Source organism: Ottowia sp. SB7-C50 (assembly GCF_033110285.1).
GTDB lineage: Bacteria > Pseudomonadota > Gammaproteobacteria > Burkholderiales > Burkholderiaceae_C > Ottowia.
In genome coordinates, this window is the sequence record NZ_CP136995.1 from 227460 (window position 1) to 283210 (window position 55751).

General features: G+C 68.3%; 49 protein-coding genes and 3 pseudogenes (2 of these 52 cut by a window edge). 31 read left to right on the plus strand and 21 right to left on the minus strand.

From position 1 onward, the window contains the following. Together R0D99_RS01065 and R0D99_RS01070 are read right to left on the minus strand one after the other, a co-directional pair. On the minus strand, nucleotides 1-778 hold the 5' portion of the coding sequence (locus R0D99_RS01065; protein WP_317749582.1) for a sulfurtransferase. The gene continues 188 nt to the left of window position 1, outside the view; 778 of the gene's 966 nt are visible here — the first part of the coding sequence; the start codon lies at nucleotides 776-778; its stop codon lies beyond the left edge, outside the window. Between the two features lie 309 nt (nucleotides 779-1087). Further along, entirely contained in the window at nucleotides 1088-1909 is an 822-nt protein-coding gene (locus tag R0D99_RS01070) for a M48 family metallopeptidase (protein WP_317749583.1), read from the minus strand. A gap of 384 nt (nucleotides 1910-2293) precedes the next feature. Between R0D99_RS01070 and R0D99_RS01075 the strand changes: the two genes are divergently transcribed. Next, nucleotides 2294-2737 carry a hypothetical protein gene (locus R0D99_RS01075; protein WP_317749584.1) on the plus strand — a complete coding sequence of 148 codons (444 nt, stop codon included), beginning with the start codon at nucleotides 2294-2296 and terminating at the stop codon, nucleotides 2735-2737. 52 nt (nucleotides 2738-2789) lie between these two features. Here the strand turns inward: R0D99_RS01075 and uvrA are convergent, their stop codons facing one another. Together uvrA and R0D99_RS01085 are read right to left on the minus strand one after the other, a co-directional pair. Further along, nucleotides 2790-5870, minus strand: a complete 3081-nt coding sequence (gene uvrA / locus R0D99_RS01080; RefSeq protein ID WP_317749585.1) for an excinuclease ABC subunit UvrA — start codon at nucleotides 5868-5870, stop codon at nucleotides 2790-2792. Nucleotides 5871-5987: 117 nt separating this feature from the next. Next, nucleotides 5988-6560, minus strand: a complete 573-nt coding sequence (locus tag R0D99_RS01085) for an ecotin family protein (RefSeq protein ID WP_317749586.1) — start codon at nucleotides 6558-6560, stop codon at nucleotides 5988-5990. 298 nt (nucleotides 6561-6858) lie between these two features. Between R0D99_RS01085 and R0D99_RS01090 the strand changes: the two genes are divergently transcribed. Continuing rightward, nucleotides 6859-8199, plus strand: coding sequence for a dicarboxylate/amino acid:cation symporter (locus R0D99_RS01090; protein WP_317749587.1), 1341 nt, complete (start codon nucleotides 6859-6861; stop codon nucleotides 8197-8199). 25 nt (nucleotides 8200-8224) lie between these two features. On the opposite strand, the gene R0D99_RS01095 is transcribed toward R0D99_RS01090, so the two are convergent. Further along, on the minus strand, nucleotides 8225-8686 hold the full coding sequence (locus tag R0D99_RS01095) for a c-type cytochrome (protein ID WP_317749588.1): 462 nt from the start codon (nucleotides 8684-8686) through the stop codon (nucleotides 8225-8227). 184 nt (nucleotides 8687-8870) lie between these two features. Between R0D99_RS01095 and R0D99_RS01100 the strand changes: the two genes are divergently transcribed. Further along, nucleotides 8871-10064, plus strand: coding sequence for an MFS transporter (locus tag R0D99_RS01100; protein ID WP_317751169.1), 1194 nt, complete (start codon nucleotides 8871-8873; stop codon nucleotides 10062-10064). Nucleotides 10065-10188: 124 nt separating this feature from the next. On the opposite strand, the pseudogene R0D99_RS01105 reads toward R0D99_RS01100, so the two are convergent. Further along, nucleotides 10189-11388, minus strand: a pseudogene (locus R0D99_RS01105) (chloride channel protein); the annotation flags it as partial. Nucleotides 11389-11464: 76 nt separating this feature from the next. Here R0D99_RS01105 and ssb point away from each other — a divergent pair. Further along, nucleotides 11465-11971, plus strand: coding sequence for a single-stranded DNA-binding protein (gene ssb, locus R0D99_RS01110; protein ID WP_317749589.1), 507 nt, complete (start codon nucleotides 11465-11467; stop codon nucleotides 11969-11971). A 133-nt stretch (nucleotides 11972-12104) separates the two neighbouring features. Here the strand turns inward: ssb and R0D99_RS01115 are convergent, their stop codons facing one another. The 6 genes from R0D99_RS01115 to R0D99_RS01140 form a co-directional block, all read right to left on the minus strand. Next, nucleotides 12105-13193, minus strand: coding sequence for a sulfate ABC transporter ATP-binding protein (locus R0D99_RS01115; protein WP_317749590.1), 1089 nt, complete (start codon nucleotides 13191-13193; stop codon nucleotides 12105-12107). Between the two features lie 181 nt (nucleotides 13194-13374). Continuing rightward, nucleotides 13375-14259, minus strand: a complete 885-nt coding sequence (cysW, locus tag R0D99_RS01120) for a sulfate ABC transporter permease subunit CysW (RefSeq protein ID WP_317749591.1) — start codon at nucleotides 14257-14259, stop codon at nucleotides 13375-13377. Nucleotides 14260-14393: 134 nt separating this feature from the next. Continuing rightward, nucleotides 14394-15266 (minus strand): sulfate ABC transporter permease subunit CysT, encoded by an 873-nt coding sequence (cysT, locus tag R0D99_RS01125; RefSeq protein WP_317749592.1) that lies wholly within the window; start codon nucleotides 15264-15266, stop codon nucleotides 14394-14396. Between the two features lie 214 nt (nucleotides 15267-15480). Next, entirely contained in the window at nucleotides 15481-16479 is a 999-nt protein-coding gene (locus tag R0D99_RS01130) for a sulfate ABC transporter substrate-binding protein (RefSeq protein WP_317749593.1), read from the minus strand. 610 nt (nucleotides 16480-17089) lie between these two features. Next, a complete protein-coding gene (locus R0D99_RS01135) occupies nucleotides 17090-17320 on the minus strand; it encodes a hypothetical protein (RefSeq protein ID WP_317749594.1) in 231 nt (76 codons plus the stop codon). Nucleotides 17321-17352: 32 nt separating this feature from the next. Next, a complete protein-coding gene (locus R0D99_RS01140) occupies nucleotides 17353-18372 on the minus strand; it encodes a sulfate ABC transporter substrate-binding protein (RefSeq protein WP_317749595.1) in 1020 nt (339 codons plus the stop codon). A gap of 313 nt (nucleotides 18373-18685) precedes the next feature. Between R0D99_RS01140 and R0D99_RS01145 the strand changes: the two genes are divergently transcribed. The 3 genes from R0D99_RS01145 (at nucleotide 18686) to R0D99_RS01155 (ending at nucleotide 20930) form a co-directional block, all read left to right on the plus strand. Beyond that, nucleotides 18686-19702 (plus strand): C4-dicarboxylate ABC transporter, encoded by a 1017-nt coding sequence (locus tag R0D99_RS01145; RefSeq protein ID WP_317749596.1) that lies wholly within the window; start codon nucleotides 18686-18688, stop codon nucleotides 19700-19702. Nucleotides 19703-19805: 103 nt separating this feature from the next. Further along, on the plus strand, nucleotides 19806-20372 hold the full coding sequence (locus R0D99_RS01150; protein WP_317749597.1) for a cytochrome c oxidase subunit 3: 567 nt from the start codon (nucleotides 19806-19808) through the stop codon (nucleotides 20370-20372). Nucleotides 20373-20663: 291 nt separating this feature from the next. After that, a complete protein-coding gene (locus R0D99_RS01155; RefSeq protein ID WP_317749598.1) occupies nucleotides 20664-20930 on the plus strand; it encodes a cytochrome C oxidase subunit IV family protein in 267 nt (88 codons plus the stop codon). On the opposite strand, the gene R0D99_RS01160 is transcribed toward R0D99_RS01155, so the two are convergent. Next, nucleotides 20902-21837 (minus strand): LysR family transcriptional regulator, encoded by a 936-nt coding sequence (locus tag R0D99_RS01160; protein WP_317749599.1) that lies wholly within the window; start codon nucleotides 21835-21837, stop codon nucleotides 20902-20904. The genes R0D99_RS01155 and R0D99_RS01160 overlap by 29 nt on opposite strands. A 99-nt stretch (nucleotides 21838-21936) precedes the next feature. Here R0D99_RS01160 and R0D99_RS01165 point away from each other — a divergent pair, with 99 nt between their 5' ends. From R0D99_RS01165 to R0D99_RS01180, 4 genes are all read left to right on the plus strand, one after another. Continuing rightward, nucleotides 21937-22902 carry a tripartite tricarboxylate transporter substrate binding protein gene (locus R0D99_RS01165; protein WP_317749600.1) on the plus strand — a complete coding sequence of 322 codons (966 nt, stop codon included), beginning with the start codon at nucleotides 21937-21939 and terminating at the stop codon, nucleotides 22900-22902. 184 nt (nucleotides 22903-23086) lie between these two features. Then, complete coding sequence (locus R0D99_RS01170; protein ID WP_416365954.1) at nucleotides 23087-23911, plus strand: substrate-binding domain-containing protein; 825 nt, start codon at nucleotides 23087-23089, stop codon at nucleotides 23909-23911. Between the two features lie 149 nt (nucleotides 23912-24060). Then, on the plus strand, nucleotides 24061-24828 hold the full coding sequence (locus tag R0D99_RS01175) for a TerC family protein (RefSeq protein WP_317749601.1): 768 nt from the start codon (nucleotides 24061-24063) through the stop codon (nucleotides 24826-24828). Nucleotides 24829-24927: 99 nt separating this feature from the next. Next, nucleotides 24928-25632 (plus strand): VIT family protein, encoded by a 705-nt coding sequence (locus tag R0D99_RS01180; RefSeq protein ID WP_317749602.1) that lies wholly within the window; start codon nucleotides 24928-24930, stop codon nucleotides 25630-25632. 41 nt (nucleotides 25633-25673) lie between these two features. On the opposite strand, the pseudogene mnmA reads toward R0D99_RS01180, so the two are convergent. The 3 genes and pseudogenes from mnmA to R0D99_RS01195 form a co-directional block, all read right to left on the minus strand. Next, nucleotides 25674-26827: pseudogene (gene mnmA, locus R0D99_RS01185) on the minus strand (tRNA 2-thiouridine(34) synthase MnmA). 7 nt (nucleotides 26828-26834) lie between these two features. Beyond that, complete coding sequence (locus R0D99_RS01190; protein ID WP_317749603.1) at nucleotides 26835-27593, minus strand: sulfite exporter TauE/SafE family protein; 759 nt, start codon at nucleotides 27591-27593, stop codon at nucleotides 26835-26837. A gap of 113 nt (nucleotides 27594-27706) precedes the next feature. Continuing rightward, nucleotides 27707-28198 carry an NUDIX hydrolase gene (locus R0D99_RS01195; protein WP_317749604.1) on the minus strand — a complete coding sequence of 164 codons (492 nt, stop codon included), beginning with the start codon at nucleotides 28196-28198 and terminating at the stop codon, nucleotides 27707-27709. Between the two features lie 170 nt (nucleotides 28199-28368). On the opposite strand from R0D99_RS01195, the gene R0D99_RS01200 reads away from it, so the two are divergent. The 6 genes from R0D99_RS01200 to R0D99_RS01225 all read left to right on the plus strand — a co-directional run bounded on the left by R0D99_RS01200 (nucleotide 28369) and on the right by R0D99_RS01225 (nucleotide 35149). Continuing rightward, entirely contained in the window at nucleotides 28369-29529 is a 1161-nt protein-coding gene (locus tag R0D99_RS01200; protein ID WP_317749605.1) for a Re/Si-specific NAD(P)(+) transhydrogenase subunit alpha, read from the plus strand. Between the two features lie 20 nt (nucleotides 29530-29549). Continuing rightward, entirely contained in the window at nucleotides 29550-30386 is an 837-nt protein-coding gene (locus R0D99_RS01205; RefSeq protein WP_317749606.1) for a hypothetical protein, read from the plus strand. 39 nt (nucleotides 30387-30425) lie between these two features. Then, complete coding sequence (locus R0D99_RS01210) at nucleotides 30426-30755, plus strand: NAD(P) transhydrogenase subunit alpha (protein ID WP_317749607.1); 330 nt, start codon at nucleotides 30426-30428, stop codon at nucleotides 30753-30755. A 12-nt stretch (nucleotides 30756-30767) separates the two neighbouring features. Continuing rightward, complete coding sequence (locus R0D99_RS01215) at nucleotides 30768-32204, plus strand: NAD(P)(+) transhydrogenase (Re/Si-specific) subunit beta (RefSeq protein WP_317749608.1); 1437 nt, start codon at nucleotides 30768-30770, stop codon at nucleotides 32202-32204. Between the two features lie 251 nt (nucleotides 32205-32455). Further along, nucleotides 32456-34165, plus strand: a complete 1710-nt coding sequence (locus R0D99_RS01220) for a long-chain-fatty-acid--CoA ligase (RefSeq protein WP_317749609.1) — start codon at nucleotides 32456-32458, stop codon at nucleotides 34163-34165. 258 nt (nucleotides 34166-34423) lie between these two features. Continuing rightward, nucleotides 34424-35149 (plus strand): 5'-methylthioadenosine/adenosylhomocysteine nucleosidase, encoded by a 726-nt coding sequence (locus R0D99_RS01225; protein WP_317751171.1) that lies wholly within the window; start codon nucleotides 34424-34426, stop codon nucleotides 35147-35149. Between the two features lie 256 nt (nucleotides 35150-35405). Here R0D99_RS01225 and corA read toward each other — a convergent pair whose 3' ends face one another. Further along, a complete protein-coding gene (gene corA / locus R0D99_RS01230) occupies nucleotides 35406-36395 on the minus strand; it encodes a magnesium/cobalt transporter CorA (RefSeq protein ID WP_317749610.1) in 990 nt (329 codons plus the stop codon). Between the two features lie 397 nt (nucleotides 36396-36792). On the opposite strand from corA, the gene hpf reads away from it, so the two are divergent. The 3 genes from hpf (at nucleotide 36793) to hprK (ending at nucleotide 38846) form a co-directional block, all read left to right on the plus strand. Then, nucleotides 36793-37122, plus strand: a complete 330-nt coding sequence (hpf, locus tag R0D99_RS01235; protein WP_317749611.1) for a ribosome hibernation-promoting factor, HPF/YfiA family — start codon at nucleotides 36793-36795, stop codon at nucleotides 37120-37122. 199 nt (nucleotides 37123-37321) lie between these two features. After that, a complete protein-coding gene (locus R0D99_RS01240; RefSeq protein ID WP_317749612.1) occupies nucleotides 37322-37792 on the plus strand; it encodes a PTS sugar transporter subunit IIA in 471 nt (156 codons plus the stop codon). Nucleotides 37793-37889: 97 nt separating this feature from the next. After that, nucleotides 37890-38846: an HPr(Ser) kinase/phosphatase gene (gene hprK / locus R0D99_RS01245; protein WP_317749613.1), complete on the plus strand. Its 957-nt coding sequence runs from the start codon at nucleotides 37890-37892 to the stop codon at nucleotides 38844-38846. 66 nt (nucleotides 38847-38912) lie between these two features. Here hprK and fur read toward each other — a convergent pair whose 3' ends face one another. After that, nucleotides 38913-39368 (minus strand): ferric iron uptake transcriptional regulator, encoded by a 456-nt coding sequence (gene fur, locus R0D99_RS01250; RefSeq protein WP_317749614.1) that lies wholly within the window; start codon nucleotides 39366-39368, stop codon nucleotides 38913-38915. 79 nt (nucleotides 39369-39447) lie between these two features. Between fur and R0D99_RS01255 the strand changes: the two genes are divergently transcribed. The 9 genes from R0D99_RS01255 to R0D99_RS01295 all read left to right on the plus strand — a co-directional run bounded on the left by R0D99_RS01255 (nucleotide 39448) and on the right by R0D99_RS01295 (nucleotide 48795). Further along, nucleotides 39448-40014 carry an outer membrane protein assembly factor BamE gene (locus tag R0D99_RS01255; RefSeq protein WP_317749615.1) on the plus strand — a complete coding sequence of 189 codons (567 nt, stop codon included), beginning with the start codon at nucleotides 39448-39450 and terminating at the stop codon, nucleotides 40012-40014. A gap of 69 nt (nucleotides 40015-40083) precedes the next feature. Then, nucleotides 40084-40899: a 4-hydroxy-tetrahydrodipicolinate reductase gene (gene dapB / locus R0D99_RS01260; protein WP_317749616.1), complete on the plus strand. Its 816-nt coding sequence runs from the start codon at nucleotides 40084-40086 to the stop codon at nucleotides 40897-40899. A 34-nt stretch (nucleotides 40900-40933) separates the two neighbouring features. Beyond that, nucleotides 40934-41566: a MotA/TolQ/ExbB proton channel family protein gene (locus R0D99_RS01265; protein WP_317749617.1), complete on the plus strand. Its 633-nt coding sequence runs from the start codon at nucleotides 40934-40936 to the stop codon at nucleotides 41564-41566. 149 nt (nucleotides 41567-41715) lie between these two features. Beyond that, on the plus strand, nucleotides 41716-42180 hold the full coding sequence (locus R0D99_RS01270; RefSeq protein WP_317749618.1) for a biopolymer transporter ExbD: 465 nt from the start codon (nucleotides 41716-41718) through the stop codon (nucleotides 42178-42180). Between the two features lie 131 nt (nucleotides 42181-42311). Beyond that, a complete protein-coding gene (gene leuS, locus R0D99_RS01275; protein ID WP_317749619.1) occupies nucleotides 42312-45005 on the plus strand; it encodes a leucine--tRNA ligase in 2694 nt (897 codons plus the stop codon). A 2-nt stretch (nucleotides 45006-45007) separates the two neighbouring features. Continuing rightward, nucleotides 45008-45550, plus strand: coding sequence for an LPS assembly lipoprotein LptE (gene lptE / locus R0D99_RS01280; RefSeq protein WP_317749620.1), 543 nt, complete (start codon nucleotides 45008-45010; stop codon nucleotides 45548-45550). Between the two features lie 193 nt (nucleotides 45551-45743). Beyond that, entirely contained in the window at nucleotides 45744-46814 is a 1071-nt protein-coding gene (gene holA, locus R0D99_RS01285) for a DNA polymerase III subunit delta (RefSeq protein ID WP_317749621.1), read from the plus strand. Nucleotides 46815-46903: 89 nt separating this feature from the next. Continuing rightward, nucleotides 46904-47269 carry a hypothetical protein gene (locus R0D99_RS01290; protein ID WP_317749622.1) on the plus strand — a complete coding sequence of 122 codons (366 nt, stop codon included), beginning with the start codon at nucleotides 46904-46906 and terminating at the stop codon, nucleotides 47267-47269. Nucleotides 47270-47472: 203 nt separating this feature from the next. Further along, nucleotides 47473-48795 (plus strand): glutamate-5-semialdehyde dehydrogenase, encoded by a 1323-nt coding sequence (locus R0D99_RS01295; protein WP_317749623.1) that lies wholly within the window; start codon nucleotides 47473-47475, stop codon nucleotides 48793-48795. 460 nt (nucleotides 48796-49255) lie between these two features. Here the strand turns inward: R0D99_RS01295 and R0D99_RS01300 are convergent, their stop codons facing one another. Both R0D99_RS01300 and R0D99_RS01305 read right to left on the minus strand, forming a co-directional pair. Beyond that, nucleotides 49256-49951 carry a TrkA family potassium uptake protein gene (locus R0D99_RS01300; RefSeq protein WP_317749624.1) on the minus strand — a complete coding sequence of 232 codons (696 nt, stop codon included), beginning with the start codon at nucleotides 49949-49951 and terminating at the stop codon, nucleotides 49256-49258. Continuing rightward, nucleotides 49941-51278, minus strand: coding sequence for a TrkH family potassium uptake protein (locus R0D99_RS01305; RefSeq protein ID WP_317749625.1), 1338 nt, complete (start codon nucleotides 51276-51278; stop codon nucleotides 49941-49943). The genes R0D99_RS01300 and R0D99_RS01305 overlap by 11 nt, the downstream gene beginning before the upstream one ends. A 287-nt stretch (nucleotides 51279-51565) precedes the next feature. Here R0D99_RS01305 and gshA point away from each other — a divergent pair. Both gshA and R0D99_RS01315 read left to right on the plus strand, forming a co-directional pair. Beyond that, a pseudogene (gshA, locus tag R0D99_RS01310) lies at nucleotides 51566-52862 on the plus strand (glutamate--cysteine ligase). A gap of 169 nt (nucleotides 52863-53031) precedes the next feature. Then, nucleotides 53032-54900: a potassium transporter Kup gene (locus R0D99_RS01315; RefSeq protein ID WP_317749626.1), complete on the plus strand. Its 1869-nt coding sequence runs from the start codon at nucleotides 53032-53034 to the stop codon at nucleotides 54898-54900. A gap of 67 nt (nucleotides 54901-54967) precedes the next feature. Here the strand turns inward: R0D99_RS01315 and R0D99_RS01320 are convergent, their stop codons facing one another. After that, nucleotides 54968-55751, minus strand: the 3' portion of a protein-coding gene (locus R0D99_RS01320; protein WP_317749627.1) for a tripartite tricarboxylate transporter substrate binding protein. The gene runs 182 nt beyond the window's last position; the window shows 784 of its 966 coding nt (coding positions 183-966); the start codon falls outside the window, past its right edge — the gene reads right to left on this strand; its stop codon occupies nucleotides 54968-54970.

Sequence of the window (55751 nt, forward strand, 5' to 3'; positions counted from 1 at the left end):
CGCTCCAGTGTCCGGCGTTGCAGAAGGTCACCACTGTCTGGCCGGGCGCGGCGTGGGCGGCGTCGGCCTCGGCGGCCAAGCTCGCCTTGTCGAGCAGCACGGCGCTGCCCAGTTCGAAGTAGAGGTCGCTGTCCAGGTTGACGGCGCCCGGCAGCGTGCCGCGCGCCTTGGCCGCGTCGTGCCCGACCTTGCCCTGAAAGAACGGCGCCGGCCTCGAATCGACCAGCACCGCCTGGCCGTTGCCCAGCAGCTGCCGCACTTCTGAGCGCGTGGCCAGCCACTGCGGGTTGAAGCGCGGTTGCCAGGCGCTGCGCGGCGCCACGGCCGGCTGGTTGCTGACCGGCAGCCCCGCCGCGCGCCACGCGTTCAGCCCGCCGTTCAGGATCGACAGCTCGCGCACGCCCAGGCTCTTGAGCGTCCAGTAGGCGCGCGCGGCGGTGGCAAAGTCGCTCGAATCGGTGCCGGTGTAGACCAGCACGGTGCGCTGCTCCGGCGTCAGCCCCAGCGACTGCACCAGCGCCGTCAGTTCGGGCAGCGGCGGCACCAGCCCGGGGTTGGTGGCCGGCCCGCGCCAGCGGCCGTAGGGCGCCGACACCGCGTCCGGCACGTGCTGCAGGGCGTAGGCCGCTTCCTCGCGGGTGTCGATGATGCGCACCTGCCCGGCGGCGCGCAGCGCCTGCAGTTCGGCCGGCGACACCAGCGGCGGCGCGGCCCAGCCAGGCGCCGCCAGCAGCAGGCCGCCCAGCCACAGAAGAAGAATCTTGATCGAACGCCGCATGGCCGCTGCCAGATAAGCAAAGCCTGATATTTTCGCCGCGCCCGCCCGCCCGCCTTAAGAAAAATTCGTCAGATGCTTATGCAAGGATGAATGCTATGGTAAACATAGCTACGTGCGCTTGCTGGATCAGCGCAAGAGCTGAATTCGGCCTGAAAAACAGCCGGACGGAGAGGACGCAAAGATGCCGCAGAGGACGCAAAAAAAACCAAAAATTTCTTCTGGCTGTTCCTTTTGCGTCCTCTGCGAATCCTTTGCGTCCTCTGCGTCCGGTATTCGGTTTTGGTGCGTTTCGGTAGCCGACTGCGCCCCTCAGCGCCGCGCCCGCGCCTGTTCGTAGATCGGCATCACGCGCGGCATGGCGGCCTGCAGCGCGGCCATGCGGTTGCCGGCGTTGGGGTGGGTGGACAGGAAGCTCGGGCCGCCGCTGCCGCCGGCCTGCGCCATCTTTTCCCACAGCGTGATGGCGGCGCGCGGGTCGTAGCCGGCGCGCGCGGCCAGCTCCAGCCCGTACAGGTCGGCTTCGCTTTCCATGTTGCGCGAAAACGGCAGGTCCAGCGCCAGCTGCTTGCCCAGCCCGGCCAGCTGCACCGCGCCTTCGCCCACGCCCAGCAGCGCGCCGCCGAGGGCCAGCGCCACGTCGCCGGCGGCGCTTTGCGACATCTTCTCGCGCGTGTGCTCGCGCAACGCATGCGCCATCTCGTGGCCCATGATGGCGGCGATCTCGTCGTCGGTCAGCCGCAGCTTGCGCAGGATGCCGGTGTAGAAGGTGATCTTGCCGCCCGCCATGACGTGGGCGTTGATGGTGTCTTCGTCGATCAGCACCAGCTGCCACGGCCAGCGCGCGGCGTCGGGGCGGAACGCGGCCACCTGCGGCACCAGGCGCTGCATCACGGCGTTGACCCGGCTCCATTCGGCGCCGCTGGTCACCAGCTTGCCCTGGGCGCGCGCCTTCTGGTTCTGCTGGTCGTAATACTGCAGCGACTGCTGCACCACCTGCTCCTGCGACACCAGCAGCAATTGCGAGCGGCCACGGCCATCGGTGGCGACGCTGCCGCTGGTGGTGCTGGCGCAACCGGCGGCCAGCAAGGCGGCGGCGGCCAGGGCGGTGAAGGAAAAACGGCGTGGGGACATGGCGAAAATCTCCTCAAAGGGGCGTGTCGGCGTGTGACTGCGGGTGATTGTGCCCGCGCCCGGCCGCGCGCCACGTCGGACGACTTCGGCAGTCGCGCGGCGGCGTGCCGGCGGCTTTTTAGGGCATGAAAAGTGCCTTGTGCGCTGTCAGGACGCCGGATGATGCTATCAAATTGATATTTTTCACGAGCCAGGGCACGGCGCCGCCCGGCCGTTCCGACACCGCCTGGGCCGGATCGCCTACAGCCGGTGGCCGCTGGCCCGTCTACGCTGCACGTATCCCGAACGTTGACGATGGGTAAAGATCGGGCAGCGCGCCCCTCGCCGGCTTGATCCGCGGCGTTGCCCCACCATCTGTCAGCCATGTTGTCCAAGGAGACCACCATGACACGCTCTGTTTCATTGCCCCGCGCTGCCGCCGCCCGTGCGGCGGCCGTGCTGGTGGCCGGCGCCCTGGGCTGGGGCCTGAGCGGCCTGGCCCGCCCGGTGGCGGCCCAGCCAGCGCCCGACCGCGGGCTGACCCCTTGGGCCATGCAGCCCGTGCAGCTGTCCGACCGCGAACGCCGCCGCCTGCAGCGCGAGCAGCAGCGCCAGATGCAGCGCCAGCCGTGGGACCGCTACCAGCTCGACCGCTACCAGGGTCAGCGTGGCGGCCGCTACGGCAGCGACGGCCTGTGGGGGCGCGGCTCGGGCGAGCTGGGCGACGCGCCCGGTTACCGTGGCTACCGCGGCGGCTTCAACGGCTTCAGGGGCTACGGTTATCCGCAGCAGGGCATGGGCGAACTGGGCAGCCCGCCGCGCGGCCGGCCGGGCGGCAACGGGGCCTGATCTTCACGCGCAGCCGCACCGACCCGCGCGGGCGCCCATGTGAGCGCCCGCTTCAGCCGCGGGCCGCTTCCAGCGCGCGCTGCAGGTAGCGCCCGGTGTGGCTTTTGGGCGACGCGGCCACGTCTTCCGGCGTGCCTTGCGCCACCACGGTGCCGCCGCCATCGCCGCCCTCCGGCCCCATGTCGATCAGCCAGTCGGCGGTCTTAATGACGTCCAGGTTGTGCTCGATGACGACGATGGTGTTGCCCGCGTCGCGCAACTGGTGCAGCACCTTCAGCAGCAGTTCGATGTCGGCAAAGTGCAGCCCGGTGGTAGGCTCGTCCAGGATGTAGAGCGTGCGCCCGGTGTCGCGGCGCGACAGCTCGTGCGCCAGCTTGACGCGCTGCGCTTCGCCGCCCGACAGCGTGGTCGCGCTCTGGCCGAGCTGGATGTAGCTCAGGCCCACGTCCAGCAGCGTCTGCAGGCGGCGCGCAAGGTTGGGCTGATCGCGGAAGAAGGCGTGCGCCTCTTCCACCGTCATGTCCAGGATCTGCGCGATGTGGCGGCCCTTCCACTGCACTTCCAGCGTTTCGCGGTTGTAGCGCTGGCCGTGGCAGACGTCGCACGGCACGTACACGTCGGGCAGAAAGTGCATCTCGACCTTCACCACGCCTTCGCCCTGGCAGGCTTCGCAGCGCCCGCCGCCGCTGGACTGCGGCACGTTGAAGCTGAACCGGCCCGGGCCGTAGCCGCGCTCGCGCGCCGTCGCCGTCTCGGCCATCAGCTCGCGGATGGGCGTGAACAGGCCGGTGTAGGTGGCCGGGTTGCTGCGCGGCGTGCGGCCGATGGGCGACTGGTCGACGGCGATCACCTTGTCGAACTGGTCCAGCCCCACGATGGCCTCGTGCGGCGCCGGCTCGGCGTGGGCGCGGTGAATGGCCTGCGCCGCCGCCGCGTACAAGGTGTCGTTGACCAGCGTGCTCTTGCCCGAACCCGACACGCCCGTCACGCAGGTGAACAGGCCGACCGGAATGTCCACCGTCACGTCGCGCAGGTTGTGCCCGTGCGCGCCGACGATGCGCAGCGCGCCCTCGGGCGCCTCGTTCTTCGATGTTTTGGGCCGCTCGCGCTGGCTGGAAGCGCGTGATGCGCTATCAATGGCATAGCTGGGTGCGCGCCGCGCCGGCACGTCGATGCGCCGCTCGCCACGCAGGAACTGGCCCGTCACCGACGCGGGCGCGGCCGCCACCTGCGCAAAGTTGCCCTGCGCCATCACCCGCCCGCCGTGCACGCCGGCGCCGGGGCCCATGTCGATGATGTGGTCGGCCGCGCGCATCATGTCCTCGTCGTGCTCGACCACCAGCACGCTGTTGCCCAGGTCGCGCAGGTGCTGCAGCGTGCCGATCAGGCGGTCGTTGTCGCGCTGGTGCAGGCCGATGCTGGGCTCGTCCAGCACGTACATCACGCCCGTCAGGCCGCTGCCGATCTGGCTGGCCAGGCGGATGCGCTGCGCCTCGCCGCCCGACAGCGTCTCGGCGCTGCGGTCCAGGCTCAGGTAGTTCAGCCCCACGTCGTTGAGGAATTTCAGCCGGTTGCCGATCTCGCGCACCACCTTGTCGGCGATCTCGGCCTTGGCGCCGTGCAGTTGCAGGGCGTCGAAATACTGCTTGGCCTCGCCCAGCGTCACGTGGCTGATCTGGTAGATGGCGCGGCGCTGCTCGCCGTCGCCCACGTACACGTGGCGCGACTCGCGGCGCAGGCGCGTGCCGCCGCAGTCGGGGCAGGGCTGCGTGCCGCGGTAGCGTGCCAGCTCTTCGCGCACGATGGGCGAATCGGTCTCGCGGTAACGCCGCGCCATGTTGGGCAGGATGCCTTCGAACGGGTGCTTCTTCTTGACCTTCTTGCCCGCGAAGTTGCCGCTCTCCATGGTGTAGCTGAAGGCAATGTCCTCGACGCCCGAACCGTGCAGCACCACCTGGCGCACGGCTTCGGGCAAGTCTTCGAACGGCGTGTCGACGTCGAAGCCGTAGTGCCGCGCCAGCGACTCGATCAGCGAGAAGTAATAGCCATTGCGCCGGTCCCAGCCCTTGATGGCGCCGCTGGCCAGGCTCAGGCTGGGGAAGGCCACCACGCGCTCGGCGTCGAACACCTCGGTGGTGCCCAGCCCGTCGCAAGTCGGGCAGGCGCCGGCCGGCGCGTTGAACGAGAACAGGCGCGGCTCCAGTTCGGCAATCGAATAGCCGCACGCCGGGCAGGCAAACTTGCTGTTGAACAGGTGTTCGCGCCCGGTGTCCATTTCCAGCACGATGGCGCGCCCGTCGGTCAGGCGCAGCGCGGCTTCCAGGCTGTCGGCCAGGCGCGACTTCAAGGCGCTCGCCGGTCCGCTCCCAAGAGCGCCTTTCACCCCCTCGGGGGGACGGGGCGAAGCCCCTCGGGGGCCGTCGGTGCTGGCCCGCACCTTCAGGCGGTCGACGACGACGTCGATGTCGTGCTTTTCGGCCTTCTTCAACTGCGGCAGATCTTCCACCGCCAGCACCTGGCCGCCGACGCGAAAACGCACGTAGCCCTGCGCCTGCATCTGCTCGAACAGCTCGCTGAATTCGCCCTTGCGGTCGCGCGCCACCGGGGCCAGGATCATCACTTTGGTGTCCTCCGGCAGCGCCAGCACCGCGTCGACCATCTGGCTCACGGTCTGCACCGTCAGCGGCAGGTCGTGGTCGGGGCAATACGGCGTGCCGGCGCGCGCGAACAGCAGGCGCAGGTAGTCGTGGATCTCGGTCACCGTGCCCACGGTGGAGCGCGGGTTGTGGCTGGTCGCCTTCTGCTCGATGGCGATGGCGGGCGACAGGCCTTCGATCAGGTCCACGTCGGGCTTGTCCATCAACTGCAGAAACTGCCGCGCATAGGCCGACAGGCTTTCGACGTAGCGCCGCTGCCCCTCGGCATACAGCGTGTCGAACGCCAGCGACGACTTGCCCGACCCCGACAGCCCCGTCACCACCACCAGCTGGTGCTTGGGGATGTCGAGGTCGATGTTCTTCAGGTTGTGCGTGCGGGCGCCACGCACCGACAGGCGCTGCGCGCGCAGCGCAGCGGCCAGCGGGGTGCCGGCGTCGGCATCGAAAGGCACGGGAGGCTTGGAAAGATCGGTCATGAAACGGCGCGGCCCCGGGATGTCCGGGGCAACCGGCCATTATCGAAGCTGGCGGCGATCCGCGCCAGTGCAAGGGGCGGTCGCGTGATCCGCGCCACGCACCGCCGGGCGCGGCTGTCAGCGTTCAGGCACGGTCTGCAGCGGCCCGAGCGTCAGGACGCGGTAGCGCAGCGTCATGGCTTCCGGCACGAAGGCGACCACTGGCAGGCGGCTGTTGTAATCCAGCCGCGGCGAAGCAATGGCCGCAAACGTCTGTCCGTGATCGGGGATTGGCCAGCAGCCCATGGCGGTCCGGATGATCCGGCCGTCGCTCTTGAACACCCAATAGGTATGGCCGACGCCGCGCAGGCTGTGCTGTTCGACTTCACCTTGCAGCACCGGCGCGTTGCAGTTGTCCCATTCGACCACCATGCCGCCGAACAGCTCGACCTGCAGCTGGTTCTCATCGGCGCGCTCAGGCAGATAAAAAACGTGCCGACGATAGCCGGCCATGTGCTCGGGCACCGTGCGCAGCGCGTCTTGCAACGTCAGCGCGGGTCGAAGGCTCCCACCCTGGCGTGGCAAATCCTGCGCCGTGGCGGCGTGGGTGAGCGCCCAGGCGACCGCAGCCGCCACGCCAAGGCGCCAGCGCGCGGCCTTGCTCAGGCCAGGTCTGTGCAGTGGTGCAGCGGGCAGGTTCGAGGGTCGCATGCGGGCAACATAGCAGAACCTGTTGGCCGTTGCGCAGGTTGCCCGCGCAACGCGGCAAGCCTCGGGGTCAACCGTGGGGCGATCAAAAAGTAATCCCATAAAAAGACGCGCCAGCGCTTTATTGGATTACACATATAGCTATCAAAATAGGAGTCATGTTCGCGTCGATGCGGACGGACGGATCCCGGTATACGTTCAACTACGTATCGATTTTGTGTAGGCGCAGGACTACATTTCTGACCCGGCACCGGCGCGCTCGTCGTGGGCGGGCGGGGTGCCTCACAGAGAGAGACACCCCATGCTGACCGCCGAAGAAATCGAATCGCATACACACGCGCCGCGCCATACGCCCTGGTACAAGATCCTGTACGTCCAGGTCATCATCGCCATCGTGCTGGGCATCCTGCTGGGCATGTTCTGGCCCAGCCTGGGCGAGCAGATGAAGCCGCTGGGCGACGCCTTCATCAAGCTGGTGAAGATGATCATCGCGCCGGTGATCTTCCTGACCGTGGTCACCGGCATCGCCGGCATGAGCAACATGCGCGCCGTCGGCCGCGTGGCCGGCAAGGCGATGATCTACTTCCTGACCTTCTCCACGCTGGCGCTGGTGGTGGGCATGATCGTGGCCAACACGCTGCAGCCGGGCGCCGGCATGCACATCGACCCGAAGTCGCTGGACGCGTCGAAGGTCAGCACCTACGTCAGCAAGGCGCACGACTCGACGCTGACGGGCTTTCTGCTGAACGTGATCCCCGAGACGCTGGTCAGCCCGCTGGTGGGGGGCGACATCCTGCAGGTGCTGTTCGTGGCCATCCTGTTTGGCATTGCGCTGGCGGCGGTGGGCGACCGCGGGCGGCCGGTGTTCGACTTTCTGAGCACGCTGGCGGTGCCGGTGTTCAAACTGGTGGCGATCTTGATGAAGTTCGCCCCGATCGGCGCGTTTGGTGCCATGGCCTTCACCATCGGCAAGTACGGCATCAAGTCGATCGGCAACCTGGCCATGCTGGTGGGCACGTTCTACATCACGTCGCTGCTGTTCGTGCTGGTGGTGCTGGGGCTGGTGGCGTACTTCAACGGCTTTTCCATCCTCAGGCTGATCCGCTACATCAAGGACGAACTGCTGCTGGTGCTGGGCACCAGCAGCAGCGAATCGGCGCTGCCCAACCTGATGCACAAGATGGAGGCGGCCGGCTGCGGCAAGCCGGTGGTGGGGCTGGTGATTCCGATGGGCTACTCGTTCAACCTGGACGGCACCAACATCTACATGACGCTGGCGGCGCTGTTCATCGCGCAGGCGCTGGACATCAACCTGTCGCTGCAGCAGCAGATCCTGCTGCTGCTGGTGGCCATGCTCAGCTCCAAGGGCGCGGCGGGTGTGACCGGCGCCGGCTTCATCACGCTGGCGGCCACGCTGGCGGTGGTGCCCGAGGTGCCGGTGGCCGGCATGACGCTGATCCTGGGCATCGACCGCTTCATGAGCGAATGCCGCGCGCTGACCAACTTCATCGGCAACGCGGTCGCCACCGTGGTGGTGTCGCGCTGGGACGGCCAGCTGGACAACGTGCGCCTGCACGCCGTGCTGGGCAACCCGTCGATGGTGCACGAGCCGACGCTGGTCGGCATGACGGCCGACGACTGAGCGCGTCCGGCGTGCGTCGCGCGGGTCAGCGCGGCGCCTTGCCGCGCGTCAGCTGCTGCAGGTGCTGCTTCATCTTGCGCGATTCGGCGATGGAATGGTCGATGCGCTTTTCGGCTTCGCCGATGATGCGGCGCATCATCGCGACGTCGGGGTCCTTCCAGTCGCCGCCCGCCTGGCTGGCCATGTAGGCCACGGCGCGCGAAAACTCCACCAGCGTCAGCTTCGGGTCGCCGCCTTGCGCCGGCATGGCGCGCACGCCCACCCAGGCGTGGCCGGTCAGCACCGCCTGGCCTTCCTTGATCAGCGGCGCCCAGGCCTGGGCGTCCTTGAACTTGGGCGCATGCGCCACCCCCGTTTCGTGGCAGGCCACGCAGACCTGGCGGTACACCTGCTCGCCGCTGCGCAGGTTGGGCGGAATGCTGAGCTGGGCCAGCGCCGGGCCGGCGGCCAGCATCATCAGGGCGGCGTAGAGCGGACGAAGGGTCATGGGGGTCACCTTTGGCAATGAGTCACCGGTGTTTGTAACACGCGCCGGCCCCAGCCCGGCCCGCGCGCGCCTGCGCCCGAGGCGAATCACCGACAATGCGCGGTTGCCGGCGTGATCCGTCGCCGAACCACTGCCTGCCTCGATGTCCGCGCCTGCCCCGCTCTCTCCCCCGGCCGCCCACCGAATGACGCCCGACGAGCGCCGCGCCAGCCTGTCGCTGGCGGGCATCTTCGCGCTGCGCATGCTGGGCTTGTTCCTGGTGCTGCCGGTGTTCGCGCTGGAGGCCGCGCGCCTGCCCGGCGGCCACGACCCGGCGCTGGTCGGGCTGGCGATGGGCATCTACGGGCTGACGCAGGCGGTGATGCAGGTGCCGCTGGGGTTGGCTTCTGACCGCGTGGGGCGCAAGAAGATCATCGTGATCGGCCTCGTCGTGTTTGCGCTGGGTAGCATGGTGGCGGCGCTGGCGGGCAGCGTGCAGATGCTGGTTGTCGGCCGCGCAATCCAGGGCGCGGGCGCGGTGTCTGCCGCCGTCACGGCGCTGCTGGCCGACCTGACGCGCGACGAGGTGCGAACCAAGGGCATGGCGCTGGTGGGCATCAGCATCGCGGCGATGTTCGCGCTGTCGCTGGTGGCGGCGCCGCCGCTGGCGGGGGCGATTGGCCTGACCGGCCTGTTCTGGATCACCGCCGCGCTGGCGCTGGCCGGTATCGCCGTGGTGCTGTGGTGGACGCCGGCTGAGCCTGCTAGCCAAGCCGACGCGCCGCGCGGCCGGCTGGCCGACGTGTGGCTGCACCCCAACCTGTGGCGGCTGGACCTGGGCGTGTTCGTGCTGCACACGGTGCAGATGGCGATGTGGGTGGTGGTGCCGGGGCTGCTGGTGCAGGCGGGGCTACAAAAATCGCAGCACTGGCACGTGTATCTGCCAGCGGTGCTGGCCTCTTTCTTCATGCTGGGCGGCCTGTTCGCGGCCGAGCGGCGCGGGCAGTTGCGCGCGGTGCTGCGCATCGGCATCGCGCTGTTGTTCGTGGTGCAGCTGGCCCTGCTGCTGCTGGCGCCGCGCGCGCCGGGGCTGTGGACGCTGGGCGCGCTGATGTTCTTCTTTTTCATCGCCTTCAATTTGCTGGAAGCCACGCAGCCCAGCCTGATCTCGCGCCTGGCGCCCGCCCACGCGCGCGGCGCCGCGCTGGGCGTCTACAACACGCTGCAGTCGCTGGGCCTGTTTGCCGGCGGCGCGCTGGGCGGCTGGCTGGTCAAGGCCGGGGGTCCGCAGGCGGTGCTGGTGGCGACATCGGCGCTGGCGCTGCTGTGGCTGCTGGCGGGCTGGGCGCAGGTGGTGCCGGCGGCTCGGCCATCTGCTGCTCGGGCGTCTTCGCCTTAGCGTCAGGTGCGAGGCGCGCCACCAGCTGATCGGCAATGGTGGCGTACAGCGGCCGGCTGACCATGCGCGACACCAGGCTGGCCAGCAGCGCGCACGACATCAGCCCCAGCACCATGGCGTAGCCGTCGACCATCTCCATCACGATGATCATGGCGGTGATGGGCGTCTGCGTCATCGCCGCCAGAAAGCCGGCCATGCCCAGCGCGATCAGCACCGTGGCGTGCTCGGGTGACAGCAGCGTCGCCACGTCGTGCCCCAGGCTGGCGCCGATCGACAGGCTGGGCGTGAACAGCCCGCCGGGCACGCCCGACCAGGCCGACAGCCAGGTGGCGACGAATTTCAGCAGCGTCCACAGCAGCGGAAAGTCCGGCGTCGCGCCGCCCAGCAGGGTGCGCGTGTGCACGTTGCCGCCGCCCACGGCGCTGGCCTGCGTCAGGATGCCGATCACCGCCACCGCCAGCCCGCAGGCGGCGGCAAAGCGGATCGGGTGCTGGCGCCGAAAGGCGCTGAAGCGGTCGCCGCCGCCAAACAGCGACACGATCAGCAGCCGCGCGAACAGCCCGCCCAGCAGCCCGCAGGCCACGGCCAGCGCCACGCCGGGCAGCAGCACACCCCAGCCCACATGCTCGATGCGGATGCGCCCGAAGTACGACAGGTTGCCAAACGCCGCCACCGCCACCAGGCCGGCCATCACGATGGCGGCCAGCATCAGGCCGGACGAGCGCGTCTCCAGCCGGCGCGACAGCTCCTCGATGGCGAACACGATGCCGCCCAGCGGCGTGTTGAACGCCGCCGCGATGCCCGCCGCGCTGCCCGCCACCAGCAATTCGCGCGCACTGATGCCTGAGCGCGGCGACAGAAAGCGCCGCGCCGCATACATCACACCCGCGGCAATCTGCACCGACGGGCCTTGCCGGCCAATCGACAGCCCCGCCAGCAGCCCGCCCGTCACGGCCAGCACCTTGGCCAGCGAAATCTTCAGCGACACCAGCGCCGAGCGCGACGGCGCGTCCAGCCGCGGGTCGAGCGCCGCCAGCGCCTGCGGCGGCCCCGAGCCGCCCGCGCCCGGCGCGAAGCGCATCGTCGCCCACACCACCCCCGCCGTCAGTGCCGGCGTCCACAGCAGCGGCCAGAAGCGCCAGCCGCCGTACATGGCGCGGAAGATCGATTCCGCCGCATCGGCCAGCAGCGTGAACAGCACCACCGACAGCCCCGCCAGCAGCGCGAACAGCCCGACCACCACGCGGTCGATCCACACGCGCGGGTCGATCACCTCGCTGCGCACCTGGCCCAGAAAATCCGGGTCGCCCTTCATGCAGGGCATTCTGGCACGGGGGCATGCGGCACAATGTCAGACTCGTTCAACCGCTGTTTCCCCTTCACTTTTACAGGAACACGCCATGGCCTCCGTCAACAAAGTCATCCTCGTCGGCAACCTGGGGCGCGACCCCGAAATGCGTTCTTTTCCCAGCGGCGACCAGATCGCCAACGTGACGCTGGCCACCACCGACAAGTGGAAGGACAAGCAGACGGGCGAGCCGCGCGAGCACACCGAATGGCACCGCCTGGTGTTCAATGGCCGGCTGGCCGAAATCGCCGGTCAGTATTTGCGCAAGGGCAGCCAGATCTACATTGAAGGCAGCATCCGCACGCGCAAGTACCAGGACAAGGACGGTGTCGAAAAATACGCCACCGACATCCGCGTCGACCAGATGCAGATGCTGGGCAGCCGCCAGGGCATGGGCGGCCCGTCCAGCGACGACGGTGGCTATGGCGACGGCGGCTACGACGCGCCGCGCCGCGCCGCGCCGGCCCCGCGCGCCGCCCCGGCACCGCGTGCCCCGGCCCCCGCCGCGCGTCAGTCGTCGTCGGGCTTCGACGACATGGACGAAGACATCCCGTTCTGAGCGCGCGGGTCGGCGTCATCCGGCGCCGGCGGGCGCCGCGATTTAAAGCGAAATCGCATCCTGGCGCCGATCCTGCCTGCGCAGGCAGCTATCAATAATATAGTCAGCATGGGCGACCGGCCGTGCGCTGGCGTCAGATCATCGCCGCCGGGTCGTCCGCCGTTTCGAGGAACACGCGCGCCTTGCGCGGCGACACGCTGACGGTGTCGCCTTCCTTAACGCCCAACCGGCGGAATTCGTCCGACGGCAGGTGCGCCTCCAGGATTTGCGTGGGGTGCTCGCGCGGCGTCAGCTCCAGCCGCGCCATCGGGCCGACCAGCAGCGCGCGGTCCAGCCGTGCGGCCAGGCCCGGCGCGCCGGCCACGTAAGGCGCCACCGCCAGGTCGCTCGGGCGCACGAAGGCCATGGCCTCGGCGTCCAGCGCGTCGGCATGCTCGGGCGCGGCGATCTGCCAGTCGCCCACTTGCAGTTGACCGCCGCTGGCGCGCCCTTTGAACAGGTTCACGTCGCCCAGAAAGCCGTAGACGAAGGGGCTGGCGGGCTGCTCCCACACCTCTTGCGGTGTGCCGACCTGTTCGATGTGGCCCTTGTTCATCACCACCACGCGGTCGGCCACCTCCAGCGCCTCTTCCTGGTCGTGCGTGACGAAGATGCTGGTGACGTGCAGCTCGTCGTGCAGGCGGCGCAGCCACCTTCTCAGCTCTTTCCTCACCTTGGCGTCGAGCGCGCCAAAGGGCTCGTCCAGCAGCAGCACCTTGGGTTGTACCGCCAGCGCGCGCGCCAGGGCGATGCGCTGGCGCTGGCCGCCCGACAGTTGCGACGGGTAGCGGTCGGCCAGCCAGTCGAGCTGCACCAGGCTCAGCAGTTCGTGCACCTTGGCCTTGATCTGCGCGTCGCTCGGGCGCTCGCGGCGCGGCTTGACGCGCAGGCCAAAGGCCACGTTCTCGGCCACCGTCATGTGGCGGAACAGCGCGTAGTGCTGGAACACGAAGCCCACCTGCCGCTCGCGCACGTGCACGTCGGTGGTGTCGGCGCCGCTGAACAGGATGCTGCCGCTGTCGGCCGACTCCAACCCGGCGATGATGCGCAGCAGCGTGGTCTTGCCGCAGCCCGAAGGGCCCAGCAGCGCGACCAGCTCGCCCGAGGCGATGTCGAGGCTGACATCGTTCAGCGCGCGGAAGCTGCCGAAGTGCTTGGTGACGTGGCGGATTTCGATGCTCATGTTTTCAATACCTTGAAATACCGGACGCGAAGGGCGCGAAGGTTTCGCGAAGGACGCGAAAAAAACAGCCAAAGATTTGTTTTTTCGAATGCGGGTTGACGGCAAGGGGAAAGCAAGAAATTTGGTTTTCTTTCGCGTCCTTCGCGTACCTTTTGCGTCCTTCGCGTCCGGCGGTTCTCACTCAGGCGGCAGGCCGCTCCGGTGCCAACTCGGCCGTGGCTTTCATCTCGCGCTCGTGCTGCCATTCCACCGCCGTCTTGATGACCAGCGTGACAATCGCCAGCAGCGCCAGCAGCGAGGCCACCGCAAACGCGGCCTGGCCCTGATACTCGTTGTAGAGAATCTCCACGTGCAGCGGCATGGTGTTGGTCTGGCCGCGGATGTGGCCGCTGACGACCGACACGGCGCCGAACTCGCCCATGGCCCGCGCGTTGCACAGGATCACGCCGTAGATCAGCCCCCACTTGATGTTGGGCAGCGTCACGCGCCAGAACGTCTGCCAGCCGGTGGCGCCCAGCACCTGCGCGGCCTGCTCCTCGTCGCTGCCCTGCGCCTGCATCAGCGGGATCAGCTCGCGCGCGATGAACGGAAAGGTGACGAACACCGTGGCCAGCACGATGCCCGGCACGGCAAACACGATCTTGATGTCGTGCTCGGCCAGCCACGGCCCCAGCCAGCCCTGCGCGCCGAACACCAGCACGTAGATCAGGCCGGCGACCACGGGCGAGACGGAAAACGGCAGGTCGATCAGCGTGGTCAGAAAGGCCTTGCCCTTGAACTCGAACTTGGCGATGCACCACGCCGCCGCCACGCCAAAGACGAGGTTCAGCGGCACCGCAATCGCCGCCGTTATCAGCGTCAGGCGGATGGCGGCCAGCGCGTCGGGCTCCTTCAGCGCGTCCCAATACGCCGACCAGCCGGCCTTGAGCGCCTCGACGAACACGGCGGCCAGCGGCAGCACCAGGAACAGCGCCATGAAACCCAGCGCCAGCGCGGTGAGCAGCCAGCGCACGGCGGGCGACTCGGTGGTGCGCACGCGTTTGGCAATCGCGGATGAGTGACTCATGCTCTCACCATGCCGTCATTCCCGCGCAGGCGGGAATCCATGTCATCACCGGGCGCGCCCGTGGATTCCCGCCTGCGCGGGAATGACGGGGGTTCAGGCCGGTTCGTAGGGAAATCAATTGCAGGTCGTGCATTTCACGCCCCCGTGCGACGGCGCTGCCAGGCCTGCAACGCGTTGATGATCAGCAGCAGGATGAAGGACATCAGCAGCATCACCGACGCCACCGCCGTGGCGCCCGCAAAGTCGTACTGCTCCAGCTTGCCGATGATGATGAGCGGCGTGATCTCCGACACCATGGGCATGTTGCCGGCGATGAAGATGACCGAGCCGTATTCACCCACCGCGCGCGCAAACGCCATCGCAAAGCCCGTCAGCAGGGCCGGCGCGATGGCCGGAAAGATCACGCGCCAGAAGGTCTGCCAGCGCGTCGCGCCCAGGCAGGCTGCGGCTTCTTCCAGCTCGCGCTCGGTGTCTTCCAGCACCGGCTGCACGGTGCGCACCACGAAGGGCAGGCCGATGAAGATCAGCGCGATCACGATGCCGTTGGGATTGAAGGCGAGCTGAATGCCCAGCGGCGCCAGGTACTGCCCGAGCCAGCCGTTGTCGGCCAGGATGGCGGTGAGCGAGATGCCTGCCACGGCGGTGGGCAGGGCAAAGGGCAAGTCGACCAATGCATCGGCGATCTTCTTGCCCGGAAACGAATAACGCACCAGCACCCAGGCCACCAGCAGCCCGGCCACCACATTGACGCAGGCGGCGATCAGCGAGGCGCCAAACGTGAGCTTGAACGAGGCCACCACGCGCGGTGCGCTGACGGCCGTCCAGAAATCGGCCCAGGTCATCGAGAAGGTCTTGAAGACCAGTGCCGAGAGTGGGATGAGCACGATCAGGCTCAGGTACAGCAGCGTGTAGCCGAGCGTGAGGTTGAAGCCGGGCAGCACCCGGCGCGCGGCGCGGCGGCGGGGTGCGGCGGACGACAGGGGCACGGCGAGCGTGGCGGTGGACATGATGGTTTTGATGGCTGATGGCGCTTGATGGGCGGGCGCTGGGGCTGTTTTCTCCCTCGCCCCTCTGGGGAGAGGGCTGGGGTGAGGGGCTGGCGGCGTGTGCATCGTCCACGGCGCGCGGCCCCCATCCCAACCTTCCCCCAGCGGGGGAAGGGGCAACAGCCGCCCTCACCCCAACCCTCTCCCGCGCGCGGGAGAGGGAGCCATCCGCGCTTTACTTGCCGGGGGTGTAGAGCTTGTCGAACTGCCCACCGTCGTTGAAATGCACCTTCTGCGCCTCGGCCAGCGAGCCGAAGTACTGGTCGACCGTGAACAGCTTGATCGGCTTGAACACGTTGGCATGCGCCTTCAGGATCGCCTCGTTGCGCGGGCGGATGTTGTGCTTGGCGGCGATCTCTTGCCCTTCAGGCGAATACAGGAAATCCAGGTACGCCTTGGCCTCGGCCGCCGTGCCCTTCTTGGCCACCGTGCGCTCGACGATGGCGACCGGGTTCTCGGTCACGATGCTGGCGCTGGGGTGGATGGCATCGACCTTGCCTTTGCCGAATTCGTTTTCGACCGACACCACTTCGGATTCAAACGTCACCAGCACGTCGCCCAGGTTGCGCTGCAGGAACATGCCCGTCGCATCGCGCCCGCCGCGCGCCAGCGCCGGCACGTTCTTGTACAGCTTGCCGACGAACTCGGCCGCCTGCGCGTCGGTGCCGCCCTTGGCGCGCACCTGGCCCCAGGCCGCGAGGTAGGCCATGCGGCCGTTGCCGCCGGTCTTGGGGTTGACCACGACGACTTTCACATCGGGGCGGACCAGGTCGTCCCAGTCCTTGATGTTCTTGGGGTTGCCGTTGCGCACCAGGAACAGCATGGTCGATGTGGTGGGCGACGCGCCGTTCGGAAACTTGGCGCGCCAGTCCTTGGCGACCACGCCCTTGTCGGCCAGGAAGTCGATGTCGGTGGTGGTGTTCATGGTCACCACGTCGGCGGCCAGACCGTCGGCCACGGCGCGCGCCTGCGCGCTGGAGCCGGCGTGGGACTGGTCGACCTTGATGTCTTTGCCCGTCTTCTTCTTGTAATCGGCGATGAAGGCGGTGTTGAAGTCCTTGTAGAACTCGCGGGCGACGTCGTAGCTGACGTTGAGCAGGCTGGTCTGGGCGCTGGCGGCACCAGCGGCGGCCAGGGCGAGGGCGGAGAGGGCGAGGCGGAGGGAGGTTTTCATGGCACTGCGCAAATGACGAGGTCGGCGAAATGCCGACCATGGGCATGAGTTTGGAGGCGGGGCTTCAGAACTCAAACTACTTTTTTCTTGTTTCTTTATGCCTGGGTGGGATAAGGGGGGTTGCTGCCTCGCCCCTTTGAAGAGAGTTTGGGGTGAGGGGCTGAGACGCTGGATGCGCGGCTGGCCGGGAGTTCGCCCCGGCGGGCGACCTACTTTCTTTTGCTCCGCCAAAAGAAAGTAGGCAAAGAAAAGGCGGCCCCACTGGCCGTGTCCCTTCGCTGCGCTGCGGGCAGCCTGCGATGCTCGGGTGTGGGGCGGCGCTGCGGAACTCGCTTTGCGCCTGCGGCGCTGCGCTCAGACATCCGCAGCGAGTCAGAGCACGAAGCGCGCATGCTTCGCTGCGCGCCCGCCCCACGCCCTGCGCTTCTCGGCACGGCCAGAGGGGAGTTGAAGTCCACTCGGGCCATCGCTGCGCTCGGCCTTGGACTTGACTCCCTCTCCCTCTGGGAGAGGGTTGGGGTGAGGGTGGTCCAGCTCAAAAATGATAGCTGCTTGCGCTTGTCCAGCAAGCGCTGGCAGCACTTTTGGCTTGAACCGGCTGCCAACCCATTCACCGCCACCCAATCGCCGCGCTGGGGTAGTCCGGCCAATACGGCCACTGACGCAAATCCGCAGGCGTGCTGTGCGCGGCGTGTGCGTGCGCCTGCGCGCGTGGGGCGCGCGGTGGCTGCGTGCGGATCGTGGGCAGGGGCGCGCACAGGCTCAGGCCCCACGCGTCGGCGGTTATGGCCAGCACGCGCAGGGCGGCGGGCGGCAACGGGTGGGTGATGGGCGGGCGCATGGCGAACTCCTTGTCAGGTTGAGGGCAACGGCTTACTTGTGGGTGTAGATCTGGTCGAAATGACCGCCATCGGCAAAGTGCGCCTTGCTGGCCTGCGCCCAGCCGCCAAAGGCCTGGTCGATGGTGAAGAGCTGAAGCTTGGGGAACTGCCTGGCGTACTTGGCCGCGGCCTTCTCGCTGATCGGGCGGTAGAAGTGCTTGCCGGCCAGGTCCTGCCCTTCGTCGGTGTAGAGGTAATCCAGGTACGCCTGCGCGACAACGCGGGTCCCGTGCTTGTCGGCGTTCTTGTCGACCAGCGTCACGGCCGGCTCGGCCAGGATGGAGAGGCTCGGGTACACGATGTCGAACTTCTGCCCGAATTCCTTGCCCAGCAGATGCGCCTCGTTCTCCCAGGCGATCAGCACGTCGCCCTGGTTGCGCTGGCCGAAGGTGATGGTGGAGCCGCGCGCGCCGGTGTCGAGCACGGGCACGTTCTGGTACAGCTGGGCGACGAAGGCTTTCGCCTTGGCGTCGTCACCGCCGTGCTTGCGCCTGGCGTATTCCCACGCGGCCAGGTAGTTCCAGCGCGCGCCGCCGCTGGTCTTGGGGTTGGGGGTGATGACCTTGACGCCGGGCTTGGCCAAATCGTCCCAGTCCTTGATGCCCTTGGGGTTGCCGTGGCGCACCACCAGCACGATGGTGGACGTGTAGGGCGAGCTGTTGTGCGGCAGGCGCTTTTGCCAGTCTTTGGCAATCAGCGCGCCGTGCGTGACCAGCGCATCCGTGTCGCCGGCCAGCGCCAGCGTGGCGACGTCGGCTTCCAGCCCGTCGATGATGGAGCGCGCCTGCTTGCCCGAGCCGCCGTGCGATTGCTTGACGGCCACGTCCTGCCCGGTTTTGGCCTTCCAGCGCCTGGCAAACGCCTTGTTGAATTCGACGTAGAACTCGCGCGTGGGGTCGTAGCTGACGTTGAGCAGGGTCACGGCGGCGGGCTGCTGCGCGTGGGCGAAGGGCGCGCCGGCCAGCAGGGCGGCGGTGGCCAGGGTGTGCAGCGCAAGGCGGCGGCGGTTCATGGGGCGGACTCCAGCTTGAGAGAAAACCAAAACAAGGCCGCGATGATGAAAGGCGTGCCGTTCAAAGGGAACTACTGTTTTCTTGTTTGCTTATTACGATCCCCCCTGTGGCGCCTGCGACGCCTTCCCCCGGAGGGGACAACGCTGGCGCTCGGGGAACCCCGAGCACGGCGTTCCGGGGTGGCCTGCTGCGCGGCCTTCGGTCATCCAGCAGGTCAATGTGCAACGATGTCCATAAAAACCCTGCTTGCGCACGCCCCTACAGCGCTATCAGCTACTAAAAAAATAGCGATCGGCGTGGCATCATCGCGCCATGCCCCACGCCCCCGACGCCCTCAAGCACCTCGCCCCCAACGTGTTCGCCATGGTCATGGGGCTGGCCGGACTGTCGCTGGCGTGGGGGCGGGCCGAGCCGTTGCTGGGCGACATGGCGGGGGCGGGTGCGCTGGTGCTGGCGGCGGTGGCGGCGCTGGTGTTCGTGGCGCTGGCCGTGCTGTCGTGGCTGCGCTGGCAGCGCTATCCCGAGGCGCTGGCGGCCGACTTGAAGCACCCGGTGCGCCACGCCTTCATCGCCACGCTGCCGGTGTCGATCATCCTGCTGGCCACGGCGGGCGTGTCGCTGCTGGGCACCAGCGACTGGCTGGCGGCGCTGTGGTGGGTGGGGTCGCTGGCGCAGTTCGGCGTCACGCTTTGGGTGCTGTCGCGCTGGCTCAGCCCCGACAAGGCGCAGGCGCTCAGCTGGCCAGCGCTGACGCCGGTGATGATCGTGCCGGTGGTCGGCAACGTGCTGGCGCCGCTGGCGGGCGTCAGCCTGGGCGCGGGGGCCTGGGCGGCGGCGCAGTTCGGCATCGGGCTGCTGCTGTGGCCGGTGGTGCTGACGCTGCTGATGGTGCGCATCGCCGTGCACGGGCTGTGGCCAGACCGGCTGCTGCCGGCCACCTTCATCACCGTCGCGCCGCCGGCGGTGGTCGGCAGCGCCACGCTGCAGCTGGGCGGCCCGGCCGTGCTGGCGTGGATGTGCTGGGGCATCGCGCTGTTCTTCGTGCTGTGGAGCTTCCAGATCGCGCGCCGCATGCTGGCGCAGCCGTTCTCCTTCGGCTTCTGGTCGATGGGCTTTCCGCTGGCGGCGTTTGCCGCGCTCACATTGCGACTGGCCGCGCTGCACCCGCTGGCGCAGGCGCCGGCCATGATCGCGCTGGCGCTGGCCTCGCTGGTGGTGGCGCTGCTGGCCATCGCCACCTGGAAGGGCTGGCGCGAAGGCAGCCTGCTGCAACCCGAACCGGTGGCGATGATCGCCGCCGCCGGCAGCGGCCCGCCGCCGCCGCGGTGATGTCGGGTTTCATATATTTTCTGCCGCTGGCGCTTGCAGGACAAGCGCAGACAGCTACGAATTGTGTAGCAAAACGGCTGGCGCCCCGCGCAGGGGCAGGGTCGTGACGCCCGCCCGCCCGGCCCCATCGCGCCCCACCTCGCGCTTGCCGGGCGACCTGTTCATCTGGTACGTCATCCTGCTGGAAGGCGCCACGTTTGCGGTGCTGTTCGTCGCCTTTGCCTTCACGCGGCTGCGGCATCCGGCGCTGTTCACCGCCTCGCAGCAGCAGCTGGACCTGAGCGCCGGCGCCCTCAACACCGCGCTGCTGCTGACGGCCAGCTGGTGCGTGGCGCGCGCGGTGCTGGCGGTGCGCCGCGGCACGCGCGGCGCGGGCATGGCCTGGCTGGCGGCGGGCATGGCCGGCGGCGCGGGCTTCGTGGCGCTGAAGCTCAAGGAATACGCCGACAAGGCGCTTGAGGGCATCGGTCTGTCGACCAACCTGTTCTTCGACTTCTATTTCATCCTGACCGGCTTTCACTTGTTGCACGTGCTGGCCGGCCTGCTGGCGCTGGGGCTGGTCGGCATCGGCCTGCTGCGCCAGCCGCGCGGCGTGCTGCAGGGCCACGCGCTAGGGCCTGTTCACGCTATTTTTAGCCATGCGAACATGCTTGAAAAAGCGCCAATCTAGGCGCGCGACGACGCCCAGACCGGGCGTCTGCGCTAGGAGCGCAACGACGAGTGGCGGTTTTTCAAGCATGTTCCCTCCGGGTTGCGATCAAAAAGGCCATCGCCAGCGTTGCCATCCTTGCCAAGGTACCTACCTGGGCGGCGGCTGGCGCCTTGGCGAGTGGCCTTTTTGACTCGCAACGCATGGCTAAAAATAGCGTGAACAGGCCCTAGAAACCGCGGCCGTGTTCTGGCACCTGGTCGACCTGCTGTGGCTGGTGCTGTTTCCGCTGGTCTACGTGATGGGGCGCGCATGAAGCCTGAACGCGTGCTCGACCTCGTCTGGCTGGCGCTGCTGGCCGCCACCGCCGTCACCTGGGCGCTGGGCGCCAGCGGCTGGGTGGGCCGCGCCGGGCTGGCCGGCGTGGCGCTGGTGTTTGCGCTGGCCTGGGCCAAGGGCCTGGCCGTGCTGCTGGAATTCATGGAGCTGCGCCACGCGCCGCCCGCCTGGCGCTGGGGGCTGGCCGGCGCGTTAACGGCCATCGTCGCGCTCATCGTGCTGGCGTACGCGCTGGCGTAGCGGCAATCGGCGTCAGCCACTGGCCGGGCAGCGCGGCGGCCAGCATCTCGTGCAGCACCGCGGCGGCGGGCGGCAGCGGGCGGTCCAGCGGCGTGACGAGGCCCAGCACGCGCTCGACCACCGGCTCCACCAGCCGCACCGCGGCCAGCAGCGGATGGCGCGCCGGCACGCCCAGGCGCGGCAGCGCGGCCAGGCCCAGTCCGGCCTCGACCAGCGCCAGCGCGCCGGCCACGTGCTCGGCTTCGTGAAAGGCCACCGGCCGCGCCGGCAGATCGGCCAGCGCCTGGTCGATCAGCACGCGGTTGCCGCTGCGGCGCGACACCGACACCAGGCGCTGGCCCGCCAGCTCGCCCCAGCGCACGCTGCGCCGGCGCGCCCAGGCGTGCGTGCGCGGCATCACCAGCACGTAGGGCTCGCGCCCCAGCGGCTCGAAGCGCACGTCGGGCTCCTGCGCGCCGACGAAGTCGATGCCGAAATCGGCCTGGCCGTCGGTCACCGCCGCCAGCACGGCGCTGGCGCTGCCGTCGGTCAGCTGCACCCGCACGCCCGGAAAGCGCGCGGCGAAAGCGCGCAGCACCGTCGGCAGCACCTGCGCCGCCACCGACGGCACGCAGGCCAGCCCGACGCGCCCATGCCGCAGCGCGGTGCTGCCGGCCAGGCGCAGCACCGCGTCCTGCAGGCCGCCCAGCGCGGCGCGCGCCGGCTCCAGGAATTCGCGCCCGGTGGCGGTGAGCGCCACGTGCCGCGTGGTGCGCGCCAGCAGCGGCGTGCCCAGCGCCGCCTCCAGCTTGCCGATGCGGCGGCTGAGCGCGGGCTGCGACAGGTGCAGCGATTCGGCGGCGGCCCGGAAGCTCTGTTGATCGGCCACCGCGACCAGGGCCTGCAACTCGGTCAGATCGAAATTCATGCGCGACATGCATCAATTGTGAATCAGGATGCAATTCACACAAGCCGCGGTTCGCCCTAGCATCCGACGGTTTTTCCACATCGCTTCGACGACTTCACCATGCTCCACCCCGCTCTGCGCGCCCCGCTGGCTGCCCTGACGCTGACCCTGACCGCCGTGGCGGCCCACGCCGCCGACTGGCCCGCCAAGCCGATCAAGTTCGTCGTGCCCTTCGGTCCCGGCGGCGCCAACGACCTGGTGGCGCGTGCGGTGGCCGAAGCCGCGGCCAAGCAGCTGGGCCAGCCCATCATCATCGACAACAAGCCGGGCGCGGGCTCGGTACTGGGCTCCGACATCGTGGCCAAGAGCGCGCCCGATGGCTACACCTTCCTCGCGCCAGCCGGCGGCATCATCACCAACCCGCTCATCAAGGCCAAGATGCCCTACGCGCCCGACGCGCTGGTGCCCGTGGCGCTGATGGCGGTGAGCCCTTCGCTCATCGTGGTGCCGGCCGATTCGCCGTACAAGGACCTGAAGTCGCTGGTCGCCGGCTCCAAACAGGGCCAGGGCCTGAACTTCTCCACCGCCGGTACCGGCAGCACGCCGCACTTCGTGGCCGAGATGCTGAAAGTGAGCGCCGGCGCCAAGCTGCAGATCGTGCCGTACAAGAGCGGCAGCGAAGGCGTGGTGGCGGTGATCGGCAAGCAGGTCGACGCCACGTCCGAAGCCAGCGTGGTGACGCTGCCGCAGATCAAGGGCGGCAAGCTGCGCGCCGTGGCCTCCACCTGGAACCGCCGCATTGCCGCGCTGCCCGACGTGCCCACCGCGCAGGAGCAGGGCTTTGGCAACGTGTTCATCGGCCACTGGTCGGGCGTGTTCGCGCCCAAGGGCACGCCGGAAGACATCCTGAACAAGATGAACGCCGCCATCAACACGGCGCTGAAATCGCCCGAACTTCGCGCAAGGCTGATCCCGCAAGGCATCGACCCGCTGGGCGGCACGCGGGCAGACTTCGTGAAGTTTCTGGACGATGAGAAGAAGCGCCTGACGCCGATTGTGAAAGCCGCCCAGATGAAAGAGGACTGACGCGTTCTAACACTGCTGCGGTGCATCATTCCGTCATTCCCGCGAAGGCGGGAATCCAGTGACCGCTGGCCCGCACGGCTGGATCCCCGCCTGCGCGGGGATGACGAGCAGGACGGTTTATCAATGAAAATTGCGTGCTGCACGAGAGCAGCGCGCCAACCGAGGAGACACTATGACCCGCCACATGAATATCTGGACCCGCCGCGCCTTCGTCGCCGGCAGCCTGGCCCTGCTGGGCGCCTGCAGCACGCCCACCGGCATGGGATCTGCGAAGAGCGCTGCACCTTCTGCAGCAAACGCGAACGAAGTGCGCGTCATCAGCTCGGGCGGCTTCACGGCGGCGTACAAGACGCTGGCGCCGCTGTACGAGGCGGCCAGCGGCGTGAAGATCGTCAGCAGCTACGGCGCCTCCATCGGCAATGCGCCCGACTCCATTCCGAGCCGGCTGGCGCGGGGCGAAAAATTCGACATCGTGATTCTGGCGGATAACGGCCTTGAAGCCCTGGTGCGCCAAGGCAAGGTGGCGGGCGGCAGCCGGGTTGATCTGGGCCGCTCGCTGATCGGCGCGTCGGTCAAGAAGGGCACGCCCAAGCCCGACATCAGCACCGTGCCGGCGCTGAAGAACGCGCTGCTCAATGCCAAGTCCATCGCCTATTCGGCCAGCGCCAGCGGCACCTACCTGTCGGAAGAGCTGTTCCCGAAACTGGGCGTGGCCGAACGCACCAAGGTGACGGCGAAAAAGATCATGAGCGAGCGCGTGGGCGCCGTGGTCGCGCGGGGCGATGCCGAGCTGGGCTTCCAGCAGGCCAGCGAACTGCTGCCCTTCACCGAGCTGGACTACCTGGGCCCGATCCCCGACGAAGTGCAGCAGAAGGTGTTTTTCTCCGCTGGGCTGATGGCCGATGCGCCCAACCCCGAAGGCGCGCGCCGGTTCATCCGCTACCTGGCGTCGCCGGCGGCGGCGGGCGTGATCAAGGACACCGGGCTGGACCCGGTGGCCAAGCCCTGATCTGAGGATTTCAGCGGTTCTGCGCTTGCCTGGCAAGCGCTTGAAGCTACTAAAAACATAGCTGACATCGGGTATCACCGAAGCGCCGCGCGGCGGAATCACGGTATAAACGCCCGACGTCCCGCCGCCGGGGCGCGAGGAGGCACGCGATGGAATGGTTCGGTTGGATGTCGAGCGTAGAGGGCTGGGTCGCCCTCGTCACCCTGGTCGGCCTGGAGATCGTGCTGGGGGTGGACAACATCATCTTCATCTCCATCCTGGTCGGCCGCCTGCCGCCCGAGCAGCGCAACCTGGGCCGGCGCCTGGGCCTGGGCTTTGCGATGCTCACGCGCATCATGCTGCTGCTGTCGATCACCTGGGTGATGCAGCTGACCACGCCGCTGCTGACCGTGATGGGCCGCCCGATCACCGGGCGCGACCTGATCCTGATCGGCGGCGGGCTGTTCCTGCTGTGGAAGAGCGTGCATGAAATCCACGAGTCCATGACGCCGGGCGAGGACGAAGACGGCGACGGCATGGCGGGCAAGGCGCGTGCGTCGTTTGCCGCGATCATCGTGCAGATCGCCATCATCGACATCGTGTTCTCGCTCGACAGCGTGATCACCGCCGTCGGCATGGTGGGCGACATCGCCATCATGATCATCGCGGTGGTGGCCTCGGTGGCGGTGATGATGTTCGCGGCCAAGCCCATTGGCGAATTCGTCGACGACAACCCCACCATCAAGATCCTGGCGCTGTCGTTCCTCACGGTGGTCGGCATCCTGCTGATCGCCGAAGGCTTTGGCCAGCACGTGCCCAAGGGCTACGTGTACTTTGGCATGGCGTTCTCGCTGGCGGTGGAGCTGCTCAACATCCGCATGCGCCGCAACCAGCAGAAGCTGCGCCTGCACAAGCACATCCCGGGCGGCGCCGACTGAGCGCGGCGGCGGCGGTGGCGGGGCCGCGTTAAGCGGCCCTTCATCCGGGGCGCGATGGCCTGCGCGACAATGCCGGCCTCACCCCCGCCTGCGCGTCTTATGCCCCGCTCCAACCACCGCGAAACCCACAACCTGCACAACGCCGGCTGGCTGCGTGCCGCCGTCTTGGGCGCCAACGACGGCCTGATTTCGACCGCCGGCCTGGTGGTCGGCATGGCGGCTGCGGGCACCGAGCTGAAGACGCTGCTGCTCACGGCGGCGGCGGGCCTGACGGCCGGTGCGTTCTCGATGGCGGCGGGCGAATACGTGTCGGTCAGTTCGCAGGCCGACGTCGAAAAGGCCGACCGCGCGACCGAAGAGCGCGAACTGGCCGAGCGGCCCGAATTCGAGCTGCAGGAGCTGACCGCGATCTACCAGCAGCGCGGCCTCTCGCCCGAACTGGCGGCCCAGGTGGCGCGCGAGCTGACCGCCAAGGACGCACTGGCCGCGCACCTGCGCGACGAACTCGGCATCACCGGCCACAACGAGGCGCGCCCGCTGCAGGCGGCGCTGGCCTCGGCGGCGGCCTTCGTCGTCGGCGCGCTGCTGCCGATCCTGATCGTGCTGCTGTACCGCGGCCCCGGCCTGACCACCGCGCTGATCGGCGCCACGCTGGCCATGCTGGCCGTGCTGGGGGCGGTGGCCGCGCGCCTGGGCGGCGCGCCCATGCTGCCGGGCGCCGTGCGCGTGCTGTTCTGGGGCGCGCTGGCCATGGGCGCCTCGGCGCTGATCGGCAAGCTGTTCGGCGCCGGGCCGATCGGCTGAAGGCCGTCGGTTGCTCTGCTATCGATAGCTGCCTGCGCTGATTAGGCCAGCGCTGACGCCGGATTTTTCTCTGATTCCAGCGTCCCAGCGGCCGCGATCACCCCGCCGCCCAGGCACACCTCGCCGTCGTACAGCACGGCGCTCTGGCCGGGTGTGACGGCCCATTGCGGTTCGGCAAAGCGCAGGCGGAAGGCGCCGGTTTGCTCACCATTCGATAGCGTGCAAGCCGCATCCTGCTGGCGGTAGCGCGTCTTGGCGGCATAGGCGCCGGCCGCAGGCGCTTCGCCTGCCGTCCACGCCGCGTCGTCGAACACCAACCCATGCGACAGCAGCCACGGATGGTTGTGGCCCTGCACGGCGTACAGCGTGTTGGTCGCCATGTCCTTGCGCGCGACGAACCACGGCGAATGGTCGCCGCCGCCGCGCTGCGCGCCTTTTTCCTTCACGCCGCCGATTCCCAAGCCCTGGCGCTGGCCTAGCGTGTAGAAGCTCAGGCCCACGTGCTCGCCAATCCTGCGGCCGCGCTCGTCCTTGATCGGGCCGGGTTGGGTCTGCAGGTAGCGGTTGAGGAATTCGCGGAACGGCCGCTCACCGATGAAGCAGATGCCGGTCGAGTCCTTCTTCCGGGCGTTCGGCAGGCCGATGTCGGCGGCGATGCGGCGCACCTCGGTCTTGTGCAGTTCGCCGACCGGAAACAGCGTCTTGGCCAACTGCGCCTGCGTCAGGCGGTGCAGAAGTAGCTCTGGTCCTTGGACGGGTCCAGGCCCTTGAGCAGCTGGTGCCGGTTGCTCTCATCGTGATAGCGAACCCGTGCGTAATGCCCGGTGGCGATCTTCTCGGCGCCCAGGCGCATCGCGTGGTCCAGAAAGGCCTTGAACTTGATCTCGGCGTTGCACAGCACGTCGGGGTTGGGTGTGCGGCCGGCCGAGTATTCGCGCAGGAATTCGGCGAACACGCGGTCCTTGTATTCGGCGGCAAAGTTGACGTGCTCGATCTCGATGCCGATCACATCGGCCACCGCCGCCGCGTCGACGAAGTCCTGGTTGGACGAGCAGTACTCACTGTCGTCATCGTCTTCCCAGTTCTTCATGAAGATGCCCACCACCTCGTGGCCCTGCGCTTTCAGCAGGTGTGCGGTGACGGCGGAATCGACGCCGCCGGACAGGCCGACGACGATGCGGTGCTTGGCGCTCATGGCCAAATTATCCGGCCCGCGCGAAAAACAGCGCGCTCATCACCAGCCCGGTGACGATCACGATGCCGCGCACCCAGGGCGTGGGCAGGCGCTTGGCCAGGCGCGCGCCGGCAAAGCCGCCCAGCGTGGCGAACAGCGCCATCAGCAGCGCGTGCTTCCACACGATGGCGCCGCCGATGGCGAAGGCGATGACCGAGACCACCGACAGCACGAAGGAGTTGAGGTTCTTCAGCGCGTTGACGGTGTTCAGCCGCTGCTCGCCGCACAGCAGGTACAGCGCCATCAGCAGGATGCCCAGGCCGCCATTGAAGTAGCCGCCGTACACGGCCACCGCCAGCAGGCCGACGTTGCGCCAGCGCGCCAGGCCTTCGCCGTGCCCGCCGCCCGCCCAGCGCGACAGGCGCGGCCCCAGCGCGAACAGCGCGGTGGCAAACAGCAGCAGCCACGGCACGATGCCCGAGAACACCTTGGCCGGCGTCACCAGCAGCAGCAAGGCACCGGCCACGCCGCCGGCGGCGCTGAGCGCCATTTCGCGCCACAGCAGCGCGCGCGGCAGCGCGGCCAGCTCGGCCCGAAAGCCGAGCGCGCTGCCCGCATAACCGGGGCACACGGCCAGCGCGCTGGTGGCGTTGGCGGCGATGGGCGGCACGCCCGCCCACACCAGCGCCGGAAACGTCAGGAAGGTGCCGCCGCCGGCGATGGCGTTCAGCACGCCCGCGCCGAACGCGGCGATGGCCAGCAGGGCCAGGGTGGCAATGGGTTCCATGGACGATCAGAATACTATGATTTATATAGCTGCATGCGCTGATGGGACAAGCGCTGCAGCCAAATTGGATGCAAAAAATGGCGGCCGTGCGTGCGCCGCGCCTGCAGCGCGCGTCACGCGAACGCGCTGCCGTCCTGCGCGGTCGGGTCGACGTACACGGCGTCCAGCGCGAAGCGGCGGCCGGCCAGGTGGTCCTGCACGCAGCGCCACACCAGCGGGCTGCGGTGGCGCGCCTGGCTGGCCTCGATCTCGGCCGGCGTCATCCACACCGTGCGCACAATGCCGGCGTCCAGCGGCCGCGCGGGGTCGGCGTCGCCTGCGTCGCCGGCATAGGCAAAGCGCAGCCAGGTGGTGGGCACGCCCTGCGCGTCGTGCGAGGCGGCGATGTACACGCCCAGCAGGTGCGTGGGCGTGAAGGCGCGGCCGGTTTCTTCCAGCGCCTCGCGCACCGCGCCCGCCTGGGGCGACTCGCCCGGCTCCAGGTGGCCGGCGGGCGTGTTCAGGCGCAGGCCGGCGCTGGTCTGCTCTTCCACCAGCAGGTAGCGGCCTTCATGCGCGATGACGGCGGCCACGGTGACGCTGGGTTTCCATCGGGTCGGGTTCATGGCCGGCGATTATGGGCGGCGCGCGCGGCGGACGGGCCGCCCGGGCGACCGGCGCGGGGGCTGAAATGGAGCACAATGGCCCGCAGGGCGGGTTTGATAAGCTCAGTTCCATCGCAACCCCTAAACCGCGCCGGGCCGAGCGCTGGCCGGTCCAGAAGAGGAGACGTTTCATGCTGATTGGCGTTCCCGCCGAAACGGTGGCAGGCGAAACCCGTGTGGCTGTCACGCCTGAAACGGCCAAGAAACTCGTCGGCCAGGGCCACACCGTGCGCGTGCAGGCCGGTGCTGGCGTGCGCGCCAGCGCCACCGACGACGCCTACCGCGCCGCCGGCGCCGAAATCACCGACGCCGCCGGCGCCTTCGGCAGCGAGATGGTGCTGAAGGTGCGCAACCCCACGGCGGACGAAATCGCCGCCATGAAGCCCGGCACGGTGCTGGTGGGCATGCTGGAGCCGTTCAACGCCGACGGCCTGCAGCGCCTGGCGGCGGCCAACCTGACGGGCTTTGCGCTGGAAGCCGCGCCGCGCACCACGCGCGCGCAGAGCATGGACGTGCTGTCCTCGCAGGCCAACATCGCCGGCTACAAGGCCGTGATCATGGCGGCCGACCGCTACCAGAAGTTCTTTCCCATGCTGATGACCGCCGCCGGCACCGTGAAGGCGGCGCGCGTGGTCATCCTGGGCGTGGGCGTGGCCGGCCTGCAGGCGATTGCCACCGCCAAGCGCCTGGGTGCCGTCATCGAGGCCAGCGACGTGCGCCCGAGCGTCAAGGAACAGATCGAATCGCTGGGCGGCAAGTTCATCGACGTGCCGTACGAGACGGCCGAAGAGAAGGAAGCCGCCGAAGGCGTGGGCGGCTACGCGCGCCCCATGCCGCAAAGCTGGCTGGACCGCCAGAAGGCCGAGGTCGCCAAGCGCGTGGCGCAGGCCGACGTGGTGATTTCCACCGCGCTCATCCCCGGCCGCGCGGCGCCGGTGCTGATCACCGAAGACATGGTGAAAAGCATGAAGCCCGGCTCGGTCATCATCGACATGGCGGCCGGCAAGGGCGCGCCCAACCCCGACGGCACGGTGGGCGGCAACTGCCCGCTCACCGAGGCCGACCGCACGGTGCAGAAGCACGGCGTCACCATCGTCGGCGAAACCAACCTGGCGTCGATGGTCGGCGCCGACGCGTCAGCGCTGTACGCGCGCAACGTGCTCGACTTCCTCAAGCTGGTGCTGCCGCCCGCCGCCAAGGGCGAGCCGCCGGCCACGTTCCGCATCGATCTGGAAGACGACATCGTCGCCGCCACGCTGATGGCGCACCAGGGCGCGGTCACGCGCAAGTAAAGCCTTTACCGGTAGTTGAAATGAATTTTCCTGAACGTCCTTCGCTTCGCGTCCGTGCGCGTGGCTTCATGGCGCTGGCCGCGGTGTCGGCGGCCGCGCTGTTGTCCGGCTGCGCCGCGCCCGGCATGTGGGCGTCCGGCGCGCCGGTGGGCGTGGCGTCGGCCAGCGCCGCCCCGCTGATCGCCGTGCCGCCCACCAGCGTCGGCACCTGGTACGATCTGGGCCACGTGCTGGCGCCGTGGATGGCCGGCGATGCGCCGGTGCCCGTCAGCGGCCCCGAAGCACCCACCCGCCTGGCCGGCCTGCGGCGCGAAGACGGCCGCTGGCTGGCCATCGTCATCGCCCAGGTGGCGCCGTCTGGCGGCGCGCCATGCCCGCTGCCCAACAGCCTGCACGTGGTCGACACCGGCAGCAGCGCCGACGGCTGCCTGCGGCTGCGGCGCGACGCCGACTTCGACCGCTGGCTGGAGCGCCAGCATTCCGTGCTGTACCAGTGGCTGGAAGGCCGTGAGTGGAGCAGCCGGCCGCGCGCCTGGGTGTCGTACCGCCTGCCGGCGGCCGGCGGCGGCCGCGCCATCGAAACGCACGCGTTGCTGAACCCGGTGCTGCTGGAGCCGACCACGCGCAACAACGACGACTTTCTGGCCGGTGGCCAGCCCGGCCTGCAGTGGGCGCGCGCCTTTGCCGCCGCCACGCGCGCCAGCAGCGGCGGTGTGCTGAACGTGCCGCCGTTCCCGTTTGCCCCGCAGGTGGGCCTGGCCGCGCCGCCCGTGGTGGTGGCGCCCCCGCCGCCGGTGCGCGCCACGCAGGAGCCGTCGCGCACCCCCGTGCAGGCGCCGCGCCGCGACCGCGAATAACCCGCCACCCGCCCGACAAGACCAACGGAGGAGCCGCCCATGGACATCGTGTCACCCACCATCATCAACCTGATCATCTTCGTGCTGGCCATTTACGTCGGCTACCACGTCGTCTGGACGGTGACCCCCGCGCTGCACACCCCGCTGATGGCGGTGACCAACGCCATCTCGGCCATCGTCATCGTCGGCGCCATGCTGGCGGCAGCGCTGACCGAAGGCGCCCTGGGCAAGGTGATGGGCGTGGCGGCCGTGGCGCTGGCGGCGGTCAACATCTTCGGCGGCTTCCTGGTGACGCGCCGCATGCTTGAGATGTTCAAGAAAAAAGAGCGTCCAGCGCAGGCTGACAAAGCGTCGGCGGCTACCAAATAAGGAGCGACAGGCATGAGCATGAACCTCGTCACGCTGCTGTACCTGATCGCCAGCGTCTGCTTCATCCAGGCCTTGAAGGGCCTGTCGCATCCCACTACCTCGATCCGCGGCAACCTGTTCGGCATGGTCGGCATGACCATCGCCGTGCTGACCACGGCGGCGCTCATCGTCAAGCTGGCCGGCTCGGCGCTGGGCCTGGGCTGGGTGCTGCTGGGCCTGGTGGTGGGCGGTGGCTATGGCGCCTGGCGCGCCAAGACGGTCGAGATGACCAAGATGCCCGAGCTGGTGGCCTTCTTCCACAGCATGATCGGCCTGGCAGCGGTGCTGATCGCCGGTGCCACGGTGATCGAGCCGTGGGCCTTCGGCATCGCCGACCACCCGGTCAATGGCGTGGGCGGGCAGATTCCGGGCGGCAACCGCATCGAACTGGCGCTGGGCGCCTTCATCGGCGCGGTCACCTTCAGCGGCTCGGTCATCGCCTGGGGCAAGCTGTCGGGCACGTCCAAGTTCCGGCTGTTCCAGGGCGCGCCGGTGGTGTTCCCGGGCCAGCACATGCTCAACCTGGCGCTGGGCGTGGTGGCGCTGCTGTGCCTGCTGTGGTTCTGGCAAACGCAGGCGGCGCTGCCGTTCGCGCTGGTGTGCCTGCTGGGCTTCATCATTGGCGTCACGCTGATCATCCCCATCGGCGGCGCCGACATGCCGGTGGTGGTGTCGATGCTCAACAGCTACTCGGGCTGGGCGGCGGCGGGCATCGGCTTCAGCCTGAACAACAGCATGCTGATCATTGCCGGCTCGCTGGTGGGCAGCTCGGGCGCGATCCTGAGCTACATCATGTGCAAGGCGATGAACCGCTCGTTCTTCAACGTCATCCTGGGCGGCTTCGGCGGCGATGCGGCGGCCGCTGCGGGCGGCGCGCAGGAGCAGCGCCCGGTCAAGACCGGCAGCGCCGACGATGCGGCCTTCATGCTGAGCAACGCCGACAGCGTGATCATCGTGCCCGGCTACGGCCTGGCGGTGGCGCGCGCGCAGCACGCGGTGAAGGAGCTGGTCGACAAGCTGACGGCCAAGGGCATCGACGTGAAATACGCCATCCACCCCGTGGCGGGCCGCATGCCGGGCCACATGAACGTGCTGCTGGCCGAGGCCGAAGTGCCCTACGACCAGGTGCATGAGATGGAAGACGTCAACGGCGAATTCGGCCAGGCCGACGTGGCCATCATCCTGGGCGCCAACGACGTGGTGAACCCCGCCGCGCTGCAAAAGGGCAGCCCGATCTACGGCATGCCGATCCTGGAGGCCTACAAGGCCAAGACGGTGATCGTCAACAAGCGCTCCATGGCCGCCGGCTATGCGGGCCTGGACAACGAGCTGTTCTACATGGACAAGACCATGATGGTGTTTGGCGACGCCAAGAAAGTGGTTGAGGACATCGGCAAGGCCATCGAGTGACGGCCAACGGCCTCGCGGTGGCGCCGGGCGCTGCCCGCGAGGTATGAAATTTTCGCACGGTCGTTCGTTTAGTATCGTTTGACGATACTTGATTGGCGTGTCGAGCGGCACTCAAGGAAAACGCCAGTACCGCGCCGCCGCGAACCGTTACACAATGCGAAATCCGCGGGCCGCCAGGATGCGTCGCGCGCCTCCACCTGCCCGTCGGCCGCACCCTTGCGGCCGACCCCACATCCGAAGGAGCACCACCCATGACCGAGCGCATCTGGCTCAAGCACTACCCGGAAGGCGTCCCCGCCGACATCGACCCGTCGCAGTACACGTCGCTCGTCGGCCTGCTCGACGACAGCTTCAAGAAGTTTGCCGACCGCACGGCCTACAGCTTCATGGGCAAGGACGTCAGCTATGCCGAGACCGATGAGCAGAGCCGCGCGCTGGCCGGTTACCTGCAAAGCCTGGGCCTGGCGCGCGGTGACCGCGTGGCCATCATGATGCCCAACGTGCCGCAGTACCCGGCGGCGGTGGCGGCCATCCTGCGCGCCGGCTACGTGGTGGTCAACGTCAACCCGCTCTACACCGCGCGCGAGCTGGAGCACCAGCTGAAGGATTCGGGTTCCAAGGCCATCGTCATCATCGAGAACTTCGCTGCCACGCTGCAGAAGTGCATCGCCAACACGCCCGTGCAGCACGTGGTGCTGGCCAGCATGGGCGACCGCCTGGGCGGGCTGAAGGGCGCGATCGTCAACTTCGTGGTGCGCAACGTCAAGAAGATGGTGCCCGCCTTCACCCTGCCCAACGCGGTGCGCTACAACGTTGCCGTGGCCAAGGGCCGCAGCGCACCCCTCAAGACGCCCGCCATCGGCCCCGACGACGTGGCCGTGCTGCAGTACACCGGCGGCACCACCGGCGTGTCCAAGGGCTCCACGCTGCTGCACCGCAACCTGATCGCCAACGTGCTGCAGTCCGAGGCCTGGAACGACCCGGCGATGAAGCAGGTGCCCGCCGGCGAGCAGACCACCAGCGTCTGCGCGCTGCCGCTCTATCACATCTTCGCCTTCACGGTGAACATGATGCTGAGCCTGCGCAACGGCGGCAAGACCATCCTGATCCCCAACCCGCGCGACCTGCCGGCGGTGCTCAAGGAGCTGTCCAAGCACCGCTTCCACAGCTTCCCGGCGGTCAACACGCTGTTCAACGGGCTGGCCAACCACCCCGACTTCAACACCGTCGACTGGAGCCACCTGAAGGTCTCGGTCGGCGGCGGCATGGCGGTGCAGAGCGCCGTGGCCAAGCTGTGGCTCGAAAAGACCGGCTGCCCGATCTGCGAAGGCTACGGCCTGTCGGAAACCAGCCCGTCGGCCACCTGCAACCCGGTGACGTCCAAGGAATTCAGCGGCACCATCGGCGTGCCCATCCCCAGCACCTACATCAAGATCCTGGACGACGACGGCAACGAGGTGCCGCTGGGACAGCCGGGCGAAATCGCCATCAAGGGCCCGCAGGTCATGGCCGGCTACTGGCAGCGCCCCGACGAGACCGCCAAGGTCATGACGGCCGACGGCTACTTCAAGTCGGGCGACGTCGGCATCATGGACGAGCGCGGCTACACCAAGATCGTCGACCGCAAGAAGGACATGATCCTGGTCAGCGGCTTCAACGTCTACCCCAACGAGATCGAGGACGTGGTGGCCAGCATGCCCGGCGTGCTGGAAGTCGCCGCCGTCGGCATGCCCGACGAGAAGATGGGCGAGGCCGTCAAGCTGGTGCTGGTCAAGAAAGACCCGGCGCTGACCGAGGACGACGTGCGCCGCTTCTGCCACGACAACCTGACCGGCTACAAGCGCCCGCGCACCATCGAATTCCGCGACGAACTGCCCAAGACGCCGGTCGGCAAGGTACTGCGCCGCGAACTGCGCGACCCACCGCCGGCGGTGAAGGCCGCGGGCGTGTCGGTCAACTGAATCAGGCGCGTCGGGAAACAGCCGGACGCGAAGGACGCAAAGGGTTCGCGAAGGACGCGAAAAATGCGTTTTTGTGGCGGGGTTGGCCGCAGGCGCAGCCCGGCAAGACTGCACATTCCCGAGGCGTTGGTTTTTGAGTGCGACGTGCCATGGCTCGAGGTCGTCGCTATGAATAATGTAGCTGTCTGCGCTCTCCAGACAAGCGCTTGAGGCCTATTTGACTTGAAACCCACTCGCCGAACCGGCATCGTCAGCGCCATGCAGCAGGAGCTGTCCGCCGTGCTGGCGCGCATGCCCGACGAGCAGCGCCAGCGTGCGGCGGGGCGCGACTTCTGGGTCGGGCACTGGCACGGCCACGAGGTGGTGGCGGTGCTGTCGCGCGTCGGCAAGGTGGCCGCGGCCACCACGGCGGCGGTGCTGATCGAGCGCTTTGGCGTTGACCGCATCGTCTTTACCGGCACCGCGGGCGGACTGGGCGACGGCGTGCGCGTGGGCGACCTGGTGCTGGCCGACGGCTTCGTGCAGCACGACATGGATGCGTCGCCGCTTTTTCCGCGCTTCGAGGTGCCGCTGTACGGCCGCGCGCGCTTCGACACCGATGCCCACCTGTCCGCCGCGCTCTGCGACGCCGCGCGTCGCGCCGTGGCCGCGCCGGCCGAACTGGTGGGCACGCGCGCCATGGCTGAATTCGGCCTGCATGCGCCGCGCGTGCACCAGGGCCTGATCGTCAGCGGCGACCGCTTCGTCGCCACCGGCGCCGAAAGCGCCGCACTGCGCCAGGCCCTGCCCGACGCCCTGGCCGTCGAGATGGAAGGTGCCGCGGTGGCGCAGGTCTGCCACGACTGCGCGATCCCCTTTGCCGCCGTGCGCACCATCAGCGACCGCGCTGACGACGCCGCCCACGTCGATTTCATGCGCTTCATCGACCAAATCGCCAGCCACTACAGCGCGGCGATTCTCGAAAGCTATTTCAGAGCGCTATGATTTGAATAGCTGTTTGCGCTTGTCCAGCAAGCGCAAGCGCTTGATTTCGCTTTCGCAAGAGCCACGCGCGGCAACGTCGCACCTCACCCAACCTTCGCTATCGCGGGTCGCAAGAGAGAGCCGCAGAAGGAGGCGCTTGCCAAGCCCCTCAAATGGCCGCGGAGCAGGCCACACCGGAACGCCGCGGATCGGGCTTGGCCCGGCCGCCAGCGTTGTCCCCCTGGGGGGAAGGCGCCGCAGGCGCCACAGGGGGGGATCACTTCAACCACCCGCGCCGCCGGAAGTACCACATCGGCAGCAGTGCGCTGCAGATCATCAGCAGGATGGCGAACGGGTAGCCCAGCGGCCAGTCCAGTTCGGGCATGTTCTTGAAGTTCATGCCGTAGGAGCTGGCCACCAGCGTGGGCGGCAGCAGTGCCACGCTGGCCACCGAGAACAGCTTGATGATCTTGTTCTGGTTGATGTTGATGAAACCGACCGTCGCGTCCATCAGGAAGTTGATCTTGTCGAACAGGAAGGTGGTGTGGCTGTCGAGCGAGTCCAGGTCGCGCTGGATCTGGCGCGCTTCCTCGAACTGCTCGGCGTCCAGCATGCGGCTGCGCATCAGAAAGCTCACGGCGCGTCGCGTGTCCATCACGTTGCGGCGGATGCGGCCGTTCATGTCTTCCTGCCGCGCGATGGTGGCCAGCACTTCGCCGGCGACTTCGTCGGTCACGTCGTCGGCCAGCACCATCTTGCCGGCCGCTTCCAGCTCGTCGTAGATGCCCTCCAGTGTGTCGGCGCAGTATTCGGCGTCGCCGTCCAGCAGGGCCAGCAGCACGTCCTTGGCGTCGTCCAGCAGGCCGGGCATGCGGCGCGCGCGCATGCGCAGCAGGCGAAACGCCGGCACCGGCTCGTCGTGGATCGAAAACAGCACGCCGTGGCTGCGCAGCTGCTGGTTGGCGTCGTTCAGGATGAAGGCCACGCGCACCTGGCGCGCTTCATCCTCGGTGTCGATCAGCAGGAAGTCGCTGCGGATGTGCAGCTCGCCGTTGTCCTCTTCGTAAAAGCGGGCCGATTCCTCGATGTCGTCGTCGATGGCGTCGTCGGGAATCGACAGGCCGTAGTACTGCTTGACCCAGCGTTTTTCCTCGGGCGTCGGGTCGTCCAGGTCGACCCAGATCGGGCGGTAATTCGACAGGCTTTCGAGCGACTCGATCTCTTCCTGGAACAACCGGCCGTTGGACAGCGTGAATATGTTGAGCATGAACAAGAATCCCTGGGCGTTGGAAGGCGGGCAAGGGCGCGGTGGGGAAGGGGGCTTTCGGCCTCCCGCGCGCCGGCGCATGCCAGGGAGGCGAAAGCTATCGACTCGGGACGGTTTCCAAGACGGGCTTTCGATGCAAGTGTCAGGCAGGGCGGATTATCGCATTGGCCTCGCACGAAAAAGGGTCATGAGCCGCGTTTTGTCAAGCCGCCACCCGGTGGCCCGCATGGGACGCGGGGCATTGCCGCACGGGTTGCCAGCGGCATCGAACAGGTTCATAGTGGACTGGCGTGACAGCCCGTTGACAACCCACGGCGCACGCGCGCCCGAGCTGTCGCCCGTGGCCCCCGGCGGAAGGCCGGCCCGGCCGTTCATCACTGGAACAAGGAGGCGTTTCATGAACTTGACGATCAGCGGACATCACCTCGAAGTCACCCCTGCGCTGCGCAGTTACGTGACGGGCAAGCTGGACCGGATCACCCGGCACTTCGACCAGCTGATGGATGTCAAGGTGCTGCTGACAGTGGAGAACCAGACGGAAAAGGACAAGCGCCAGCGGGCCGAATGCCGCATTGCCGTCAAGGGCAACGACCTGTTTGCCGAAAGCAGCCACCAGGACCTGTATGCCGCCGTCGATGACCTGGTCGATAAGCTGGACCGGCAGGTCGCCAAGCACAAGGAAAAGCTTCAATCCCACGATCGTGCCGGTGTTCGGCACATGATGTAGCCATTTGATGTAGTATCGTGTAACAATAACGAGCGAAGACTGTAGACTCCAGCTTGCAAGCCGCTCCGGTTAGCGCCGGGCGGCTTTCTTTTTCCACCGTGCCGGGGTGGCCGCGCCTGTCTTTCGTGCGCCAGGGGGTGCGTGAAGGGGCCGTTTGAGGCCGCAGCGCGTGGGGGAGCATAATTGCACGTCCATGCCCATGAACCGTCTAGCCTCCATCCTCCCGGCCTCCCAGGTGCTGGTGGGCGTCGAAGCCACCAGCAAGAAGCGGGCCTTCGAAGAAGCCGGCCTGCTGTTCGAGAACCTGCACGGCCTGTCGCGCGCGCTGATCACCGACAGCCTGTTCGCGCGTGAGCGGCTGGGCTCCACCGGCCTGGGGCACGGCGTGGCCATTCCGCACGGCCGCATCAAGGGCCTGAAGGCGCCCATGGCCGCCGTGCTGCGGCTGGCGCAGCCGATCGGCTTCGACGCGCCGGACGAGCAGCCCGTGGGCCTGCTGATCTTCCTGCTGGTGCCCGAGGCGGCGACGCAGAAGCACCTCGAGATCCTGTCCGAAATCGCCGAGCTGCTGAGCGATTCGGCGCTGCGCGAGCGCATCAAGTCGGCCGACGCGCCGGACGAGCTGCATTCGCTGATCGCTCACTGGCAGTCGTCGCACGTCACGCCTTGAAGGGCTGACCCGCGCCACCGCCGTCACCGCGCTGCCGCGCTGCAGCGCGGGCCGGCCCATCGCGTAGACTGGGCTTTTGCCCTTTTTCGCCCCCGCCATGAAGCCTTCCGTGATCAGCGCCGACGTGTTGTTCGAGGATCACCGCGCCACGCTGCGCTGGCAGTGGATCGCCGGGCTGGGTGCGTCGGAGCGGCGCTTTGACGAAAAAGCCATCAGCCAGGCGCGCTCGGGCGCCGACCTGGTGGGCTACCTGAACTACATCCACCCCTACCGGGTGCAGATCCTGGGCGAGCGCGAGGTGGCCTACCTGGCCAACGCGTCGCCCGAAGACTGTGCGCGCCGCGTCTCGCGCATCGTCACGCTGGAGCCGCCGGTGCTGGTGCTGTGCGACGGCCAGGCCGCGCCGGACGCGCTGCTGTCGATGTGCGAGCGGGCGCAGATCCCGATGTTCGCCACGCAGGACTCGGCGGCGTTCGTCATCGACGTGCTGCGCGCCTACCTGTCCAAGCACTTTGCCGACCGCACCACCATGCACGGCGTGTTCATGGACATCCTGGGCCTGGGCGTGTTGATCACCGGCGAATCCGGCCTGGGCAAGAGCGAACTGGGGCTGGAGCTGATTTCGCGCGGCAACGGCCTGGTGGCCGATGACGCGGTGGACCTGTTTCGCATCAACCAGACCACGGTGGAAGGACGCTGCCCGGCGCTGCTGCAGAACCTGCTGGAAGTGCGCGGCATCGGCCTGCTGGACATTCGCGCCATCTTTGGCGAAACCGCGGTGCGCCGGCGCATGCGGCTGCGTCTGATCGTGCACCTGGTGCGGCGCGAGACGCTGGAGCGCGACTACGAGCGCCTGCCCTACGAACCGCTGACGCAGGAAGTGCTGGGCGTGCCGATCCAGAAAGCCGTGATCCAGGTGGTGGCCGGCCGCAACATCGCCGTGCTGGTCGAAGCCGCGGTGCGCAACCACATCCTGCAGCTGCGCGGCATCGACACGTACCAGGAATTCGTCGACCGCCACCGCCGCGCCATGGAGCAGGGCGGCAGCGACTGAAGCTACTATATTAATAGCTGCCTGCGCTTGTGCAGCAAGCGCTAGGGCGCTTTTTGGCGCAGATTTTCAGCGGCGCGACGCCAGTGGCGTGCCCGAGCCGCGGTGCGGGCATTCGGTGCGCGTGCAGTTGGCGTACAGGCTGAGCGCGTGGTCGGCCAGGGCAAAGCCGCGCGCCGTGGCGACGGCGATCTGGCGCTTTTCGATCTCGGGGTCGTGGAATTCCTCCACATGGCCGCAGTCCAGGCACACCAGGTGGTCGTGGTGCTCGTCCTCGCGCAGCTCGTAGACCGCCTTGCCGGCCTCGAAGTGGTGGCGGCTCAGCAAGCCGGCCTGCTCGAACTGGGTCAGCACGCGGTACACCGTGGCCAGCCCGATGTCGGACTGCTCGGTCACCAGCAGGCGGTAGACGTCTTCGGCCGTCAGATGGCGCAACTCGGCCTTCTGGAAGATCTCCAGAATCTTCAGACGCGGCAGCGTGGCCTTCAGCCCCGTGCTTTTCAGTTCGTCGATGTTGGCGTCCATGCAGGCAGTACGTTGTGTCACCTCGCGCCGTGGCGTCGCCGCTACAATGCGCTGCCATATTGTGCATGAGCTGCCACGCATGTCTGTGACCCCCCGAACCCATGTCCGCACGACCGCGCTGGTCTTGCCGGCCGTGCTGGCTGCGGCCCTGGGCGCCTGCAGCAGCTTCGACCAGGGCACGCGCGGCATCGCCGACGCCCTGACCCTGTACCGGCCCGAGGTCGTGCAGGGCAACTTCGTGTCGAAGGAGCAGGTGGCCGCGCTGCAGCCCGGCATGACGCGCCTGCAGGTGCGCGACATCCTGGGCACGCCGCTGGTCACCAGCGTGTTCCACCAGAACCGCTGGGACTACATCTTCACCATGAAGCGCCAGGGCGTCGAGCCGCAGCGCTACCGCCTGACGGCGTATTTCGAAGGCGACACGCTGGCCCGCTTCGACGGCGACGACATGCCGAGCGAAGCCGAATTCGTGCAGCGCATCAGCCGCGAACGCAAGGTCAAGGTGCCGCCGCTGCAGGCCACCGAGGACCAGTTGGCCAAGTTCCCCGTGACGCCCGGCGCCGAGCCCGCGTCGTCCGACAAGGGCGCCGCACCGTCCGGCGCCCAGCCGGCGCTGAGCTATCCGCCGCTGGAGCCTGCCCGCTGACATGACTTTGTTGTCCTGGCGCCTTGCGCGCGCTGCGTGGCGCGGGCGTCCCATCCGGTTTTTCTTCTCATGACGACTGATACCTTGCTGGGCGTCGCCATCGCCGGTGCCACCGGCCGCATGGGCCAGATGCTGATCGAAGCGGTGCGCGCCTCGGGCGACTGCGCCCTGGCCGGCGCGCTGGACCGCGCCGACAGCCCGGCGCTGGGCCAGGACGCGGGCGGCTTTGCCGGCTGGGCGTCCGGCGTGCCGGTCACCGCCGACCTGGACGCCGGTCTGGCCGGCGCGCGCGTGCTGATCGACTTCACCCGGCCCGAGGCCACCCTGGCGCACTTGGCGGCCTGCCGCCGGCACGGGGTGGCGCTGGTCGTCGGCACCACCGGCTTCAGCGACGCGCAGAAGGCCGAGATCGCCGACGCCGCGAAAGACATCGCCATCGTCATGGCGCCCAACATGAGCGTGGGCGTCAACGTCACCCTCAAGCTGCTGGAGATGGCGGCCAGGGCGCTGTCCACCGGCTACGACATCGAGATCGTCGAGGCGCACCACCGCCACAAGGTCGACGCGCCCAGCGGCACCGCGCTGAAGATGGGCGAAGTCATCGCCGGCGCGCTGGGGCGCGACCTGAAGGACTGCGCCGTGTACGAGCGCTTTGGCCACACCGGCGAGCGCGACCCGTCCACCATCGGTTTCGCCACCATCCGCGGCGGCGACATCGTGGGTGACCACACCGTGCTGTTCGCCGGCACCGGCGAGCGCATCGAGATCAGCCACAAGTCCAGCAACCGCGCCGGCTACGCGCAAGGCAGCCTGCGCGCGGCGCGCTTTCTGGCCAGCCGGCAAAGCGGCCTGTTCGACATGGCCGACGTGCTGAACCTGCACTGACCCGTTACCCAGACCTTTCTTTCGTTTTTCGACCATGAACCTGCAACACGTTTTCGCGCAGAGCGACGCCATCGGCAAGGCCGTGGCCATCCTGCTGCTGCTCATGTCCATCGCCAGCTGGGTGGTGATTCTGTGGAAGTCCTGGATGCTGCGCCGCGCCGGTGGCGACGTGGTGCGCAGCGTGGCCGCCTTCTGGCAGGCGCCCACGCTGGACGAGGCCTCCAGCCGCATCGGCGGCTTCGACCGCGGCCAGCTGGTGCTGCCGCTGCTGCAGGCCACGCAGGCACCCGCCGGCGGCACGCTGGCGGCGGCCGGCGACCGCGGGCAGCAGCTCACGCGCGCGCTGCGTGATGCGCTGCACGGCATCATGGGCCGGCTGCAGTTTGGCCAGGTGCTGCTGGCCACTATCGGCTCCACCGCCCCCTTCGTCGGCCTGCTGGGCACGGTGTGGGGCATCTACCACGCGCTGATCAGCATCGCCGGCTCGGGCCAGATGAGCATCGAGAAGGTGGCCGGCCCGGTGGGCGAGGCGCTGATCATGACCGCCGCCGGCCTGGCCGTGGCCATTCCGGCCGTGCTGGCCTACAACTGGTTCGGCCGCATCATCGGGCGCATCGAGGCCGAGCTGGAGGGTTTCGCGCGCGACCTGCGGGAGTTCTTGAAGTGACCCCCCCTGAGTCGCTTCGCGCCTTCCCCCCTGCGAGGGGGGACAGCGCCGGTGGCCGGCACAGGTCCGGCCACGGCGCTTCGCGCATGGCCTGCTCCGCGGCCTGGCGATGCGGCCTGCTGCGCGGCCGCCCACAGGAGTTCTTGATCATGGCTTTCGGACGACTCGAACGCACCAAGGGCAGCGAGCCCATGAGCGACATCAACGTCACGCCGCTGGTCGACGTGATGCTGGTGCTGCTGGTGATCTTCATCATCACGGCGCCTCTGCTGGCCAGCTCGATCCGGCTGGACCTGCCCAAGACCGATGCCGCCAAGCCCGGCGAGCCGCCCAAGTTCGTCACCGTGGCGGTCAACCGCGACGGCCAGGCCTTCTTCGACGACCGGCCCGTGTCGCAGACCGAACTGGCCACTGCACTGCAGGCTGCCGCCCGCGCCAACCCCGAAACCGAAGTGCAGCTGCGCGCCGACCAGGGCGTGAACTACGGCCGCGTGGTCGAAGTGATGGGCGAGGCCCAGAAGGCGGGGCTGAACCGCATCGGCTTCGTGGCCGACGCGCCCGCCACGCCGGCCACCCCTGGCGCGCAATCGCCCGCGCCCGCGGCGTCGCAATGACCATGCGCCCCTCGGGGCATCAAATTGGCCGCCTGCGCTGATTGAGCCAGCGCCGACAGCTACCAAAAACATAGTAAATCGCCGCACGCCCGGTGCGCGGTGGCCGCGGCGCGCGCGCCTACAATTTGCCCATGCAAGAGAAATACAACCATCAGGACGTTGAACGGGCCGCCCAGGCGCACTGGCGCGAGCGCGACGCCTACCGCGTGACGGAAGACGCGTCCAAGCCCAAGTACTACGCCTGTTCCATGCTGCCCTATCCCAGCGGCAAGCTGCACATGGGCCACGTGCGCAACTACACCATCAACGACATGCTGGCGCGGCAGCTGCGCATGAAGGGCTTCAACGTCCTGATGCCCATGGGCTGGGACGCCTTCGGCCTGCCGGCCGAGAACGCCGCGCTGAAGAATGGCGTGCCGCCCGCGCAGTGGACCTACGACAACATCGCCTACATGAAGGGCCAGATGCAGTCGATGGGCCTGGGCATCGACTGGAGCCGCGAAGTCGCCACCTGCGACGCCAGCTACTACAAGTGGAACCAGTGGTTGTTCCTCAAGATGCTGGAAAAAGGCATCGCCTACCGCAAGACCCAGGTCGTCAACTGGGACCCGGTGGACATGACCGTGCTGGCCAACGAGCAGGTCATTGACGGCCGCGGCTGGCGCACCGGCGCGCTGGTCGAGAAGAAGGAAATCCCCGGCTACTACCTCAAGATCACCGACTACGCGCAGGAGCTGCTCGACCACGTGCAGATTGGCAACCCCAAGGCCACGCTCGAAGGCTGGCCCGAGCGCGTGCGGCTGATGCAGGAAAACTGGATCGGCAAGAGCGAGGGCGTGCGCTTTGCCTTCCCGCACGACATCCGCGGCGTTGATGGCGCGCTGATCGGCGATGGCCGCATGTACGTCTTCACCACGCGCGCCGACACCGTCATGGGCGTCACCTTCTGCGCCGTCGCGCCCGAGCACCCGCTGGCCGCGCGCGCCGCCCAATCCAACCCCGCGCTGGCCGCCTTCATCGAGAAATGCCGCCAGGGCGGCACCACCGAGGCCGAACTGGCCGCGCGCGACAAGGAGGGCATGCCCACCGGCCTGCACGTCACGCACCCGATCACCGGCGAGGCCGTGCCGCTGTGGGTCGGCAACTACGTGCTGATGGGCTACGGCGACGGTGCCGTGATGGGCGTGCCCGCGCACGACGAACGCGACTTCGCCTTCGCGCTGAAGTACGGCCTGCCGATCGAGCAGGTGGTGCAGGTCGATGGCGAGGAGTACGACTTCACCCGCTGGCAGGACTGGTACGCCGACAAGCAGAACGGCGTCACCATCAATTCCGACAACTTCAGCGGCCTGGGCTACCAGGACGCGGTGGACGCCGTGGCCCAGGCGCTGCACGACAAGGGGCTGGGCGACAAGAAGGTCACCTGGCGCCTGCGCGACTGGGGCATCAGCCGCCAGCGCTACTGGGGCACGCCGATCCCCATGATCCACTGCGACGCCTGCGGCACGGTGCCGGTGCCCGAAAAGGAGCTGCCCGTGGTGCTGCCACAGGACTTGGTGCCCGACGGCAGCGGCAACCCGCTCAACAAGTGTGAGGCGTTCCTGAACGTCGCCTGCCCCTGCTGCGGCCAGCCGGCGCGGCGCGAGACGGACACGATGGACACCTTCATCGATTCGTCGTGGTACTTCATGCGCTACTGCGACCCCACCAACGCGCAGGCGATGGTGGCCGGCGGCACGCAGTACTGGATGCCGATGGACCAGTACATCGGCGGTATCGAGCACGCCATCCTGCACCTGCTGTACGCGCGCTTCTGGACCAAGGTGATGCGCGACCTGGGGCTGGTGCAGATCGACGAGCCCTTCACCAAGCTGCTGACGCAGGGCATGGTGCTCAACCACATCTACAGCCGCCGCAACGAGCGCGGCGGCATCGAATACTTCTGGCCCGCCGACGTCGAACCGGTGTTCGACGCCGACGGCAAGCAGGTGGGCGCGCGCCTCACCAAGGACGTGGGCAACCTGCCCGCGGGCACCGCCATCGACTACGAGGGCGTGGGCACCATGTCCAAGTCCAAGAACAACGGCGTCGACCCGCAGGAGCTGATCGAGAAGTACGGCGCCGACACCGCGCGCCTGTACACCATGTTCACGTCGCCGCCCGAGCTGACGCTGGAGTGGAACGACGCCGCCGTCGAAGGCAGCTACCGCTTCCTGCGCCGCGTGTGGAACTTCGGCGTCAAGCTGAATGCTATGGAAAATGCAGCTGCCAGCGCAATCCTGGCCAGCGCTGCCGCCCAGAATGGCATCGAATTCAGCAAGAACGCCAAGGCCTTGCGGCACGAAGTGCACAGCGTGCTGGGGCAGATCGACTACGACTACCAGCGGCTGCAGTACAACACCGTGGTGTCGGGCGCGATGAAGCTGCTGAACGCGCTGGAGGCCTTCCAGCCCGACGGCTCGCCGGGCGACAAGGCGGCGCTGGCCGAGGGCTTTTCGAAGCTGGTGCGCGTGCTGTCGCCGGTCACGCCGCACATCGCGCACGCGCTGTGGCACGGGCTGGGCTTTGCCGCCGTGCAGGGCGAACTGCTCGACGCGCCCTGGCCGCGCGTCGACCCCGAGGCGCTGAAGCAGGACGAAGTCGAGCTGATGCTGCAGGTCAACGGCAAGCTGCGCGGCGCCGTCGTGGTGCCCGCCAGCGCCAGCAAGGACGAGATTGAGCGCATCGCGCTGGCCAGCGAAGCCTTTGCCAGGCACGGCGGCGGGCAGGCCATCAAGCGCGTGATCGTGGTGCCGGGCCGGCTGGTCAACGTGGTCACGGGTTGAGCATGGCGCGCCGCCCCGATCTTTCTAACGCCATCGTCCCCGAGCGGCGGCGCGTGCTGGCCGCGGGCGCGGCCGCGTGCGGCGCGGCGCTGCTGGCGGGCTGCGGCTTTCAGCTGCGCAAGGCGCCTGAATTCGCCTTCAAGACCATTCTGCTGGCGATGCCGACCACGTCGGCGCTGGCCATCGAACTGCGGCGCCAGCTGGAAGGCACGGGCCGCCTGAAGGTGCTGACCGACGCCGCGCAGGCCGCCCAGGCCGACGTGGTGCTGGAAAGCACGGGCGAAGTACGCGACCGCGTCGTCGTCAGCATCACCGGCACGGGTGAAGTGCGCGAGGTGCAGCTGCGCATCCGTTTCCGCTTTCGGCTGCGCACGCCGGACGGGCGCGAGCTGCTGCCCTTCACCGAGATCATGCGCCAGATCGACCAGAGCTACAGCGAATCGGCCGCGCTGTCGAAGGAGCAGGAAGCGCTGATGCTCTACCAGAACATGCAGAGCGACGTGGTGCAGCAGGTGTTGCGGCGTCTGGCCACTGTAAAAGTATGACCCCCCCCTGAGTCGCCTGCGGCGCCTTCCCCCCTCTGCTGCGCGAGGGGGGACGCACCTTGCGGCCGGGGCAAGCCCGCTCCGCGGGTGCCCGCGAAGGGCGCCGCGCTGCGCGGGCGCGTGGGGCTGGCTCGGTCTCCCTCTGGGAGAGGGGTGGGGTAAGGGCCACGGCCTGTTCTGATTCGCTGACGCCATGCAACTCGCCGCCACCCAACTCTCCGCCCACCTGCAGAAAGGCCTGCGGCCGCTGTACACGCTGCACGGCGACGAGCCGCTGTTGCAGCAGGAGGCGGCCGATGCCATTCGCGCGGCCGCGCGCGCGCAGGGTTACACCGAGCGCACGGTGTACACCGTAACGGGCGCGCACTTCGACTGGAGCGCGGTGCTGGCGGCCGGCCAGTCGCTGAGCCTGTTCGCGGACAAGCAGATCGTTGAGGTGCGCATTCCGTCCGGCAAGCCGGGCAAGGACGGCAGCGCGGCGCTGCAGCAGCTGGCCGACAGCGTGGCCGGCAACGACAGCACGCTGACGCTGGTGCTGCTGCCGCGGCTGGACAAGCAGACCCGCAACGGCGCGTGGTTCACCGCGCTGGACGGCGCCGGCGCCACGGTGCAGATCGACGGCATCGAACGCGCGGCGCTGCCGCAGTGGATCGCGCAGCGCCTGGCCGCGCAGGGCCAGCGCGTGCAGCCGGGCGACGCCGGCCAGCGCGCGCTGACCTTCTTTGCCGACCGCGTCGAGGGCAACCTGCTGGCGGCGCACCAGGAAATCAGCAAGCTGGCCCTGCTGTACCCGGTCGGCGAACTGAGCCAGGAGCAGATCGAGGCGGCGGTGCTGAACGTGGCGCGCTACGACGTCTTCAAGCTGTCCGAAGCCGTGCTGGGCGGCCAGCGCGCCCGCGTGCAGCGCATGCTGGACGGGCTGCACGCCGAGGGCGAGCCCGAAGTGCTGGTTCACTACACGCTGGCCGAGGACATCCGCGCCCTGAAGCGCGTGAAGGACGCCATCGCCGACGGCCGGCCGCTGCCCATGGCGCTGCGCGAGCAACGCATCTGGGGCCTGCGCGAGCGGCTGTTCGAGCGCGTGCTGCCGCGCATGACCGACGTGCAGCTGGCCAACCTGCTGCACGCCGCGCATCTGGTGGACGGCATCGTCAAGGGGCTGAAGCACCCCGGCTGGCCGCACGAGCCCTGGCAGGCGCTGCATCGCCTGGCGCAGAGCCTGTGCGGCGCCTGCAGCGCGGGCGTCGGCCAGCGCGCGCGCTGAGCGGGCGGCGCGGCGGGCGTGGGGCGGCTGGCATCGGCGGCAGCCCTCGCGTAGGATGGACGCCACCCGACTCGCCTTTCGCTCGTCCCATGTCTGCACCGCACGCCGTTTCTGCCCTGTCCGCCCTCACAGTGCTGTTCGCCTTGGCCGCCTGCTCGGCGCCGGCACCGCCGCCGGGCGACACCGTGCAGGTGTTCAAGTCGCGCGGCGCGGTGCAGTGCGGCGCGCGCGGCACGCCGCCCGAGGCCATGCGCGCCGAACTGGAGCGCGCCGGCCTGCGCGTGCGGTCGGCCACGTGCGGCAGCGACGGCCGCATGCGGGCCGCCGTGTGCGGCGCCGGCACGGACGAGCTCAACGTGTTCGAGATCGCGGCCAGCGACCTGGCCCGTGCGCAGGGCTTGGGGCTGGCGCCGATGGCCCCGGCGCGCGACGCGCAGGTCGTGCCCTGCCGCTGACTTGAAGGCAAGGCTGAACAAGCCCCTCGCGGTGCGGGCATCTGTGGATGGGGGCGGTCTGCGGCGTTGCAAATCCTCGCCATAGCCCACGCTGTGGCTGCGGTGTGCGCCTGGCGGCCCATCCCAAACCACAGCGCCAGCCTGCGCGGGGGACTTATTCAGCGTCGCCTTAACGCGAACGCGCTTTTTGCGAAAATCGGGTCATGAACGCCCCCAACGTCGCCGAAACCATGCAACTGCTGGGCCTGCAGGCCCGCCAGGCCTCGCGCGCCATGGCCCGCGCGCCCGCCGCCGTGCGCAACCAGGCGCTGCGCGAACTGGCCCGCCTGCTGCGCGCCCACGTCGCCCCACTGCAGGCCGACAACCAGCGCGACCTGGCGCGTGCGCAGGCCGCTGGCCTGGCCGAGCCGATGGTGGACCGGCTCAAGCTTACGCCGCAGATCATCGAAACCTGTGCCGAAGGCTGCGAGCAGCTGGCCGCCATGGCCGACGTGATCGGCGACGTGGTCGCCATGCGCCAGCAGCCCAGCGGCATCCGTGTCGGCCAGATGCGCGTGCCCATCGGCGTGTTCGGCATGATCTACGAAAGCCGGCCCAACGTGACCATCGAAGCGGCCAGCCTCAGCATCAAGAGCGGCAACGCCTGCATCCTGCGCGGCGGCTCTGAAGCGGTCGAATCCAACAAGGCGCTGGCCGCGCTGGTCGGCCAGGCGCTGACGGCGGCGGGCCTGCCGAGCGAAGCGGTGCAACTGGTGCCCACCACCGACCGTTCCGCCGTGGGCCTGCTGGTGGCCATGCCTGAATACGTCGACGTGATCATTCCGCGCGGCGGCAAGGGCCTGATCGAGCGCGTGGCCGCCGAGGCCAAGGTGCCCGTCATCAAGCACCTGGACGGCAATTGCCACACTTACGTCGACGACCCGTGCGACCTGGACATGGCGCTGCGGCTGGTGGAAAACGCCAAGACGCAGAAGTACAGCCCCTGCAACGCGACCGAGAGCCTGCTGGTGGCGCGCGGTGTGGCGGGCGCCTTCCTGCCGCGCATCGGCGCGGTGTTTGCCGCCAAGGGCGTGCAGATGCGCTGCGATGAAGAGGCGCTGTCGATCTTGAAGGAAAAAGCCGCGCCTGCGCTGGGCCAGCAAGCGCAGGCAGCTATAAAAAATGAAGCGTTGGTCGTGCCGGCGCAGGAGTCGGACTGGTTCGAGGAATACCTGGCGCCGATCATCAGCATCAAGGTGGTGGCCGGTGTGGACGAGGCGATCGGGCACATCAACCATTACGGCAGCCACCACACCGACGCCATCGTGACGCGCGACCACATGCACGCGCAGCGCTTCGTGCGCGAGGTGGATTCGGCCAGCGTGATGGTCAACGCCAGCACGCGCTTTGCCGACGGCTTCGAGTACGGGCTGGGCGCCGAGATCGGCATCAGCACGGACAAGTTTCATGCGCGCGGGCCGGTGGGGATTGAGGGGTTGACGTCGTTGAAGTGGGTGGTGATGGGGGAGGGGGAAGTGCGGGGCTGAGGGCTGTTCCTTAGCGCTTGAATCGTCACGTTGGCTGGATGCGCTGTCGGCCGGGATGTGCGCCCGGCGGCGCAGTCACTTTCTTTTGCTCCGCCAAAAGAAAGTAACCAAAGAAGAGGCGGCCCCACTGGCCGTGTCCCCTGCGGGGCAACCTGCGATGCTCGGGCGCGGGGCGGCGCTGCGGAACTCGCTTCGCGCTTCGCGCGCCGCTCGGACAGCCGCAGCGAGTCAGAGCACGAAGCGCGGCATGCTGCGCTGCCGCGCCCGCCCCACGCCCTGCGCTTCTCGGCACGGCCAGAGGGGAGTTCAAATCCTCTCGGGCCATCGCTGCGCTCGGCCTGGCGCTCGAATCAAAAGGCCGCGGAGCAGGCCATGCGGGGAACGCCGCGGCCGGACCTGTGCCGGCCGCAGGCGTTGTCCCCCTGGGGGGGAAGGCGGCCGAAGGCCGCCTCAGGGGGGCTCAGGTCCCCGCGGCAAAACGCTCCACGTCTGCCGTGGCGCCCGCCACCACCAGCAGGTCGTCGGGCTCGACCACGGTTTCGGGTTGCGCGTAGAGGAAGTCCTGGTTCAGCCGTTTGAGGCCCACCACCGTGATCAGCTTGCTCTGGCGGATGCGCGATTCGGCCAGCGCCTTGCCATGCATTTCGGCCGGCGCGCGGGTCTTGGCGATGGCAAAGCCGTCGAGGAACTCGATGAAGTCGATCATCTTGCCGGTGACCAGATGCGCCACGCGCGCGCCCATGTCGGCTTCGGGGAAAATCACGTGGTGCGCGCCCAGCCGCTCGACGATGCGGGCGTGCTGCGCGGTCGAGGCCTTGACCCAGATGTCCGCCACGTTCAGCTGGCTCAGGTTCAGCACCGTCAGCACGCTGGCCTCCAGGTCCTGGCCGATGGCCACCACCACGTGCGCGAAGCTGTGCGCGTCCAGCTGGCGCAGCGTGTCCATGTCGGTGCAGTCGGCCTGCACGATGTTGGGCAACTCGTCGGCGAGCGATTCCACCGTGGGCAGGCGCGAATCGACCGCCAGCACTTCGTGGCCCAGCCGCACCAGCGAGCGCGCCACCGCCTGACCAAAGCGCCCCAGGCCGATGACCATGATCGAGCCGGCGGGATTGGCCGGGCGGCGCTGGGTGGCGGTCTTGAACTTATCCAACAAGGGGCTTCTCCTCGGGGTAACGGATGCGCGGCCGGTGGTTGCGCGCGGCCAGCGCCACGGCCAGCGTGATCACGCCGACGCGGCCGGAAAACATCAGCAGCAGCAGCACCATCTGCGCCGCGGGCGGCAGCGATGCGGTGATGCCGGTGGACAAACCCACGTTGCCCGCGGCCGACACCACTTCGAACAGCACTTTTTCATAGCGCTCGTCGGTCATCGGCATGACGATCAGCAGGCCCAGCACGATGACGCCCGCGCTCAGCACCAGGATGGTCAGCGCCTGGCGCAGCACCGCGGGAGTGATGCGGCGGCCGCGGAACTCGGTGTCGGCGTTGCCGCGGATTTCGCTCCACACCGCCACCAGCAGGATGAAGAAGGTCGTCACCTTGACGCCGCCGCCGGTGCCCGCGCTGCCGGCGCCGATGAACATCAGCAGGTAATGCACCACGAAGGAATCGTCGGTCATGGCGCCGGTGTCGATGGCGTTGAAACCCACCGAGCGCGCCGCCACCGAGGTGAACAGCGCGGCCAGCAGGCGGTGGGGCACGTCCAGCGGCGCCATCGTCTTGGCGTTGTCCCATTCCGCCGCCAGCACCAGCGCGCCCCCCACCAGCACCAGCGCGGCCGAGCCCCACAGCGTCAGCACCGTGTGCATCGAATAATGGTGTTCGCGCCGGCCCCGGTAATGCCACAGTTCGTGGATGACCGGAAAGCCCAGCCCGCCGATGACGATGGCGCACATGACGGGCACCAGCACCCAGCCGTCGCGCACGAATTGCGACAGGCTGTCGGGCCAGAGCGAAAAGCCGGCGTTGCAGAAACCCGAGATGGCGTGGAACACGCCGTACCACGCCGCCTGGCCCCACGGCATGCCGTAGCCCAGCGCAAAGCGCAGCGTGAGCCACAGCGCCACCAGCGCTTCGACGGCGGCCGTCACCACGAACACCACGCGCGCCACGCTGCCCACGTCGCCCAGCGAGAGCGAGCGCGTCTCGGCCTGCAGCAGCAGGCGCGAGCGCAGCCGCATGGCGCCGCCGGCCCACAGGATGAGCAGCGTGGCCGAGGTCATCATGCCGAAGCCGCCCAGCTGGATCATGCACAGGATGGCCGCCTGCCCGAAGCCCGACCAGTAGGTGCCGGTGTCCACCACGCCCAGCCCGTTGATGCACACCGCCGACCACGCCGTGAATAGCGCCGTCATGAAGGGGGCGCTGCCGGGCTCTGCACGCGAGAGGGGCAACAGCAGCACCAGCGTACCCACGGCGATGACGCCCAGGAACGCGATCACCAGCACCAGCGCCGGGTGCAGTGGCCGGGCGGCACGCACTGGCGCGGCACCGATGGGCGCGGCGTCGGGGGGGCGTTCGGAAATCGTTCAAGGCGTCGAGCGAAAGGTTCGGGGGGGAATCGAGCGCGTCAGCGGGAAGCGGGCGTCGGCAAACCGCCGCCATGGTAGCGCTGGGCCGGCGCGGTTCGGCTTGGGGTTTGCGTGACCCCGCCCACGACGGACCGGGCGGCCCTGCGTCAGGACGCCGAGCCCGCCGCCTACAATGATCTGCCGCCCGTGGAAACCGGCGCGCGCAGTCCCTCGGCCCCTCCCCTGCTCAACAATCCATGGTCCCACATCTCGTGACCGCCCTGTCCGGTCCCATCAACGAGCTGGAGCAGCGCATCCTCGACGCCACGCCGGTCATCGAGCGCTGGTTCCGGCTGGAATGGATGGAGCACACCCCCCCCGCTGTACGCGTCGGTCGACATCCGCAACGCCGGCTTCAAGCTGGCGCCGGTGGACACCAACCTGTACCCCGACGGCTGGCACAACCTGTCGCCCGAGACGCTGCCGCTGGCGGTGCAGGCGGCGCAGGCGGCGATCGAGAAGATCTGCCCCGAGGCACGCAACCTGATGATCGTGCCGGAAAACGGCAAGCCCTCCAGCTTCTACCTGGCCAGCCTGGCGCGGCTGCAGGACATCTTCCGCATGGCCGGGCTGAACGTGCGCTTCGGCTCCATCGACCCGGCGGTCAAGAAAAGCACGACGCTCAAGCTGCCCGATGGCGAAAAGCTGGTGCTGGAGCCCGCCCTGCGCACGCCGCGCCGCCTGGGGCTGAAGCACTTCGACCCCTGCACCATCCTGCTCAACAACGACCTGTCGGCGGGTGTGCCGGGCATTCTGGAAGACCTGCACGAGCAGTACCTGCTGCCGCCCCTGCACGCCGGCTGGACGGTGCGCCGCAAGAGCCGCCACTTCCAGTGCTATGAAGAAGTGAGCAAACGTTTTGGCAAGCTGCTCGGCATCGACCCCTGGCTCATCAACCCGCTGTTCGCCTCGTGCGGGCAGATCGACCCGGGCGCACCGGATGGCCTGGAATGCCTGCGCACCAACGTCGATGCGCTGCTGGTCAAGATCCGCCGCAAGTACAAGGAATACGGCATCAGCGAGCGGCCGTTCGTGGTGGTCAAGGCCGACAACGGCACGCGCGGCATGGGCATCATGACCGTGCGCGACGCCAAGGAACTGGACGCGCTGGCGCGCTCACCGCGCGACAAGGGCGCGCCGCTGGCCGACCTGCCGCTGGGCAGCGACGTCATCATCCAGGAAGGCGTGATGACGCACGAGCGCATGAACGAGACCGTGGCTGAACCGGTGGTCTACATGGTCGACCGCTACGTGGTGGGCGGCTTCTACCGCATCCACGCCGGTCGCGGCGAGGAAGACAACCTCAACGCCCCCGGCGCGCGCTACGTGCCGCTGGCCTTCGACGGCAGCAACCAGTTGCCGCGCCCCGGCATGAAGCCGGGCGCCAGCGCGCCCAACCGGTTCTACATGTACGGCGTGATCGCCCGCGTGGCGCTGGTGGCCGCCAGCTACGAGCTGGAAGCCACCGACCCCGCCCTCCACACGGACGACTGAGCGGCGTTCTGCCGCGGCCGCGGGCATCAGTTGCCGCCGCGCGACAGTCGCCGGGCTGACGCGATGCGGTTCGTCTTTCGTCAGCCGCAGTGCCACCGCGCTGGCGCACAATGCGCGTCACCGTAGCTGCCGTGTCCGGATCAGCCATCGCCTGCCGGAACTTTTTGCTGTGTCCAACTCGAAATCCTCCATCGCCGCGCTGACGCTTGCGGCCATCGGCGTGGCCTTTGGCGACATCGGCACCAGCGTCCTCTACACCATCAAGGAGGTGTTCGGCTCGGGCCACGTGGAGTTCACGCCCGACAACATTTACGGCATCCTGTCGATGGTGTTCTGGACCCTGACCACCATCGTCTCGGTCAAATACGTGCTGCTGGTGCTGCGCGCCGACAACAACGGCGAGGGCGGCCTGATCGCCATGCTGACGCTGGCCTCGCGCGCCGTGGCCGACCGGCCGGCGCTGCGCAACAAGATGCTCCTGGTGGGCATCTTCGGCGCCTGCCTGTTCTATGGCGACGGCGTCATCACGCCGGCCATCACCGTGCTGTCGGCGGTCGAGGGCCTGGAGGTGGTGTCGCCCGCGTTCAAGGACTGGGTGATCCCGCTCACGCTGATCATCCTGTTCGGCCTGTTCTTCGTGCAGAAGCGCGGCACGGCCGACATCGGCAAGTTCTTCGGCCCGATCATGATCCTGTGGCTGGTGGTGATCGGCGCGCTGGGCCTGTGGCACATCATCGGCCACCCGGAGATTCTGTGGGCCCTGCTGCCTTGGTACGCCTGGAAGTTCACCTGGCAGCACCCCGGCATCACCTTCATCATCCTGGGCGCCGTGGTGCTGTGCGTGACGGGCGGCGAGGCGCTGTACGCCGACATGGGCCACTTCGGCAAGAAGCCGATCCGCATCGCCTGGTTTTTCATCGCCATGCCCTGCCTCACGCTCAACTACTTCGGCCAGGGCGCGCTGCTGCTGGCCGACCCTGAGGCGGTGAAGAACCCGTTCTTCAACATGGCCCCCGACTGGGCGCAGATTCCGCTGGTCATCCTGGCCACGGCGGCGGCCGTGATCGCCTCGCAGGCGCTGATTTCGGGCGCCTACAGCGTGACCAAGCAGGTCATCCAGCTGGGCTACCTGCCGCGCCTGCAGGTGCAGCACACCAGCGTCAAGGAAACCGGCCAGATCTACATGCCCTTCGTCAACTGGGGCCTGTTCGTGCTGATCGTGCTGGCGGTGGGGCTGTTCCGCTCGTCCAGCAACCTCGCGGCGGCCTACGGCATTGCGGTGACCACCGACATGCTGATCACCACGGTGCTCACGTTCTTCGTGATCCGCTACGCCTGGAAGCTGCCGCTGCTGCTGTGCATCGGCGCCACCGGCATGTTCTTCGTGGTGGACATCCTGTTCTGGGCTTCCAACCTCATGAAGCTCACGCACGGCGGCTGGTTCCCGCTGGTGATTGCCGGCGTGGTGTTCACACTGATGGTGACCTGGAAGGACGGCCGCGCGCTGCTGAACCAGTCGCTGCACGAAACCTCGCTGTCGCTGACGGATTTTCTGGAATCCATCTTCGTCGCACCGCCCACCCGCGTGCCCGGCACCGCCGTGTTCATGAGCGCCGAGCCCGGCACGGTGCCCAACGCCCTGCTGCACAACCTGAAGCACAACAAGGTGCTGCACGAGCAGAACCTGTTCGTCACCGTCCGCAGCCACGAGGTACCCTGGATCGGCTTGAACAAGCGGCTGGAAGTCGAGCCGCTCGGCCACGACTGCTGGCAGGTGATCGTCCACTACGGCTTCAAGAACGACCCCAACCTGCCCAAGGCGCTGTCGCACATCACAGGCCGCGGCATCGACCTGACACCGATGACGACCAGCTACTTCCTGTCGCGCGACATCGTGGTGCCCACCATGGGCAAGGGCATGGCGCCGTGGCGCGAAAAGCTGTTCGCGCAGATGCACCACAACGCCAGCGCGGCGGCGGAATTCCTCAAGCTGCCGAGCAACGCGGTGGTGGAGCTGGGCTCCAAGGTTGAAATCTGAAGAAAAACGGCGCCACACGGGCGCCGTTTCTTCGCTGTACGCTACGTTTTCAGTAGCTGCGAGCGAATCAGTCCGCCTCGATCTTCGACGTCTTCACCACCGTCGCCCAGTTGGCATAGTCGGCCTTGACCTTGGCGTCCAGTTGCGCGGGCGTCTGGTAATCGGCCGTCGCGCCTTGCTCCAGCGCCTTTTGCTTGAAGGCCGGGTCGGCCATCACCTTCTGCACATCGGCGCTCAGCTTGGCGGCAATGTCCTTGGGCATCGCGGCCGGCGCGAACAGGGCGAACCACGAATCGGGCGTCAGCTTGGGGTAGCCGGCCTGCGCGGTGGTGGGCACGTCGGGCAGGCTGGGCAGGCGCTCCTTGCCGGTGACGGCCAGCACACGCAGCTTGCCGCTGGCAATGTGCTGCATGAAGGGCGGGGCCGTGCCAAAGGTCAGCTGCACCTGGCCGGCCAGCAGATCCTGCAGCGCCGGGCCGGTGCCCTTGTAGGGCACGTGCACCATGTGGATGCCGGCCTGCTGCTCCAGCATGGCGCCTGTCACGTGCTGCAGCGAACCGTTGCCAGACGAGGCGTAGTTGAGCTTGCCGGGGTTGGACTTGGCATAGGCGACCAGTTCGGCCAGTGTCCTGGCCGGCACGTCGCTGCGCACCACGATGATTTGCGGCGCCGACAGCACGTTGGCAATGGGCTGGAAGTCGGCCAGCTCCCACTGCCGCGCCTTGGTCAGATGCGGCGAGATGACGTGATAGCCCGAATACTGCATCAGCAGCGTGTAGCCATCCGCCGGCGCGCGCTTGACGATGGACGCCGCGATGGCGCCGTTGCCGCCGGCCTTGTTGTCCACCACC

What these genes read in the sequence shown, in the direction of transcription:
- fur (WP_317749614.1), bottom strand. Translation starts at nt 39,368, where the DNA reads ATGGACGCCAACATCGACGAACTGAAAAGCACGGGGCTGAAGGCCACG.
- R0D99_RS01095 (WP_317749588.1), bottom strand. Translation starts at nt 8,686, where the DNA reads ATGACCCTTCGTCCGCTCTACGCCGCCCTGATGATGCTGGCCGCCGGC.
- uvrA (WP_317749585.1), bottom strand. Translation starts at nt 5,870, where the DNA reads ATGACCGATCTTTCCAAGCCTCCCGTGCCTTTCGATGCCGACGCCGGC.
- R0D99_RS01135 (WP_317749594.1), bottom strand. Translation starts at nt 17,320, where the DNA reads ATGCGCCCGCCCATCACCCACCCGTTGCCGCCCGCCGCCCTGCGCGTG.
- leuS (WP_317749619.1), top strand. Translation starts at nt 42,312, where the DNA reads ATGCAAGAGAAATACAACCATCAGGACGTTGAACGGGCCGCCCAGGCG.
- lptE (WP_317749620.1), top strand. Translation starts at nt 45,008, where the DNA reads ATGGCGCGCCGCCCCGATCTTTCTAACGCCATCGTCCCCGAGCGGCGG.
- R0D99_RS01115 (WP_317749590.1), bottom strand. Translation starts at nt 13,193, where the DNA reads ATGAGCATCGAAATCCGCCACGTCACCAAGCACTTCGGCAGCTTCCGC.
- holA (WP_317749621.1), top strand. Translation starts at nt 45,744, where the DNA reads ATGCAACTCGCCGCCACCCAACTCTCCGCCCACCTGCAGAAAGGCCTG.
- R0D99_RS01220 (WP_317749609.1), top strand. Translation starts at nt 32,456, where the DNA reads ATGACCGAGCGCATCTGGCTCAAGCACTACCCGGAAGGCGTCCCCGCC.
- R0D99_RS01140 (WP_317749595.1), bottom strand. Translation starts at nt 18,372, where the DNA reads ATGAACCGCCGCCGCCTTGCGCTGCACACCCTGGCCACCGCCGCCCTG.
- R0D99_RS01075 (WP_317749584.1), top strand. Translation starts at nt 2,294, where the DNA reads ATGACACGCTCTGTTTCATTGCCCCGCGCTGCCGCCGCCCGTGCGGCG.
- R0D99_RS01155 (WP_317749598.1), top strand. Translation starts at nt 20,664, where the DNA reads ATGAAGCCTGAACGCGTGCTCGACCTCGTCTGGCTGGCGCTGCTGGCC.
- R0D99_RS01265 (WP_317749617.1), top strand. Translation starts at nt 40,934, where the DNA reads ATGAACCTGCAACACGTTTTCGCGCAGAGCGACGCCATCGGCAAGGCC.
- R0D99_RS01195 (WP_317749604.1), bottom strand. Translation starts at nt 28,198, where the DNA reads ATGAACCCGACCCGATGGAAACCCAGCGTCACCGTGGCCGCCGTCATC.
- hpf (WP_317749611.1), top strand. Translation starts at nt 36,793, where the DNA reads ATGAACTTGACGATCAGCGGACATCACCTCGAAGTCACCCCTGCGCTG.
- R0D99_RS01130 (WP_317749593.1), bottom strand. Translation starts at nt 16,479, where the DNA reads ATGAAAACCTCCCTCCGCCTCGCCCTCTCCGCCCTCGCCCTGGCCGCC.
- R0D99_RS01160 (WP_317749599.1), bottom strand. Translation starts at nt 21,837, where the DNA reads ATGAATTTCGATCTGACCGAGTTGCAGGCCCTGGTCGCGGTGGCCGAT.
- R0D99_RS01145 (WP_317749596.1), top strand. Translation starts at nt 18,686, where the DNA reads ATGCCCCACGCCCCCGACGCCCTCAAGCACCTCGCCCCCAACGTGTTC.
- R0D99_RS01165 (WP_317749600.1), top strand. Translation starts at nt 21,937, where the DNA reads ATGCTCCACCCCGCTCTGCGCGCCCCGCTGGCTGCCCTGACGCTGACC.
- R0D99_RS01090 (WP_317749587.1), top strand. Translation starts at nt 6,859, where the DNA reads ATGCTGACCGCCGAAGAAATCGAATCGCATACACACGCGCCGCGCCAT.
- R0D99_RS01240 (WP_317749612.1), top strand. Translation starts at nt 37,322, where the DNA reads ATGAACCGTCTAGCCTCCATCCTCCCGGCCTCCCAGGTGCTGGTGGGC.
- ssb (WP_317749589.1), top strand. Translation starts at nt 11,465, where the DNA reads ATGGCCTCCGTCAACAAAGTCATCCTCGTCGGCAACCTGGGGCGCGAC.
- cysW (WP_317749591.1), bottom strand. Translation starts at nt 14,259, where the DNA reads ATGAGTCACTCATCCGCGATTGCCAAACGCGTGCGCACCACCGAGTCG.
- R0D99_RS01085 (WP_317749586.1), bottom strand. Translation starts at nt 6,560, where the DNA reads ATGCGACCCTCGAACCTGCCCGCTGCACCACTGCACAGACCTGGCCTG.
- R0D99_RS01170 (WP_416365954.1), top strand. Translation starts at nt 23,087, where the DNA reads ATGAATATCTGGACCCGCCGCGCCTTCGTCGCCGGCAGCCTGGCCCTG.
- R0D99_RS01215 (WP_317749608.1), top strand. Translation starts at nt 30,768, where the DNA reads ATGAGCATGAACCTCGTCACGCTGCTGTACCTGATCGCCAGCGTCTGC.
- R0D99_RS01070 (WP_317749583.1), bottom strand. Translation starts at nt 1,909, where the DNA reads ATGTCCCCACGCCGTTTTTCCTTCACCGCCCTGGCCGCCGCCGCCTTG.
- R0D99_RS01190 (WP_317749603.1), bottom strand. Translation starts at nt 27,593, where the DNA reads ATGGAACCCATTGCCACCCTGGCCCTGCTGGCCATCGCCGCGTTCGGC.
- R0D99_RS01200 (WP_317749605.1), top strand. Translation starts at nt 28,369, where the DNA reads ATGCTGATTGGCGTTCCCGCCGAAACGGTGGCAGGCGAAACCCGTGTG.
- R0D99_RS01255 (WP_317749615.1), top strand. Translation starts at nt 39,448, where the DNA reads ATGTCTGTGACCCCCCGAACCCATGTCCGCACGACCGCGCTGGTCTTG.
- R0D99_RS01210 (WP_317749607.1), top strand. Translation starts at nt 30,426, where the DNA reads ATGGACATCGTGTCACCCACCATCATCAACCTGATCATCTTCGTGCTG.
- R0D99_RS01175 (WP_317749601.1), top strand. Translation starts at nt 24,061, where the DNA reads ATGGAATGGTTCGGTTGGATGTCGAGCGTAGAGGGCTGGGTCGCCCTC.
- R0D99_RS01270 (WP_317749618.1), top strand. Translation starts at nt 41,716, where the DNA reads ATGGCTTTCGGACGACTCGAACGCACCAAGGGCAGCGAGCCCATGAGC.
- R0D99_RS01295 (WP_317749623.1), top strand. Translation starts at nt 47,473, where the DNA reads ATGAACGCCCCCAACGTCGCCGAAACCATGCAACTGCTGGGCCTGCAG.
- dapB (WP_317749616.1), top strand. Translation starts at nt 40,084, where the DNA reads ATGACGACTGATACCTTGCTGGGCGTCGCCATCGCCGGTGCCACCGGC.
- R0D99_RS01180 (WP_317749602.1), top strand. Translation starts at nt 24,928, where the DNA reads ATGCCCCGCTCCAACCACCGCGAAACCCACAACCTGCACAACGCCGGC.
- corA (WP_317749610.1), bottom strand. Translation starts at nt 36,395, where the DNA reads ATGCTCAACATATTCACGCTGTCCAACGGCCGGTTGTTCCAGGAAGAG.
- R0D99_RS01290 (WP_317749622.1), top strand. Translation starts at nt 46,904, where the DNA reads ATGTCTGCACCGCACGCCGTTTCTGCCCTGTCCGCCCTCACAGTGCTG.
- R0D99_RS01205 (WP_317749606.1), top strand. Translation starts at nt 29,550, where the DNA reads ATGAATTTTCCTGAACGTCCTTCGCTTCGCGTCCGTGCGCGTGGCTTC.
- cysT (WP_317749592.1), bottom strand. Translation starts at nt 15,266, where the DNA reads ATGTCCACCGCCACGCTCGCCGTGCCCCTGTCGTCCGCCGCACCCCGC.
- hprK (WP_317749613.1), top strand. Translation starts at nt 37,890, where the DNA reads ATGAAGCCTTCCGTGATCAGCGCCGACGTGTTGTTCGAGGATCACCGC.
- R0D99_RS01100 (WP_317751169.1), top strand. Translation starts at nt 8,871, where the DNA reads ATGACGCCCGACGAGCGCCGCGCCAGCCTGTCGCTGGCGGGCATCTTC.
- R0D99_RS01225 (WP_317751171.1), top strand. Translation starts at nt 34,424, where the DNA reads ATGCAGCAGGAGCTGTCCGCCGTGCTGGCGCGCATGCCCGACGAGCAG.